Raw genomic sequence first — 54,561 nt, forward strand, 5'->3', positions numbered from 1 at the left:
TTCATCAAGGCCTTTCGCCAGACGGTCGGCACGACGCCGCATCGCTGGCTGCTCGAGTGCCGCATTGAGCGCGCAAAGGCGCTGCTGCTGGCGTCTGCGTGCCCGGTCTCGGACATCGCGCGGGACTGTGGATTTTCCGACCAGGCCCATATGACGCGCGTCTTTGCCAGCGTCGTGGGCGCGCCGCCCGCGGCGTGGCGGCGTCGGAACCAACGCTGATCGCGCGGCGCGTGCCCGGCGGCGGATAGCCCCGCGCGCGCGGCGGGCCGTGCGCAGTCAGGCGCCGTTTTCCCTGCGCCACGCGCCAGGAGACGTCCCGACCACGCTCGTGAACACCCGCGTCATATGCGCCTGGTCGGCAAAGCCGCACAGCAGCGCAATCTCGGTGATGGACCGGCCCGGCGACCGCAGCAATGCCTGCGCCTTCTGCACGCGCTGTTCCAGCAGCCACCGATGCGGCGTCGTGCCGACCGTCTGGCGGAAGGCCTTGATGAAGTAGCTGCGCGACAGATTGCAGGCGTCGGCGATATCGGCGATGGACGCTTCCTCGCGCACCGAGGCCAGCAGCATGTCCTTGGCCCGCGCCTCCAGCTTGCGCGACAGCACGCGCGCCCCGCCCGAGTCGGCCCAGCCGGTCGTCGCGCCGGCGCCGTATTGCGCCAGCAGGTGCGTGCCCATGGCCAGGCTCAGGTGATCCACGAACAGGCTGCTCGCCTGCGCGGGATTCGCCACCACGCTCGCCAGCACCTGCGACAACTGCCCCAGCACCGGATCCGGCTCGCCATTGCGCGGCAGCAGGCTGCTGACCCGCGCACCACCCTTCTCGTCATTGACCCGCTCGATGAAGTCGCGCGACAGTTCGATCAGCATGAAATCGAACCCGCCTTGCAGATCGGCGCGGTAATCGTCATTGAAGTCGCGGATGTAGATCGAGCCCACGTCAAAATCGTGGGTCGATGCATGATGGCCATGCATGATGCGGCGCCGATGCCCGCCCCGCAGCGCCACGCCCACCAGAAAGCCGCGGTCGGACGCCGGCGTCTCCACGCTGCCAAAATGCGCGTTGTCGGTGCTCTTGCGATAGAACGTCAGCCCGCCTCCGTGGAACTCCTGGTTCAGGACCAGCTTGCTGGCTGAGCAGCCCAGCGTATCGGTGGACGGCAAAGGTTGCGGGTCGGAGGTCAGTAGCGGGCTGGCGGGCATGGGCAATGTCCAAGTCGGGGCAAACGCCTTGTTGGGGTCGAAGATAGCAGGCGATGCTGTGTCGCAACAAGCAACAATTCGCAAAAATGGACGCCGACCTCATCGACCCACCGTTGCCCACGCACGCGACCGCCCCACCCCTCAGCGCGGCGACACGCTGGCGGCAAACGCCGCCAGGTCCTGGTTGAACCGTTCCGCCTCTTCCAGGAATGGCGCATGCCCGGATGCCGCATACACCGTGCTGCGAATGCGCGGATTCAATTGCCGGGCTCGGTCCAGCGACGGCGCCGCCTGCACCAGCGCATCCCGCGCGCCGTAGATCAGCAGCATCGGTTTGCGCGCCGCGCCCAGGCCCTTGGCTGCTTCCACCGTCATGGACTGCACCGCGGCCTGCATGTCGGGCGAGGCCAGGGCGGCATTGGCCAGCAGCCGCTGGAACGTGGCGGCATCCGGCTGCCGCGCAAAGCACAGACCGATGAACTCGCGCTCCGCATCCAGGTGGGTCTTGAGGTCCGGCGACACCATGTCGCGGTAGACCCGCGGATGCGGCACGATCTGCGCCGGGTCCAGTTCGATCACCCCGCCCACGTACACCGCGCCCGCAATCTCGGCATCGCCGTAGGCGGCCAGATAGTTCGTCGTCACGGCCGCGCCCAGCGACCAGCCGACCACGAGCGGGCGACGCGCGCCCGAGGCCGCGATCACGGCGGCCAGATCGTCGGCCCAGCGCCGGCCATCGGCATAGGCTGCCGCGTCCGCCGGCTTGCCGGACAGGCCATGGCCGCGCAGGTCGTAGGTGATCAGCCGGTATCGCTGCAACGCGGGGCTGGCAAGCTGCGCCGCCCAACTGAGATGGCTGCCCAAGAGGCCATGGACGAAGACAATCGCCGGGCCGTCGGGATTACCCGCCTCCTGCACGGCGAGCCGCAGGCCGTCGGGCGCGGTGACGGTGTACTGCCTGGCGTGGGCAATCCCGGCCAGCGTGGGCGCCTGGGCCGGGGTGATGGTGGCTGCCATGACGGTGGACGTCATCAGAGTGGCCGACATGACTGGGGCCGACATGACTGTGGACGTCATGACACCGGCAATCATGAACAAGGCTGCCGCGGCCCGGCGGCTCAGGTGGGTCAGTCGGGTCAGTCGGGGCCGTTGGCGCAGTCGGCTCAGAAATGAAATGCGTGGCATGCGGGTGCATCCTGAAGGTTGAAGAATCGCCAGTTTCAACCCTCACACCGATGTCAAGGTCAAGCGCCGATCTGCTAAGCTTTTCCGCATGAAAACGTCCGCCCTTGCCCGCCCCATGTCGATCGGCGAACTGGCCCGCGAAACCGGCGCAAGCCTGCGCTCGCTGCGCCACTACGACGACCAGGGCCTGCTCGCGTCCGCGCGGGCCGGCAACGGCTATCGCACCTTTCCGGAGGCGGCGGTCGTGCAGGTCCGGCAGATTCAGCGCCTCATTGCGTCCGGCTTCACCCTGGCGGAAATCCGCGGGTTTCCCGATTGCATGCGCCTCATCGAAGGCGCGGCGGCCTGTCCCGAGACCTCCGAGGTCCAGCGCCGGCGGCTGGCATCGGTCGAGCGCCAGATCGCCGACCTGGAACGCCGCCGCGCGCGCTTGCGCAAGATGCTGGGCGAGACCCACGCCGCGCCGCCCGAATGACGCGCGGGGCAGTCCCGCACCCTGCAAGCATGCGCCTTCATAACGGGATTCCATGACCACCGCGACGCCCCGCCCCCACGACAAGACTGCTCCGCACTGGCTGCGCTGGCTGCCCGGGCTTGCCCTGCTCAAGTCCTATCAGGCCGCCTGGCTGCCCAAGGACATCGCGGCCGGCCTGGTCCTGACCACCATGCTGGTGCCGGTCGGCATCGCCTACGCCGAAGCGTCCGGCGTGCCTGGCGTCTACGGGCTGTATGCCACCATCATCCCGCTGCTGGCCTATGCGCTCTTTGGCCCCAGCCGTATCCTGGTGCTGGGGCCGGACTCCGCGCTGGCCGCGCCGATCCTGGCGGTCGTGCTCAGCGTCTCGGGCGGCGACCCCATGCGCGCCATCGCCGCGGCCAGCATGATGGCCGTCGTGGCGGGCCTGTTCTGCATCGTGCTGGGCCTGATGCGGCTGGGCTTCATCACCGAGCTGTTGTCCAAGCCCATCCGCTATGGCTACATGAACGGCATCGCGCTGACCGTGCTGGTGAGCCAGTTGCCCAAGCTGTACGACATTTCCATCGACGACGCCGGACCGCTGCGGGAAATGCAGCAACTCGCGCTGGCCATCATGGACGGACAGACACACTGGGCAAGCCTCGCGGTCGGCGCGTCCAGCCTCGCGGTGATCCTGCTGCTCAAGCGGTTCGATCGCATCCCAGGCATCCTGATTGCCGTGATTCTGGCCACCCTCGCGGTCAAGCTGTTCGGCCTGGACCAGCAAGGCGTCAAGGTGCTGGGCGAGATTCCGCAGGGCCTGCCCAGCCTCGCCTGGCCGTGGCTCAGCAATGCCGACTACGTCAAGATCGTGCTGGGCGGCTGCGCCGTGGCGCTGATCGCTTTTGCCGACACGAGCGTGCTGTCGCGCACCTACGCCGCCCGCACGAACACGCGCGTGGACCCCAACCAGGAAATGGTGGGACTGGGCGTGGCCAACCTCGCGGCGGGGTTCTTCCAGGGCTTTCCCATCAGCAGCAGCGCGTCGCGCACGCCGGTCGCCGAAGCGGCCGGCTCGCGCACCCAGCTGACCGGCGTGGTCGGCGCGCTGGCCGTGGCCGCGCTGCTCATCGCCGCGCCCAACCTGCTGCGCCACCTGCCCAACAGCGCCCTGGCCGCCGTCGTCATCGCCGCGGCCATTGGCCTTTTCGAATTCAAGGACCTGCGGCGCATCTACCGCATCCAGCAATGGGAATTCTGGCTGTCGATGCTGTGCTTTGCCGCCGTCGCCGTGTTCGGCGCGATCCCCGGCATCTGCCTGGCCGTCGTCCTTGCCATCATCGAATTCCTGTGGGATGGCTGGCGCCCGCACTTCGCGGTGCTGGGACGCGTGCCCAACCTGCGCGGCTACCACGACCTGAAGCGCTACCCGCATGCGGCGCTGATCGACGGGCTGGTGCTTTTTCGCTGGGATGCGCCGCTCTTCTTCGCCAACGCCGAACTGTTCCAGCAAAGGCTGCTGGAAGCCGTGGACGCCTCGCCCACACCGGTGCGCCGCGTCGTCGTGGCCGCCGAACCGGTCACCAGCGTCGACGTCACCTCGGCCGACATGCTGCGCGAACTGTGCGCGCATCTGGCGCGCGAAGGCATCGCGCTGCATTTCGCGGAAATGAAGGATCCGGTGCGGGACAAGCTCAAGCGATTCGAGCTGTCGGGGCTGTTCAGCGATGATCGGTTCCATCCGACGGTGGGCAGCGCGGTGGATGATTATCTGGGTCGCGAAGACACCAATGGCCTGGAATCGGCGGCACCGGCGGGCTCCTTGCCGCCCCCGCCAACGCATTCATCGCACTGACCAGCTGGCCGTGCGCACCGGTGCCTGCGCAACTGCGCGGATGCCGCCGCTTCAAGGCCGGCTTGCGGACCTCAAGGCGTCACCTGATAGCCTCGCTGCTGCATGCAACTGGCATAGGCGGACGACACGGCGGCGTCCTGCTGCGGCGCGTTCGCGCGGTCCTCCCGTCGCTCCTGCCGCTGGCGAGACCCGCCCACCACCATGCCCGCGGCCGCGGCATCCTTCGCCTGGTTCTGCCGATAGGCTTGCTTGGTGTCGTCGTCCATGCGGTCATACACCTCTTCATGCTGCCGCCCGCGCGCGCCCGCGACAGCGGCGCCCGCCGCTGCGCCAGCCGCCGCGCCTCGGGCCCGGCCGCCCGCATTCGGCGTATCGGCACTGGCGCTGCCGGCCTGGGCCTGGGCCTGGGCCTGCGCCTGGCATGCCGCGATGTCTTGCTGGGTGGTCTCGGGGGATTGGCCTTTGAGCGGGGTGACCTGCTGCGCGATGGCGGACAGGCAGAAGGCGGACAGACAAACGGCGGCGGCAGGGACAACGAACCTGTTCATGATGCGCTCCTTGGATACTCAAGGCCCTGGGTCTTCCAGATTAGCGCCGTGACAGACGCAGGCACAAGGCCGGTCTCTTGTGTCCCTTGGAACGTGGCGCTCCCCATATCCCCGCGCGCAACGCCGGACGACGCAAGCGCAGGCTGCCAGCCCCGGCCGCCACCCGGAATATCCAAAACCCTTATATCTGAACAGGCCAAAAACCTATAGCCCCTTAGAACACGTTGACATATAGAAAGGCATTGCCGATGATGAAGCAGGCCGCATCCCCCGGGCCGATATAAGCAAAATACCGCGCCTGCCACGCAGGACGCGGCAACCAGAGAGGCATGCCATGGAGACAACCCCCCTCAACCCGTCGCGGCGCCGCCTGCTGGCCGGCAGCGCCGGCGCGCTGGCCGCCGCGGGCCTGGGCGCCACCGGTATCGCGCGCGCGGCCGACCCCGCCCCCAAACCCGCCGCCTCGGCGGCCAAACCGCTGCCGCCCTACGCGGCATGGAAAGACGCAGACAGTCTCATCGTGCACAGCGCCAACACCATCGAAACCCGGCGCAGCGCGTTTGGCGACGGTGTCGTCACGCCGTCGCGCCAACTCTACGTGCGCAACAATCTACCGCCCCCCGACGCCGCCATTCTGGACGATCGCGATGCCTGGAAAGTGGAGATCCTGGGCGTCAAGCATCCGCGCACGCTGACCGTGGGCGAATTGAAGACGCTGGGCATGGAGACGCTGGCCACTGTCCTGCAATGTTCCGGCAACGGCCGAAGATTCTTTCCCCACAAGCCCAGCGGCACCCAATGGGAAGTCGGGGCGGCGGGCTGCGTGATCTGGACCGGCGTACCGGTTCGCGCGCTGGTCGACTATCTGGGCGGCCTGGACGGCACGCCCACCTACATGACCGGCACGGGCGGCGAAGTCCTGCCCGAAGGCCTGGACCCGAAGTCCCTGCTCGTGGAACGTTCGGTGCCACGCGAGGCCATGCAGGACGCCATGCTGGCCTGGGAAATGAACAGCGAGCCGCTGACCCTGGCCCATGGCGCGCCCCTCCGGCTGATCGTGCCGGGCTACACGGGCGTGAATAACGTCAAGTACCTCAAGCGGCTGGCCTTCACCGTCGAACAGAGCCCGGCAAAGATCCAGCAGACCAGTTATCGCCTGACGCCCATGGACGCCAAATCCGGCCCCGACCAGCCTTCCGTCTGGACCATGGAGCCCAAGTCCTGGATCACCGCCCCCGGGGCGGATGGCAAGGCCGTCAAGGCCGGACGCGCCATCGTGCGCGGCGTGGCCTTTGGAGGCATGCATGCGGTCAAGCACGTCGATGTCTCCATCGACGGCGGCAAGACGTGGAAACGAGCCGCGTTGATCGGGCCGGACCTGGGCAAGTATGCCTGGCGCCAGTTCGCGTTGCCTGTGGAACTGTCTGCCGGCCAGCACATGCTGGTCAGCCGTGTCGAAGACACGGAAGGCAACGTGCAGGTGGAAAAGCGCTTCGACAACTTGCGCGGCTACGTCAACAATAGCTGGCGCGACCACGGCCTGGCCATCAACGTGTCCTGACCATGGCGGCATCGATGCATCGCAGTGAAAAGTACAGGCCTGCCGCGGCCCGCCGCCCGATCGCGTGGCGGGTCCGCGTGGCCTACTTGGCGGGCCTCTGGCTATTTGCGCTGTTCGCGGGCGCTTCGGCCTGGGCTGCGGAACCGCCCAATGCCGAAGCGGGCCGCGCCTTGTTCCTGAAAGCGACGACCCCAGCCTGTGCAGTCTGCCACACCTTGGCCGACGCCGGTGCTGCGGGGACCATCGGCCCCAACCTCGATGAACTGAAGCCGGATGCCAACCGCGTTGAGCAGGCCGTGCGCAACGGGATCGGGGTCATGCCGGCCTTCGACGCATTGAGCGATGCGGATGTGCAGGCCTTGGCGCAATATGTGTCGGGCGTCACCGGCGCGGCGCCGTAGTCAGGACACTCCCCACACAGAGGCGCCATGCTCGAACTCCCCCACACCTCCACCATTGAAGGCAATGCCATCCGATGGGGCAGACTCGGCAACGGACCCGCGCTGGTCGCCATCCACGGCACGCCGTTCTCGTCGCAGGTGTGGCGCAGAATCGTTCCCCTGCTGTCCGATCGCAGGACGGTCTACTACTTCGATCTGGCGGGCTACGGCGTGTCTGAGATGCGCGACGGCCAGGACGTGTCGCTGGGCGTGCAGAACCGGATACTCGCGGCGTTGTTCAGGGAGTGGGAGCTGGACCGTCCCGACGTCCTCGCGCACGATTTCGGCGGCGCGACGGCGCTGCGCGCGTATTACCTGGACGGTCTGCGCTACCGGTCGCTGACGATCTTCGACGCCGTGGCGCTGGCGCCCTGGGGATCGCCATTCGTCCAGCATGTCCGCCAGCACGAAGCCGCGTTTTCGGGCATGCCCGATTACATGCACCGCGCACTGTTGAAAGCGTATTTGCAGACCGCCGCGCACAATCCCTTGTCCGAAGAAGCGCTGGACGTGTACGGCAATCCGTGGCTCGGACCTGTCGGCCAACCGGCGTTCTATCGCCAGATCGCGCAAATGGACCAGAAGTACACGGACGAGGTGCAGGAGCGGTATGGGCGCATGGATTGTCCCGTGCAGGTGCTGTGGGGAGAACAGGACCAGTGGATTCCCCGCGAGCGCGGGCTTGCGCTGACGTCGCTGATCTCCGACCTGCCGCTCATTGCCGTGGCCGATGCCGGACACCTTGTGCAAGAGGATCGCCCGGAAGCCATCGTAGCCGCGGTGCTTAAGCACATCGAACTCGCCGGGGCACCGCGGCGTTAGCTGCGCACCCGCGCCGGATTCCCCACCACCTTCGCGCCCGCCGGCACATCCCGCGTCACCACGCTGCCGGCCCCGATGATGGCGTCATCGCCCACCGTCACGCCCGGCAGGATGATCGCGCCGCCGCCGATCCACACCTGGTTGCCGATATGCACCGGACGGCCGAATTCCAGCATCGCGCGGCGCTGTTCGGGATCGTGCGGGTGGTCGGCGGTGTAGATCTGCACGGCCGGGCCGATCTGCGTGCCCTCGCCAATCGTGACCTGCACGACATCGAGGATGACGCAATTGAAGTTGATGAAGACGTTCGCGCCCAGCGAGATGTTGTAGCCGTAGTCGCAATGGAACGGCGGACGGATCAGCGCGCCGTCGCCCACCTTGGCGAACCGCTCCCGCAGCAACGCGTGCCATTGTTCGGGCGGCTCGCCCAACAGGGCGTTGTAGCGCTTCATCCAGGCGCTTGCGGCAAGCTGGTCCGCCTGGATGTCGGCGTCGGCGGCGGTGTAGAGCTCTCCTGCGAGCATTCTCTGCTTCTGGGTTCGTGTCATGGCGATCTCCTGTCCGGTTCACGCAGCATACCCACGATCCGTCGAAATACGCAGACTCGCACAGCGGGAAAATCCGCGACGCGCCAAGGGGCGACAGGTCAATGATGCCTGCCGCCTCGCAGTGACGTGGTTTTGGTTTGATCTCTCGCGGCGGGCGGTCCAGCACTATCCTTTCCCAGGAGATAACCCGCAACCGCGCCGAACAGACCGACGATCGGCGTGAGCTGCTCGGTGCTGTATCCCACGATCACGAGCACCGAAGAAATCCCGAGAATGCTGATCACGCCGATGGTCCGGAGCACGTGGTAGGCGGTCGCTCTTGACCGCCAGAGAAGCACCGCGGCGATTGCGATGGCAAGCAAGGTAAAGCCCAACAGACACAGCGCCAGGAATCTGACCAGTTCCGGCGACCAGCCATGCAAAAGAAATTCTTTGGAACTGGCGGCCGCGGCCTTCGCGGCATCGAAAGCACGCTGCGCCGTCGCCAATGCCGCCATGGGATCGGAGGCGCCCGTCGTGGCTGGCTTCGTCATTTCTGCGCTCCTTCCCGAGCCTCGAATTCCTTTAGCCTGGCCTCCAGCTTGTCAATTCGTTCAGCAAGGTAGGAGATGGCGGCGGTTTGCTTCGCGATCAGGTCTTCAACCGTCTGTCCGGCAACCGGCCGTTGCGTGCCGGGACTCGGCCCTGGAGCAAACCAATAAGAACCATCCGTCACGATCGGCACGCCGGCGGGCCGCTGGGCCGCCCAGACTTCCGAGTCTTTGGGTGCATCAAATACCCAGTTCTGATAGCCGGTCGTTCCGGCCTTCTCCGCAGGAATGACCAGAATCCAACCCGACGGAAGCTTCACGCTGTCGACGGACTTTGCGTCAGGCTGCGCGGTGACCGGGGCTTGCGCCATGGCGGCATTGCCGACCAAGAGGGCAAATATGGCACAAGGCATTCTCATCGTTGATCTCCAAGTCCGCGGTAATCCGTAGAGGACGATTCAACATGCCAGACGACCAGCCCCCCGAACCATACCCATTATTGGGTACGCCGATTCACCCGCGCCCGATTGCCACCCCGGCGCCCGCGTCAGGCGCCACCCCCACATACCTCCCCCGCGGCCGGATGACCTGCGCCACGCTCAGTTGCTCCAGGCAATGCGCCAGCAGGCCGACGCTGCGCGCCGTGGCGAACAGGCCAAACGCCGCGTCGTCAGGCAGCTTGCAATGCGCCGCCAGCGCCGCCAGCGCGACGTCGATGTTCGGGTGCAGGCCGGTCAACTGCGTGGCTTTGTCGATGAAACGCGAGATGACGTCGGCAGGCTCGAAAAGGGCCAGCAGCGCAGCCGCGCGCGGATCGCCGTCGGGATAGAGGTGGTGTCCGAAGCCGGCCAGCGGCAGGCCGGTGGACAGGTAGTGCGCCATCACCTCGTCCTCGCCCAGGCGTTCCACGTCGTTGAACAAGGCTTTCACGCGGCCGGAGGCGTCGCCGTGCAAGGGGCCGGACAAGGTGGTCAGGCCCGACAGCAGGCAGGCCGGCAGCGACGCGCCCGTCGACGCGGCGATGCGGGCGGCGAACGCGGAGCTGGTCAGTTCGTGGTCGGCCAGCAGGACCATTGCGGTGCGCAGCAGTTCGGCGGCCTGCGGCGACAGCTTCCACGCCTGCGCAAACCGCAGGTGCAACGGGCGCTTGCCGTGCTGCGCGCCAAAGGCGTTGGCCAGTTGCCCGACGAGGCTCTGGCATTCGCCGTGCAGCACGCGCGTCATGCGGCCATGGGTGGAGTGCCCGGTGGCCGCCAGCGCGCCCAGTGAGGAAAAGGCCGCGACGCGGCCGGGCGCGCCCACGCGCGCCGCGCACGAGAAGTCTGCCGGCTGCCCGGCGTTCCATAGAAGCTGCGCGGTCTCTTCCAGGCTGGCCGAGCCCGCCAGCGTTACGGCGTCCTGGCCGCGGTAATAGAGCCGCTGGCGGTGAAAGGTGGAGATCGACGTGGGAATGCTGGGTTCCGCGCCAAAGAGCGTGTTGGTGGCCAGGGTTTCGTGCTTGCGCCCGGCCTGCTTGCGCTTGGCCAGTCCCGCCACGTCTTCCGCGCGATAGAGGCTGCGGCGCGTGTCGGCCGGATCGGGCATGACCTCGAGCTTGCCGCGGCTGACGTATGCATAGATGGTTTGCGGCCGCACGCCGAGCTGACGGCACGCTTCGGCCATCGAAATCCACGATCCCATGATGTTCCGTATGTTCTGTAGCAAAGTTTATATGTTGATTTTATAGATCAATATTGCGCAGTAAATCAATCATTAAATACCATGGCTTCCATGTTCAACGCGGACCCGCAGCCGGTCCCCCTTCCGAGTCGAACCGATATGAAGCCTCAGGTCCTGCAACTCAATCCCATCCTGATCCCGGCGGTCAACGATCAACTGGCGTCCCTGTACGACGTGCACAAGTTCTTCGACATTTCGGATCAGGCGGCGTGGCTGCGCGAGCATGGCGCGCGGATCGACGCGGTCATCACCGGCGGCCACACCGGCATCTCGCGCGCCATGCTGGAGCAGTTGCCCCACGTGAAGGTCGTGGCGGTCAATGGCGTGGGCACCGATGCGGTGGACCTGGCCTACTGCCGCGGCCGCGGGCTGCCCGTCACCGCCACGCTGGGCGCGTTGACCGAAGACGTGGCGGACCTGGCGATCGGACTGCTGATCGCCGCGTGCCGCAACCTCTGCGCGGGCGATCGCTTCGTGCGCGAAGGACTGTGGGAGCAATTCCCTTCCCCCAGCGCCATTCCGCTGGCGCGCCGCTTCAGCGGCATGCGCGTGGGCATCGTCGGCATGGGCCGCGTGGGCCGCGCCGTTGCCACGCGGGCCGCGGCTTTCGGGTGCCAGATCCGCTACACCGATCTGCGCGCCATGGACGACGTGCCGCACGAGTTTGACGCGGACCTCATCGCACTGGCCCGCGCGTCGGACGCGCTGGTCCTGAGCGCGGCCGCCGACAAGGCCGAAGGCCTCGTCAATGCCGCCGTGCTGGAGGCGCTGGGCCCGCGCGGCTACCTGGTCAATGTGGCGCGCGGCCGGCTGGTCAACGAGGCTGACCTGACCGACGCGCTGGTCGCCGGCCGCATCGCGGGCGCGGGCCTGGACGTGTTCGTCGACGAGCCCCGCGTGCCGGCGGCGCTGCGCCAGTCGGATCGCACGACGCTGCAGGCGCACCGCGCCAGCGCCACGTGGGAGACGCGCGCGGCGATGGGCCAGATGGTGCTGGACAGCATTGCGCAGGCCCTCGCGGGCGAGCGTCCGGCAATGAGCCTGACGACCTGAGCCACCAGCCGCACCCACGGATCGTCATCATGGAACTGGCCTTTCCCGCCCCTGCCCCGGTCACGCTGCCGATCTTCGGCAGCGCCGCCCGCTTTCCCGTCGCGCGGGTGTTCTGCATCGGGCGCAATTACCGGTGGCAGCCCGACGAACCGCGGCCCGACGCAATGCCGGCGTGGTTCATGAAGCCCGCCAGCGCGGTCTTCGCTGCCAGCGGCACGCTGCCCTATCCCGCGGACACGACGGACTACTGCCACGAGATCGAACTGGTCGTGGCGATAGGCCACGGCGGCAAGGACATCGCGCCCGAGGACGTCGAAGCGCGGCACATCTGGGGCTACGCGGCAGGCCTGGACATGACGCGGCGCGACCTGCAGCAACAGGCCAAGCGCGCGGGCGGTCCGTGGGAACCCGCCAAGGCCTTTGACCATTCCGCGCCCTGTACGCCCATCGTGCCCGCCGCGGCCTGCGGCCACCCGCGCGCAGGCGCGCTGTGGCTGGCCGTGAACGGCGTGGACCGCCAGCGCGCGGACCTCTCCGGCCTGCTGTGGTCTGTGCCCGAACTGGTTGCGATGCTGTCGCGGTCGGTCGCGCTGGCGCCCGGCGACCTCGTCTACACCGGCACCCCCGCGGGCGTCGGCGCCGTGGCGCCCGGCGACGTCGTGACCGCAGGCATCGCGCGCATCGGAGAACTCACCCTGACCGTCGCTGCGCCCCAAGACCCCGCAGGGCGCGCCACGTTTTCATGACACTGCGTCCCCCCATCCGAACCCAGGAGCCTCCCTTGAACGCAAGCATTACCCCGAAAATCGCCTTGGTCACCGGCGCAGGCAGCGGCGTCGGCCGCGTCACCGCCAATGCCTTGCTGGACGACGGCTGGACCGTCGTGCTGGCGGGCCGCCGTCCGGACCCGCTGCAGGCGCTGCAAGCCGATGCCGCCGCCCGCGGCCGCACGGCGCTGGCGGTGCCCACCGACGTCACCCAGCCCGAAAGCGTCGAGGCGCTGTTCAACACCATCGAAAGCCGCTTCGGCCGGCTGGACCTGCTGTTCAACAATGCCGGCGTGAACGCGCCCGCCGTGCCCATGGACGAACTGCCGCTGGAGAAGTGGTTTGCCGCCATCAACACCAACGTGACCGGCGTGTTCCTGTGCGCCCGCGCGGCGTTCGGGCTGATGCGCCGCCAGTCGCCGCAAGGCGGCCGCATCATCAACAACGGCTCCATCTCCGCGCACACGCCGCGTCCCTACACCGCGCCCTACACCGCCAGCAAACATGCCGTGACAGGCCTGACCAAGGCGCTGGCGCTGGACGGCCGCGCCTTCAACATCGCGGCCGGCCAGATCGACATCGGCAACGCGCTGACCGAGCTGTCCGAACGCATGACGCGCGGCGTGCTGCAGGCCAATGGCACGGTCGCGCCCGAGCCCATGATGGACGCCGTCCACGTCGCGAATGCCGTGCGTCACATGGCCTCGCTGCCCCTGGACGCCAACGTCCTCACCATGACCGTCATGGCCACCGCCATGCCCTTTGCCGGGCGTGGCTGAAACCCCACCGCGCCTTCGGGTGCAGCACACCCGGGGCGCCCCACAGAGTTGACTGAAGTTGACCACCCTAGGAGACAAGCATGACCTTCATCACGCTGGCCAGGACCCTGGCCTTTTCAACCGCCCTGGCAGCCCTGGCCGCCGCGCCCGGCCTGGCCGCGGCGCAGAACTATCCGTCCCGTCCCATCAGCATCATCGTGCCCGCGCCGCCGGGCGGCGGCATCGACATGATCGCGCGCGTCGTGGGCGAAAAGCTTTCGGCATCGCTGGGCCAGCCCGTCATTGTCGACAACCGGCCGGGCGCCTCCAACAACCTGGGCACCGCCCTGCTCGCCAACGCCAAGCCTGACGGCTACACCATCGGCATCGTGGGCGGCAGCCACAACATCAACAAATACCTGTTCAAAAACCTGGGCTGGGACCCGCAAAAGAGCTTCGAGCCCATCGTCTACACGCACGAGATCCCGCTGGTGTTCTCGGTGTATCCGAAGATCCCCGCCAAGACCCTGCCCGAACTCGTGGACTGGATGAAGGCGCATCCCGACGACGCCAAGGTCGCCACGTCCGGCCGCGGCAGCGCGCAGGAGATGGCAGCCGAAATGTTCCGCATGGTCAGCGGCGCCCCCATGCTGCTGATTCCGTACAAGGGCTCGTCCGCCGCCCATCCCGACCTGCTGGCCGGCCGCACGGTGCTGTACATCGACACGCTGAGCGCGATGCAGGAACAGGTCAAGGCCGGCAACGTGCGCGCCGTCGCGATCTCCACCGCGAAACGCGCCAAGGCTTTGCCCGACGTGCCGACCGCGCAGGAACAGGGCCTGAAGGGTTATGACGCCAATACCAACGGCGGCTTCCTGGCGCCGGCGGGCACGCCGAAGGAGATCATCGCCAAGCTCAATGCCGAGATCAACGCGGCCTTGAAGCAGCCGGCGGTGCGCGCCAAGCTGGAAGCCGCGGGCATCGAAGTCCAGGGCGGCACGCCGCAGGAATACGCGGCGCTGATCCAGTCCGACCTGGACAAGTGGGGCAAGGTGGTGAAGGAGGCGGGGATAGCGGCGGAGTGATCCGCGCTTGACCTTAGGGCAACGCCGGCGGCCGGTATTCAGGCCGTCCGGCGCAACCCCATCAATGAGCGCGACAAGCGGCTGGCTGCCGCCAGCACCGGCTCTTTCAGCTCCAGCAGCACCGACTCGGTCAGGCGCGATATCGGCCCGGAAATGCAGATCGCGCCTTGCAGCGTCCAGTTGATCCCGTAGACCGGCGCTGAAATGCTGGAGACCTCGGCGTCGCGCTCGCCGAGCGAGATCATGTAGCCCGCCCGGCGCACGGATTCATACGGCTCGCCCGGCTCTCCGGAGAACGCGAGCAGCACGCGCCCGGGACTTCCCAATTCAAGCGGCAATGCCGCGCCCACCCGAACGTGGTGGCGGATCGACTTGGGTCCTTCGACCCGCGCCATGCAGATGCGCTGCTTGCCCTCGCGCACATAGAACGTGGCGCTTTCTCCGGTGGCGGCCGACAGCTCCCGCAGCACCGGCTGCACGACTTCCGCGATATTGAACGTGGCCTGGTAACAGGCGCCCAGCCAGCCGGCCGCGCGCGCCAGGCGCCATGTGCCGTCCGGCCGCTGCGCCAGGTAGTCATCCATGGCCAGCGTGCGCGCCAGGCGCAACACCGTGGAGCGGTGGCAGCCGGTCCGCCGGCTCAGTTCCGCCAGCGACAAATGCGTGTCCTCGACGCCGAATGCGGCCAGGATGCTCATTGCGCGGCGCACCGCCACCACGCCTTCTTCCGCCGGCGCATCGTCCGACTCTGGGTTCAATTGATCGTTCATTGTGCGCAACGTGTTTCGCTGTACGGACTTGCATTGTAGTGAGCGGAACACCGATTCACAATCTCCGAACCACAAAACAGATATCGGAGACAAGAATCATGAAGCAGATTGCGCGTGTGCTGTCCTGCGTCGCCCTGGTGTGCATGAGCGGTTTGAGTGCCGCGAACGGCTATCCCGAAAAGCCTATCCGCCTGATCGTGCCGTTCCCGCCCGGCGGCGGCACCGACGTCCTGGCGCGCGAGGCGGCCATCGCGGTCGCCGGCAACACGGGCTGGAACATCGTGACGGAGAACCGGCCCGGCTCGGGCGGCAACATCGGGGTGGATACGGCGGCCAAGTCCGCGCCCGACGGCTATACGCTGGTGCTGGGTCAGACCAGCAACCTGGCGATCAATCCGACCCTGTATTCCAAGCTGCCCTACAACCCCGAAACCGATCTTTCCGCCATCGGCCTCGTCGCGGACGCGCCGCTGGTGATCGTGGTGCCGGCCAATTCGCCCCTCAAGACCTTCGAGGACCTGATTGCCACCGCCAAGGCCAAGCCCGGCGCGCTCAACTTCGCCAGTTCGGGCAATGGGACGGTGGCCCACCTGGCCGCCGTGCAATTGCAGAACGCCGCCGGCATCACGCTCACCCACATTCCCTACAAGGGCGCGGCGCAGGCCTCCAACGACCTGATCGGCGGCCAGATCGACATGTATCTGTCGTCGGTGCCCACGCTGATCGGCCATGTGCGCAACGGCAAGATGCGGGCGCTGGCCGTGACCTCGACGCAGCGCGTGCCGGACATGCCCGATGTCCCCACCATCGCCGAGCGGGGCTTTCCCGGCTTCGAGGCGGTGACCTGGTTCGGCCTGGCCGCGCCGGCCGGCACGCCCAAGGACATCGTGCAGCGCCTGAACGCCGAGTTCAACAAGGCGCTGCAGTCCAAGACGCTGAGCCAGAAGTATCAGGAGCAAGGCGCGCGGGTGTTGACCAGCTCGCCCGACGAATTCGCCAAGCTGATCCACGACGACCGCGTGCGCTGGGGCAAGATCGTCAAGGACTCGGGCGCGAAGGTCGAGTGATCCGCCATGCAAGCCCGCCATCCCTATTCCAGCGGCGGATCGCGCGCAGCCACCCCGGCGCCCGCCGGCGCCTGCGACTGCCACGCGGCGGGCATCAAGCCCGCATGACCGCCCCCGCATCCTCTTTCCACTCCCAACAGGAACTCTCATGGCCAACCAGGACATCATCAAAGACTTTCCCCGCGTCAGCGCCGACGTCGTGCGACGCGCCGCCGCGCTCCAACCCGCCATCCTGGCCGACGTCGCCGGCCGGCGCGGGGCGTTGAGCGGGCGTATCCGTCCGCTCCATCCCGCCATGAAGGTGGCCGGTTGCGCGCTGACGGTTGAGGTGCGCCCGGGCGACAACCTCATGATCCATGCCGCGATTGCGCTGGCCAAGCCCGGCGACGTGCTGGTGATCGACGGCAAGGGCGACCTGAGCTCGGCGCTGATGGGCACCATCATGATGACCGCCTGCCGCAAGCTGGGCATTGCGGGCGTCGTGATGGACGGGGCCGCGCGCGACACGATCGAGATCATCGAGATGGACTACCCGGTGTTCGCGGCCGGCACCAACCCCAACGGCCCGACCAAGAACGTGCCGGGCCGTATCGGCCATCCGGTGTCGGTGGGCGGCGTGACCGTCCATCCCGGCGACTTCATCATCGGCGACGCCGACGGCGTGGTGGTGGTCGAACGCGAAAAGATCGAAGGCCTGCTGCCCGCCGCGGAGAAAAAGGTGCGCGACGAAGCCGCGCGCATTGCCGCCATCCAGGCGGGCGACACGCAGGCCAAGTGGCTCGATGCCGCCCTGCGCGCGGCCGGCGTCCTGAAGGAAGGAGAATCGCTGTGAATGCCGCCAAGCCAGCGATCCTGGTGACCGCCGCCGACCTGGCGCCGGAGGCGCTTGCGCTGCTGCAAGACTTTCGCATGGTGTATGCCGGCAAGACGCCCACCGAGGACGACATCGTCGCGCTGTGCCGCGAACACGATCCTGTCGCCATCATCGTGCGCTACAGCAAGGTCGGCGCCGCCGCGATGGATGCCGCCCCCGCGCTGCGCGTGATCTCCAAGCACGGCAGCGGCACCGACACGATCGACAAGGCCGCCGCCGCCCAGCGCGGGATCCAGGTGGTCGCCGCAGTGGGCGCGAACGCCGCCGCCGTGGCCGAACAGGCCCTGGCGCTGCTGCTGGCCTGCGCCAAATCCGTCGTCGGGCTGGACGAACGCATGCGGGCCGGCCACTGGGACAAATCCACCCACAAGAGCCTGGAACTGGGCGGCAAGACGATCGGCCTGATCGGCCTGGGCGCCATCGGACGGCGCATGGCGGCCATGGCGCACGGGCTGGACATGCGCGTCATCGGCTACGACCCCTACGCCCGCGACTTGCCGGAGTACCTGCGCAGCGTGCCGCTGGATGCGATCTGGCGCGAGTCCGATGTGGTGTCGCTGCACTGCCCGCTCACCGAAGAGAACCGCGGCATGGTCAACGCTGCGACGCTGGCGCAATGCAAGCCCGGCGTGATCCTGGTGAACACCGCGCGCGGGGGCCTGGTGGACGAGGACGCGCTGCTGGCGGCCGTGCGCACGGGCCAGGTTCGCGCCGCGGGCCTGGACAGTTTCGCGGTGGAACCCATGCCAGCCGGCCATCCGTTCCAGCAGGAACCGCGCATCATCCTGAGCCCGCACATCGGCGGCGTGACCAGCGCCGCCTACGTCAACATGGGCGTGGCCGCCGCGCGCAACGTGCTGGACGCCCTGGCGCGCGCCGGCTCGCCCGCCTGAGGGTCCACGCCATGGCGCAACGCTGGAACCGCGCGCCCGCGGGCAGCCACTGGGGTGAATTCGGGCCCGACGACCAGCTCGGGCGGATGAACCTCGTCACCCCCGCCAAGGTGCTGCAGGGCATCGCCGAGGTCCGCGAAGGGCTGACGTTCTGCCTGTCGCTGCCGCTGGACGTGCCGGGCGGCACGGCGCTCAACCCGAAACGCCTGCCGCCGCAGCGCTATGCCACGCTGCGCGACGGCAAGAGCGCCGGCGCCCAGGGCTTTTGCTGGTCGTATGCGGCCGAGGATCCCCTGCTCACGGACGTGGTGTGCGACGACGTGCTGCTCATGAACACGCAGTACTCCACCCAGTGGGACAGCCTCGCGCACATGGGCAGCCGCTTTGACGCCGACGATGACGGCGTGGCCGAAGCGGTGTTCTACAACGGATATCGCGCCGGCGTGGACATCGTGGCGGCATCGGAAGACGCCCAGGCGCCCGCCGATTGGGCGCGCTTTCCCGGGCCGGCCGCCAAGGCGCTGGGCATCGAACGACTGGCCGAGCACGGCGTGCAGGGACGCGCGGTGCTTGTCGACCTGGAAGCCCACGTCGGCCGCACGCGCACGGCCGTCGGCTACGACGCCTGGATGCGGATTCTGGATGCCGACGGCGTGACGATCGAGCCGGGCGACATGGTGTGCCTGCACACCGGATTTGGCGACACGCTGATGACGATGAACCGCCAGCCGGATGTGGCGCGGCTGCATGCCACCGGCAGCGGACTCGACGGCCACGACGAACGGCTGCTGCAATGGATCGTCGACGCGCGCGTGGCCTGCCTCATCGCCGACAACCCCGCCGTCGAACTGGTCCAGCCGGTCAGTCTGAGCGGCGCCGCCACGCCGCTGCGCCGCCCGCGCCTGCCCCTGCATGAGCATTGCCTGTTCAAGAACGGCATTCACTTGGGCGAACTCTGGTGGCTGACGCCGCTGGCACGCTGGCTGCGCGCGCACCGGCGCCACCGGTTCCTGCTGACCGCGCCGCCGCTGCGCCTGCCCGGCGCCGCCGGTTCGCCCGCCACGCCCATCGCCACCGTCTGATTCCCCATTTTCTTTTCCCCCCGCGCAGCGGCCGGCACAGGCCGCACGCCCCTTCAACCAGGAGACACTTCGTGAACCCCCTACGCCTCTTGCCCCTCACCCTGGCGCTCTGCGCCGGCGCTGCGGCGGCCCAATATCCCGATCATCCCGTGCGCGTGGTCGTCGGCTTCTCGCCGGGCGGCCCGACCGACGTGGTCGCCCGCGCCTTCGCCTCGTACGCCTCACAGGCCCTGGGGCAGACCTTCGTGGTGGAAAACCGCCCCGGCGCCAACACCATCCTGGCGGCGGAAGCCGTGGCCAAGGCCGCCCCCGACGGCTACACGCTGTTGATCGGCGCCACCAACCACACCATGATTCCGGCGCTCTACGCCGACCGGGTCAAGTTCGACGCGCTCAAATCCTTTACCCCGATATGCGCCGTGGCGGTCAGCCCCACGGTGCTGGTCACCGGCCCGGCCCTGAAGGTCAATACCCTGGACGACTTCCTGGCGCGGGCCCGCGCCGAACCGGGGCGCCTGACCTACGCCACGCCGGGCACCGGCAGTTCCGGCCATTTCGCCACGGCGCAGTTCCTGCAGCAGACCGGCATCCGCATGAACCACATCCCCTATAAGGGCGCGGCGCAGGCGATTTCGGACCTGATGGGCGGCCAGGTCGACAGCTCGCTGGCAACACTGGGCTCGGTGCTGCCGCAGGTCCAGTCCGGCAAGCTGACCGCCCTGGCGGTCGCCGCGCCCAAGCGCCTGGCGCAATTGCCGCAAGTGCCGACCTTCGACGAGGCCGGCGTCCCCGGCTACGCGGCCGATGCCTGGTACGGCGTGCTGGCGCCCGCCGGACTGCCGCCGGACGTGCGCGCCCGCCTGCAAGAGACGGCTCGCGGCTTTGCCCGGGCCGACGCCACCGCCAAGAGCCTGGACGCGCTGGGCATGCAGCCGCGCGAGCTTTGCGGCGACGCGTTCGGTGCACAGCTATCCCATGACATCGACACCAACCGCAAATTGGCCCAGGAACTTGGCCTGAAAGCGGAATAATCCTTGCATAACAAGACGAGAGAGGAAGACATGACCTGCCAAATCCAATCCCTGGTGCGCCTGCGGCGCGCCGCCATGACGCTGGCCTTTTCCCTGCCGCTCCTGAGCGCGGGCATCGCCCACGCCGCGCAAGACTGGCCCAGCCGTCCTGTCCGCATCGTGGTGCCCTACGGTCCCGGCGGCGCGGTCGACGTGGCCACGCGCAAGATGGCCCAGATGCTGTCGACACAGACCGGCCAGAGCTTCATTGTCGAGAACAAGCCCGGCGCCACGGGCACGATCGGCGTAAGCCAGGTGGCCCGCGCGGCGCCCGACGGCTACACGCTGGTGGCCAACGACACGACCTATTCGCTGCTGCCGCACATCTTCAAGCAATTGCCCTTCGACCCGGCCAAGGACCTGCAGCCCGTCTCGGCCTTTGTGTTTGCGCCGATGGCGCTGGCCGTGTCGAACGACAGCCCCTACCGCACGCTCGATGACCTGATCGCGCAGGCCCGCGCCGCGCCCGGCATGATCACCTATGGCTCCGGCGGGCCGGGCACGACGCCCCACTTCGCGGCGGAAGGCCTGGCGCTGGCGACGAACGTGAAGTTCATGCACGTGCCGTTCAAGGGCGCGGCCGAAGCCACGCAGGCCGTGCTGGGCAAGGTGATCGAATTCCAGTTCGCCTCCACCACCGGGGTGATGGGCGCGGTGCAGGGCGACAAGTTGCGCCTGCTGGCGGTCAGCGGCGACAAGCGCCTGGCCGTGCTGCCCGACGTGCCGACCTTTGCCGAGGCTGGCGTGAAGGACTTTGGCGTGGTCAACTGGACCGGCCTGTGGGCGCCCAAGGACACGCCGCCGCAAGTCATGGAACGCCTGCAGCGCGAGGTCGCCAAGGCCATGGCCTCTGAAGAAATGAAGACCTTCGCCACCAAGATGGGCGCCGAGCCGCGCGCGGCCGATGCCGCCGAGTTCGGCCGCATCCTCGCCGACAGCGGCGTGATGTGGGGCAACGTGGCCCGCAACATCGGCTACGACGCCAAGTAAACCCAGGGAGAACCCATGTTTTTTCTGCAAGCGCCGCAGGTGGCGCAACTGGACGTCTGGTCGCCCATGCCCGAGCGCTTTCGCCGCGCCGCGCGCAGCGACTGGGCCGATGCCAATCGCGGCGGCGCCTTCGCGGATTCGTTCCTCGAAGGCCCGGTGTTCGACCGCAGCGGCAATCTCTATGTGACCGACATTCCATGGGGCCGCGTCTTTCGCATCAGCCCCGACCGTGAATGGTCGCTGGTGGCGCAATACGACGGCGAGCCCAATGGGATGAAGTTCCTCGATGACGGGCGGCTCCTGATCACCGACTACAAGAACGGGCTGATGGCGCTGGACGTCGCGAGCGGCACGGTCACGCCTTACCTCGCCCGGCGCAACAGCGAGCGCTTCAAGGGCGTGAACGACCTGATCTTCGACGCGCAAGGCAATCTGTACTTCACCGACCAGGGCCAGAGCGGGCTGCACGATCCCACCGGACGGCTTTACCGGCTGCGGCCCGATGGCCAACTGGATTGCCTGCTGGATAACGTGCCCAGTCCCAACGGCGTGGCGCTGTCGCCCGATGGCAAGGTGCTGTACCTGGCGGTGACGCGCGGCAATTGCGTGTGGCGCGTGCCGCTGATGGCCGACGGCAGCGTCAGCAAGGTAAGCCAGTTCTTCACGTCTTATGGCCCGAGCGGTCCCGACGGGCTGGCGGTGGACAGCGAAGGCAATCTGCTGGTGTGCAACCCGGGGCTGGGCTATGTATGGCTGCTCAATCACCGGGGCGAGCCGCTGACGGTATGGCGCAGCCCCGCGGGCATGTCCCTTACCAACCTGGCCTTTGGCGGCGAAGACGGACGCACCCTTTATTGCACCGAGTCCGTGTCGGGCACGATCCTGACCGCGCGGGCGCCCCATGCGGGGACGGCGCTGTTCCGGCGCTGACCCTTCACGCATATCGCTCCAGCCGGAAAGGCGCCAGATCGACGGGCGCCTGCCCGGCCGGGCCCAAGGCCCGGTTCACGCAGGCGCGCCGGCGCTTTCTTCCAGCAGCCAATCGCGGAACGCAGCCAGCGCCGGGGTCGCCAGCTTGTCCTGCGAGGCCAGGAAAAAATACCCCGCGCCCGTGCTGAAGGTCTCGTTCAGCGCGGGCACCAGCACCCCTTGCCGCAATTCGTCCTGCACCAGAAACGTCGGTAGCAGGCCGATGCCGATGCCCGAGGCCACGGCCTGGATCAGGTGCGTGGTCAGTTCGAATTGCGCGCCCCAGCGCATGGAACGCAGGGGCAAGCCGTGCGCCTCGAACCAGCGCTGCCAGACGTCGGGCCGCGCGGCCACCTGCAGGAGCGTGTGCCGCGCCAGGTCGGCGGGCTTGCGGGCGGGATCGCTGGCCGCCATCTCGGGGCTCATCACCGGGATAACCTGCTCGTCCAGCAGCCGGTGCGGCACCAGCCCCGGCCAGTCGCCATCGCCCACGGCGATCACGGCGTCGATGCCGGCCAGGTCCAGGTCAAAGCGCGTCACCCGCGAATGCAGGTGGACCAGGACGCCGGGATGCCGTTCATAGAAGCGGTTCAGCCGCGGCATCAGCCATTTCGCGGTGAATGTCGGCAGCGCGGCCAGGTGGAAGGCGCCGCGCCCGCTGCGGTGGGAAATCGCCTGCAACGACGCGCTGCGGATGCGCTGCAGCGCCGCCGCCAGTTCCTTCTGGTAGCCCCGGCCCGCTTCGGTCAGCTCGATGCGGCGCTTCACGCGCCGAAATAGCGGGACCTCCAGCAATTCCTCCAGCGCCTGCACCTGCCGGCTGACCGCGCTTTGCGTCAGCGCCAGCTCGGTCGCCGCCCGCGTGAAGCTGAGGTGGCGCGCGCTGGCTTCGAACGCCAGCAACAGGGACATCGACGGAGTGAGGCGGCGCGGGTTCATTCTTTTGGAACATGGATGGGGCGGCCCAATATACCGTGGACCGCCCGCACATTGAACAGCAACGCGCCATGACGCGGGCCGCCCGCGGCATTGATCATTCACAAAATGAATGCATGAGCCGCGCATTTTCCGTTTTCCCCAAGCCGGCGCAACACCGACAATACCCGTCAGGGCCAAGGCGCGCCCCTGACGGGCGCGCCGGCCAGCCAGGCATTTTTTTTGGAGGCAAGCATGGATCTGGGTATCGCGAACAAGACGGCGCTGGTGCTGGGCGGCGGCGGCGGATTGGGCGGGGCCATCGCGCAATCGCTGGCGCGGGAAGGCGTGAAGGTGGTGGTGGCTGATCTAAGCCTCGAAGCGGCCACGGCCACGGCCGACAGGATCAAGGCCACAGGCCAGACCGCCCACGCGCGCCAATGGGACCTGCGGGCGCTGGACGCCATCGACGCGCAGGTCGGCTGGATTGAGGCCAACGTCGGTCCCGTCGACATCCTGGTCAACAACACCGGCGGTCCGCCGCCCACGCCCGCATCCGGCCAGCAGGCCGATCTGTGGCGCGAGCATTTCGAAGGCATGGTCCTGTCCGTCGTTCAACTGACAGACCGCGTCCTGCCCGGCATGCGCGAGCGCGGCTGGGGACGCGTCATCACCAGCACCTCGTCGGGCGTGATCGCGCCGATCCCGAACCTGGGCATCTCGAACGCGCTGCGCATGTCGCTGGTCGGATGGTCCAAGACGCTGGCGCGCGAAGTCGGCCAGGACGGGATCACGTCCAACATCGTGCTGCCGGGCCGCATCGCGACCGCCCGCATCACCTTCCTGGACGAGGCCCGCGCCAAGCGCGAGGGGCGCAGCGTCGAGGACGTCAGCCGCGAAAGCACCGCTTCCATTCCCGTGGGCCGCTACGGCGACCCCGCCGAATACGGCGACGCCGTCGCCTTCCTGGCCAGCGCCCGCGCCAGCTACATCACGGGATCGACGATCCGCGTGGACGGCGGCCTGATCGCCAGCATTTGAACGCGCCCCGCGCGGCGTCTTCTTAATTTTTTCAAGGACATAGACGATGAAACTGACTGCAGACGCCAAGGGCGTATTCCCCATCGCGCCCACGCCCTTCTTCGACGACGGCGCCGTGGACTATGACTCGATAGACCGCATGATGGCGTTCTACCTCGCCTGCGGGTCCACCGGCCTGACCGTGCTCGGGCAGTTGGGCGAGGCCCCGAAACTGGACTTCTCGGAATCGCTGGAGATCGCCTCCCGCGTGATCGCCCGGTCGGGCGGTTTGCCCATCGTGGTGGGCGTGTCCGCGCCGGGCTTCGCGTCCATGCGCTCGCTGACCCGCGAAGTAATGGACCGGGGCGCCGCCGGCGTGATGATCGCCCCGCCCAACACCCTGCGCACCGACGACCAGATCGTCGCCTACTACCACCAGGCCGTGGAGGCCATCGGCGACGACGTGCCGTTCGTGCTGCAGGACTATCCGCTGACGTTCTCCGTGCAGATGGCGCCGTCCGTCATCCGCCGCATCGTGACCGACCTGCCCTCGTGCGTGATGCTCAAGCACGAAGACTGGCCGGGCCTGGAGAAGATCTCGGCGCTGCGCCGCTTCGAGGCCGACGGCTCGATGCGCCACATCTCGATCCTGTGCGGCAACAATGGCCTGTTCCTCGACTATGAGATGGCGCGCGGGGCCGATGGCGCCAATACCGGTTATTGCTTCCCGGACATGCTGTGCGATTTCGTCAGGATGGTGGGCGCGGGCGACACCGAGGCCGCGCACGACCTTTTCGACGCGCACCTGCCGTTGCTGCGCTACGAGCAGCAGCCGGGCGTGGGCCTGGCCGTGCGCAAGTACGTCATGATGCGCCGCGGCATCCTGGCCAGCGCCGCGCAGCGCCGCCCCGGCAGCGCGCTGACGCCGCAGGCCAGAGGCGAAGTGGACCATCTGCTGGCCCGGCTGGGCCGGCATGACGCGCGGGCGCGGGATCTCGTGCAGGGCTAGCGCGCGGGTCTTGCGCGACCCCTGGCGTCGCGGGGCGGTAACCCCGAGTATTGCCAAGGTAACGATACGTTAGCCGCCCGCGTCGCGCGGCTTGCGACGCCCGGGCGCTGCGGCGCCCTGCGGCGGCGGGTCGCAAGCGTCCTAAACGCATCGCCCCGCCGTGCGCCGCGCCGCTTTCCGGCGCCCGCGCACGGCAAGCCTTGCCTTGACACCCGCGGAACCCTCCCTCTATGTTCTAGGCCGCCAACTATTTGGCGCCCTAGCCTGGCGCCCCGATTGGCGCCCCGGATCGAACCCACAGAGAGAGGACCATGGCGGTGTCGCGCAAGTCTCATGGAATGGTTTTGCGGCCCCGCGCCGCGGCTGCCGCGTTGTGTGCGGCCACGCTGATGGCGGCGTTCACAGCGGCCGCCGAGGTCGCGCCGCCCGACGCCGCGTCCGTCCTGTACGCCATCCACCAGGTCGACAGCAAAGGCGCCGACGCCGCCGAGGTTGCCAACGGCAGCTTCGCCACCTACTGGTACGGCCACGCGTTCAACGTGGAAGGCGTCCAGTACTACACCGGCTTCGTCTGGGAAACCGCCGAACGCTACGTCAAGCCGGGCGAGGACGACATCGCGCCCACCACCCCGGTCAACCTTTCCGAAGCCACGTTCATCCTGGACAATCCGTCGTCCGAGCAGCCCTGGAAGTTTCGCGGCATGGAGCCCACCATCGGCGAATTCGGCGCCTACGAACGCGCCCCCGAAGTCGACCCCCGGCGCAAGCCGCGTGAATTCCGCACCGCCTCCGGCAAACTGGTGCTGGCGGTGCCGACGGAATCGTTCGAAAACGGCATCACCATCAGCGCGTACACGCTTCTCGTCTTCACGCCGCCTGAGAAGCGGCAGGACGAGAGCCAGGACAAGGTGTGGGCCTACGCGGGCAACGTGATTGCCGGCGAAGACAACGGCCCCGCCTGCGCGGATGGCGATGTCATGCCCTGTACGCGCAGCGAAGGCGAGCTGGTCTTCAGCGCCCATGGCGTCGCCGACCTGCCGCAGGTGACCGTGCAGTTCACCGGGACGACGATCTCCGGGCCGGGCAAGACCCGCAAGCTGGGCGCTGCCGACGCCGTGGCCTATACGTACGACGCGGCGCGCAAGGAGTACGTCGCGCGATAGCGCGACGCGCGGCGCGCGGGGAAGTCTGGCGGTCCTGCCCGCCGCTCAGGCCGTGGCCGCAGTGCGCGGCGCCAGCTCCAGACGGTTGCCGCCCAGCGATTTGGCGCGGTAAAGCGCCCGGTCCGCCTGCGCCAGCGCCTCCACGATGTCGGGCGCATCGCCATTGAAGCGCGCCAGTCCGATGCTGACCGTCGCCGCGATGCCGATGCCATCCATGCGGTTCGAGACGGTCACGGCGAAGCGCTCGGCCATGGCCTTGCCCAGCGTGTGGGCGCCCTCGGCGTCGTCGCCCCACAGCAGCGCGGCGAACTCCTCGCCGCCGATGCGCGCAAGAATCGTGTCGTGCCCCAGCACTTCCCGCGCAATATCCGCGAAGGACTTGAGCACTTTGTCGCCGGCCTGGTGCCCGTAGCGGTCATTGACGGACTTGAAGTGGTCCAGGTCGAACGCCAGCACCGACACCGCGCCGCGCCCTTTCTTGCCGTCAAGAATGCGCGCGCCCTGCTCGAAGAACCAGCGCCGGTTGCCCAGCCGGGTCAGGTAGTCGGTCTGGGATTCCAGCAGCAACTGGCGGTGCGTTTCGTCGCGGATCAGCTTGAGCAGCGTCATGGGCAACACCACCGAATACAACACGCCTTCGTAGATGGTCAGCTTGCCGACCAGCGCCTGGATCTGCTGGCCGGGCTGGGTTGCGAACCACGGCAGGATGAACGCCCTGGCGGCGTAGAGGGCGGTGTGCACCCCGGCGGCCGCGACGACGATGTACCGGGAATGCCGCGGCTTGAGCGCCTGGCATCGCCACACCTCCCAGGCCGTCAGGCCGCTGATGAGCGCAATGGGCACCGAGCTGACGTACGTCCACATGACGTCCAGCCAGCGCACGCCTCCGATTGCCCAGACCAGGCCCATGCCGGCCAGGATGCCGACGGAGGTGCGCAGGTAATGCCGTCCGCTCAGGGCGGCGACGCCGTTGAGCACCAGCAGGTAGCCGCCCAGGATGACCAGATTGCTCAAGGCCGATCCGGTGACGCCAGGAAGATCGTGGCGGTATAGCGCCGCCGCGCAGCCCGCGGCCAGCGTGGCGAACCCGGATGCCAGGATGCGTAATTCCTTGCTGCGCGTGGGATTGGTCCGCTGTTCCCAGAACATCAGGCCGGCGCTGACGAGCAGGGTGCCGACGGCCAGCAGGTAAAGAGTGAGGAGATCGACGTACATCTCTGAAATGAGGAGAATGCGCCGAAATATCGCGGCAGCGCCCGGATTTTACGGTGAAAACTGGCTCGTTCCCCGGTTTCCGCGCGCACGGGATAGCCCTGCCGGGCAGCGCATCGGCCCGCGCGATCCGGCCCCGGATTAGCTTTCTCCGGACGATCGTGGGGCCTGATCCGCCACTCAACACGGACAACCTCCGATCAGGGCAAGTCGCCGCGTCCGCCGGGCCCCGCTAGGCGGATCGCCCCTGGCGGGCCGCCTCGATGGTGGCGATGTCGATTTTCTTCATGGTCATCATCGCCTCGAACGCGCGCTTGGCCGCCGCCTGGTCCAGGTCGGTGACCGCCGCGAGCAGCACGCGGGGCGTGATCTGCCACGAGACGCCCCATTTGTCCTTGCACCAGCCGCACTCGCTCTCCTGGCCGCCATTCGAGACGATGGCATTCCACAGGCGGTCGGTTTCGGCCTGGTCGTCGGTGGCGACCTGGAAGGAAAAGGATTCGTTGTGCGTGAAGGCGTCGCCGCCGTTCAGGCCGACGCAGGGAATGCCCATGACGGTGAATTCCACCATCAGGACGTCGCCCTGCCGGCCCGAGGGATAGTCGCCGGGCGCGCGATGGACCGCGCCCACGGCGCTGTCCGGAAACGTCTTGGCGTAAAAACTTGCCGCGTCCAGCGCGGCGCCGTCATACCACAGGCATATCGTGTTTTTGCTGGCCATCTTGCTCCTCCTGGACAGGAAAGTGATGCGCTCAACCCTTGCTGCGATGCGCGACGTTCAAGCATAGTCCACGACCCGCGCCGCGCGAACCCCGCGCGCCAGCGCGGCCCCCTTCAGGCAGCGATGTGGCCGTCGATACAGGTGACGGACTGCCCGCCCACGCGTATCGCCCCGTCCGCGTCGAACGCGATGCTCAGCCGTCCCGACCGTCCCACGGCCGCGCCCTGCGAGCTGAGATATTCGGTTCCGAACTGCGGCACCTGCCCCGCATCGCGGATGAAGGCGGCCACCGCGCCGTTGCCGCTGCCGCACACGGGGTCTTCGTTTGCGCCCAGGCTGGGCGCGAACGCCCGCACCTCGACGGCCGCTTCCGCCCCCTCGCCGTACGCGCCGTACACCACGATGCCCGCGGCCCCGTTGCCGCGGTCGAAGTCGGCCATGCGCGCAAAATCCGGCCTCAGCGTCAGCACCGCCTGGGCGCTGGGCAATTGCGCAATCGTCCACACCGGGCCCACGCCGACGCGCTTGGGCGCGGGATCGTGCACCACCGCCGACCCCAATATCGACTCCATTTCGTCGATCTCTGCGGCATCCAGCGTGGTGAACGCGGGCTCCGGCAGCGTGAACGCGATGAGCGGACTGCTGCCCGGGATCTCCGTGACGGTCAGTTCGATCGGTCCGGCCTCGCACTCCTGCACGAGCCTGCCCTTACGCGGCGAGACGATGCCGGCTTCAACCAGCGCGTGCGCGGTGCCCAGCGTGGGATGCCCCGCGAACGGCAGTTCGGCCTGCGGCGTGAAAATGCGGACCCGGTAATCGGCGCCGGGCTGCGTCGCCGGCAGCACGAACGTGGTCTCAGACAGGTTCGTCCAGTTGGCGATGCGTCGCATCTGCTCATCCGACAGGCCTTGCGCGTCCAGCACCACGGCCACGGGATTGCCGCGGTAGGGTTCGCTGGTGAATACGTCCACTTGCTTGAATGGCATGCCCATGACCCGCTCCTTTGCATGAAGCGCCGCCCGGCGCGATGAACGGCGGGCGGCAATCGTCGATGCAGGGATATTACGGGCGGTTCTGGCCGGGGTACAGTGCCGATGCCGGCCACGCCGGACGGTTTGCGCTCATACTGCGGCGACATCCGGCAGTCTGGCGATGACCTTGATTTCGAACTGGAATCCATAAAGCCAGGTGACGCCCACCGCCGTAATCGTGGGGTACGGCGCGTCACCCCAGAACTCGGGCACCACCTCCCACATGGCCTCGAACTGCGATTGCGGATCGACCATGAACACGGTCACGTCGACCACGTCGTCGAACGAGCCGCCCGCCTCCTGGAGGATGGCGTTCAGGTTCTGGAAGGCCAGGCGCACCTGCTGACGCAGGTCGGGCTCGGGCGAGCCATCGTCCCGGCTGCCGACTTGACCCGACACGAAGAGAAAACCGTTGGAACGAACCGCCGGCGAATAACGGTTACGTTCATACAACGCATGGCGATGAGGAGGAAAGACGACGTCGCGAGTATTCATGAGCGTGCTCCAGAGGTGGGCCGAAGCGGCCCGTCGTGAATGGGAAGAACCTGGAGAAACTCTACCGGCGCGCGACTTGCGGATAAACGGGCGAGCCCCTCCCACACTATTTGTAGAATCCAAACAATCCCCCCCATTCCCCCACTTCCACCAATCCCCTGGAGCCGCCATGGACCGTTTTGACGCAATGAACGCCTTTGCGCGCGTGGTGGAGACCGGCAGCTTCACCAAGGCGGCCGAGACCCTGCACATGAGCAAGACCAGCGTGACGCAGCTCGTCCAGCAGTTGGAGGCGCGCCTGCGCGTGCGGTTGCTGAACCGCACCACGCGCAAGGTCAACGTCACCGCGGACGGCGCCGCGTACTACGAGCGCGTGATCAAGCTCCTGGCGGACATGGACGACGCCGAGACCAGCCTGTCCAGCGCATCGGAAGCCCCGCGGGGCCGGCTGCGCGTGGACGTGCCCAGCCCCCTTGCGCGCATGGTGCTGGTGCCCGCCCTGCCGGCCTTTCACGCCCGCTACCCCGACATCCAGCTCGACATGGGCGTGAGCGACCGCATCGTCGACCTGATCGGCGAGAACGTCGATTGCGTCGTGCGGGGCGGCGAGCTGACCGATCAATCGCTGATGGCACGCCGCGTCGGCGACCTGCGGTTGGGCGTCTATGCCGCGCCCTCGTACCTGAAGCAGGCGGGCAAGCCCGCGCACCCGCGCGAGCTGGAAGATTCGCACCACCGGATCGTCGGCTTTCTGTGGGCGCGCACGGGCCGCGCCCTGCCCTATGCGATGCGGCGCGCCAACGACATCATCAACGTGCAGGGCCGCTACGTGCTGGCGGTGGACGACGGCAACGCCTACCTGGCCGCCGGCCTGGCGGGGATGGGCGTGCTGTGGCTGCCGGACTACATGTCCGAGCCCCACCTTGCACGGGGCGAGCTGGTCACGGTCTTCGAGGACTGGCGGATGGACCCGATGCCCTTGTATGTGGCGTTCCCGCCCAACCGCCACGTCAGCGCCAAGCTGCGCGCGTTCATCGACTGGATCGTGGAGCTGATGGGCGCCTATGCGCCGGCGGCGGGCCGGTAGCGCGGCGGCGGCACGCCGCCAGCGCGCCGCGACATCCCGCTGTCAGCGCGGCGGGCGCTGCGGGAAGCTGCGCTCGAAGATCCCTTCGGCGATGCGGTTCTTCAGGATCTCGATGGACCCGCCCGCGATCATCCAGCCGCGGCATCGGCGCACGCAGTATTCGACCAGGGACTCGCGGCTGTAGCCCAGTCCGCCCAGGACCTGCAAGGCATCGTTGGCCACATCGAAGCCCACCTGGTTGCAATAGGCCTTGGCGATGGCGGTCTCCGTCGCGGACGGAAACCCCGTGTCCGCGCCGGTCGCGGCCCGGTACAGCAGCAGTTGGGCGGCATCGAGCTTGATGCGCATGTCGGCGAACTTCCATTGCAGGCCCTGGAACTCACACAGCAGGCGGCCGAACTGCTTGCGCTGCATGGCCCAGTTGCGCGCCTCTTCATACGCATAACGTCCCAGGGCCAGCGAGCGCGCGGTGTTGCCGATGCGCTCGACGTTGAATCCCGCGATCTGCTTCTTGAAGCCGCCCTCGCCCAGCACGACCATGTCGTCCGGCACGAAGACGTTGTCAAAGAAGATCTCGACCCATTCTTCGCCCGACATGAAGGCGGACCGCTTGCCAAGCTTGACGCCTTCGTCGCGGGTCCCGATCAGCACCGACCCGATGCCGGCCGTGCCGGGCGCGAAGCGCACGTAGGCCAGGATGACGCTGGCGTGCGGGCCGTGCGTCGTGAAGATCTTCGTGCCGTTGATGCGCCAGCCGCCGTCCGCGCGCGTGGCGCTGGTCTTGAGCTCCGTGACGGCCGAGCCCGCGTCCGGTTCGGTCATCCCCACCGAGATGAGTCCTTCGCCGGCCAGCAGGCCCGTCAGGTACTTCTGTTTCTGCAAGGGGCTGCCGTACTCGGCCAGGACGCGGATGGCGCCGAAGTTGCCTGCCTGCACCACGTCCGCGCTGCGCGGGCAGACGGCGGCGACGGTCTCGATCGCAATGACGGCGTCCATCAGCGACCCGCCGATCCCGCCGTCCTCCTGCGCCACCGTGATGCCCAGCAGCCCCTGGCCCGCCATCAGGCGCGCGATGTCCCAGGGGTAGTCGTCGGAATGCGCGCGCTCCACGGCGCCGGCGCGCAATTCGCGGTCGGCGAAGCGGCGCACGGCCGTCTGGAAGTCGCGCTGTTCGGGAGTGAGGGTGAAGTCCATCTTAGGGTTCCTGATGCAAGAGTGGGAAAGTGGATGCCGGTCAGGCCAGGCGGACCAGGGCATCGACGGCGACCACGCCATCGGCGCGGACGAACAAGGGGTTGATCTCGGCCTCTTCGACGCGCACGCCATCGCACAGCGCCAGGCGCGAGAAGGCGGCAATGGCGCGCGCCAGCGCCTCGCAATCGCCTTCGGGCAGGCCCCGAAAGCCGCGGACCAGACGGGTCTGGCGGACCTCGAAAATCATGCGCCAGGCCTCGTCGACATCCACGGGCGCCAGACGCACCGCGAAATCCGGCGCCAGCTCGGCGGCGATGCCGCCTGCGCCCAACAGCACGGTCGGGCCCACCAGCGGGTCGTGGCGGTAGCCCAGGATAAGTTCGATCAGGCGGTCTTCCATGGGCTGCACGAGGATGCCGTCGACCCGGGCATCCGGCGCGCGCAGCCGCACCGCCTCGCGCAGTTCGCGCGCGGCCGCTTCCAGCGCCTGGGCGTCGCGGATGCCGATGCGCACCGCGCCCAGCTCGGTCTTGTGCGCCAGGTCGCGCGAGCAGATCTTGGCCACGAGCGGGTACGGGACGCGGTGATCCAGCCGGTCCGGCGCGAGCAGCTCGCCTTGCGTCACCGGCACCCCCAGGTCCGCAAACACCTGCGCGGCTTCGAACTCGCTGAGCATGCCGCTGCGCGGCAGGCCGTCCGGCCACGGCTGCGGCGCACCCTGCCCGGGCGGCCGGCCTTCCGGCGCAAAGAACACGGCCAGCGCATCAGCGCAGGCTTCGGGCGTGCGAAACGCCGCGATGCCGCCTGCCTGCAGCAACGCCAGCGACGCCGGCGCTTCGGGCGCCAGGAACACCGCCAGCGGCTTGGCGGCGGGCTTGTCGGCCTGGAGCAAGGGCTGGACGGCCAGGGCAGGATGAAACTGCGCGGACGACCCGACGACGCTCAGGACCGCATCGCACCAATCGGCGCGCAGCAGCGCTTCGAGCAGCATCCGGTATTGCTCGCTGGACGCCGCCAAGGTGAGGTCGATGACCGGCGTTTCGCGTATCTTCAGGCCGCGCTGCGCGATCTCCCGCACGAACGCGGCCGGCGGTGCAACCGCCGCCAGGCCGCGCAGCCCCAGGTTGTCGACCACGGTCGCGGCGCCCCCGCCCGTGGTCGTAATGACCGCCACGCGCGGCGCATTCCCCTCCCGCGCCCGGCTGCCACCCGCGGGCCGCGCGTAACGGGCAGCCAGCGGCGCGATCTCGAACAGGGTCTCCAAGTGCTGCACCCGCATGACGCCATGGGCCTTCAGGAAAGCGTCCACCGCCACGTCGTTGCCCGCCATGGCGCCGGTATGGGACTGCGCCAGCGCGTCGCCCTGCTCGGAGCGGCCAAGCTTGTAGGCCACGACCGGCTTGCCGGCCGCGCTCGCCCGGGCAAGCGCGCGCGCCAGCGTGGGCGCGGCGCGCAGCGTCTCCAGGAAAAGCAGGATCACCTCGGTCCGGGCGTCGTCCACCAGCGCGTCCACCACTTCGCCGACCGTGATGTCGCTTTCATTGCCGACCGAGACCGACTTGGCAAAGCCAAACCCGCGCGCGGCGGCGCGGGACAGCAGCGACCCCATCATGGAGCCGCTTTGCGACACGAGGCTGATGCCGCCGGCCAGCAGGGTGTCGGCCTCGAAGGCGGCGTTCACGGACAGGATGCCGCCGCCGTGCAGGTCGGCCAGACCGATGCTGTTCGGCCCGAGCAGTCGCAGGCCCAGCGCGCGCGCCTGCCGCACCAGCTCGGCCTGGCGCGCCTGCCCTTGCGGCCCGGCTTCGCCGAAGCCGTCGGAATAGACCGTCACCACGCGCGCGCCGGCCCGCGCGCAGTCGGGCAGCAAGGCGGCCACGCCGTCGCCGGGAATCATGATGAAGACGTGATCCACCGGCCCGGGCAGCTCGGCCAGCGACGGATAGGCGCGCTCGCCCAGGATCTCGGCGCGGCCCGCGTTGACCGGATAGATGGCCCCGGCATAGCCGTGCTTGCGCATGAAGCGCAGCGGGCGCGCGGTGTTCTTGCGCGCGTCGCCCGAGGCGCCCACCAGGGCGACCGCACGGGGAGACAGCAGCGCGTCAGCGAAAGAATTGGACATGGAATTGGCAGTCGTCATAAGGGCCATGAAAAGTGGGCGTTCAAAGCTTGGGCATGTCTGCCGCCAGGCGCAGGGCGCGGACCGGCATGGCATCCAGGCGCCAGACGGCGTCGCGCAGCGCCAGCATGCGCGCGCCGCCCAGCACGGGGCCGGCCAGCTCGGCGAATTTGTCGTTCAGGTCCGCGTCCGACAGCGGCGCCTCGGGGTCGCCCTTGCGGTAGGGAGCGTGGTGTTCCAGCACGTCGCCGCCGTGCGTCGTGGCGGTCAGGCGCGCGGCGCGCATCACCGGGAAGCCTGCCGACAGGTCCGGGGCCGCGCGCAGATCCAGGCGCTGCATCAACCCGCGCACGCGCGGATCATGCAGCCGCGCCGCCCCAAAGGCGTCCAGCCGCACCGACCCGTGCACCAGCGCATGCGCCACCACATACGGCAGGCTGAACTTCGCCTCGAACGCGGTGGCGGGCTGGAAGTTGCCCGTCACGTCCAGCGCGGTCTGGTATGTCTCCACCCGCAACGCGGCGATATCGTCCGGCTGCAGGCCGCGTTCGCGCAACGCCAGCGCCGCGTCGATGGCGGCGAACGTATGGCCGCAGCAGCCGTGGTTCTTCTGGGTGATAGACAGGATGTTGTAGCGTTCGCCCAGGCCGGCCACGGCCAGCCGCCAGTCGGGGTCGCGCGCCAGCGCGGCGCCAAAGCCCACCTCGCCCTCCAGGATGTCCGGCACACCCGTGATGCCGTGCGCGGCGCCCTGCCCGGCCCGCACGCCGACCTCGGCGGCATGGCCCGCATGCAGCGCCTTGCTCATGGCGTCCGACCGGAAAGCCTGCTGCAGGCCGCTGGCCAGCGTGCCGGCGGTGGCCAGCGCGTGCAGCATGACCTGCGCATCGCCCGGCGCGCACAGGGCCGCCGCGGCGGCAGCGCCGCCGAAACAGCCCACGGTGCCCGTCGTATGGAAGTAGCGGTAGTGCGCGGGCTGCACCGCTGCGCCGATGCGCGTCGAGATCTCGTAGCCCACCACGATCGCCTGCAGCAGCGCCAGGCCGCTGGCGTCGTGCTCTTCGGCCAGCGCGAGCGCCGCGGCGATGGTCGGGCAGCCCGGGTGATAGACCGCGTCGCGGAAGATGTCGTCGAACTCCACCGCATGCGACACGCTGCCGTTGATCCAGGCCGCCGTCGCGGCAAAGGCCGTGGTCGCGCAGCCAGGCAGGCTGGACGCGCCCGAACCCAATTCGGCGCCATGCGCGCCCAGCAGTTGCTGGCACGGCGCGGCGCGGGTGCCGGGGTACAGCGCCGACAGCCAATCCAGGAACGCGCGCTTGGCGTAGTGGATGACCTCCTCGGGCAATCGGCCTACGGCGTCTTTCGCGCCATAGGCGGCGATGGTGTCCAGCAGCATTCGTCTCTCCGTGGTGAGTGCGGCGCAGCTTGCGCGCCGTTCGCTTCTGCCGATCACTCTAGGCGGCCGCGCCGCGCGAGGATTGATAAAAAGGAAAACGAGCCTTCTTGATCGGAAGGGGCCGGAATTGGTGAACGTTGCTTTGCCAATTTTTCATACCGCCGCGCCGGCGGCGTCCGTAAGCTGCATGGCAAGACGAGAAAAACAACGCATGACCAAGGAGGAAGTAATGAGCGAGACCAAGACCCCGCTGGGCTTCATCGGCCTGGGCGTGATGGGCGAACCCATGTGCGCCAATCTGGTCCGTCGATCCGGGCACCCGGTGTACGTGACCGATATCAGTCCCGACCCTGTGGCCCGCATCGGCGAATTGGGCGCGCATGCCTGCGCGTCGGTGGTGGAGGTGGCGCAAAGCGCCGAGATCGTGTTCCTGTCGCTGCCCAGCATCGTGCAGGTGGAACAGGTCTGCACCGGGCCCGGCGGCCTGGTCGAAGCCGCGGGCCGCGTGCGCATCGTGGTGGACATGAGCACCAGCGACGTCACGCGCACCCGCCAGTTGGCCGAAGTGCTGCGCGGCCACGGCATCGTGCTGATCGACGCGCCCGTGGCGCGCATGCGCGAGGCCGCCCGGCTGGGCACGCTGATGATCACGGTAGGCGCCACCCGGGAAGACTACGACACGGTCCTGCCCTATCTGTCCTGCATGGGCTCCGACGTGCTGCTCTGCGGGGGCATCGGCAACGGCCAGGTGGTCAAGATCATGAACAACATGGTGGTCTTCATGACGGTGCACGCCCTGGCCGAAGCCGTCACGATCGGGCGCAGCGCCGGGGTGGACGGCACCCTGCTGCTGGACGCGCTGAGCAAGGGCTCGGCCGACAGTTTCGTGCTGCGCAATCCGGGCCAGAAGGCGCTGGCCCCGTCCCACTTCCCGAAAAAGACCTTTCCGACCGAATACGCGATCAAGGACATCCTGCTGGCCCTCGAACTGGCCAGCCAGGGCGACGTGGACGCCCGGGCGGCCAGGCTGACGCACGACCTGCTGGAGCGCACGCGCGCCGCCGGTTACGTCAAGGAGTACTACCCGGTGATGGTCAAGCTGATCGAGCGCGGCTACGCGTAAGCCGTCCATCCGGCGCCGCGCGCCGCCCCATTCCCTGTCCGAGATATTCATGACACCCCTGCTACGTCGATGGGCCCTGCCCCTGCTCGCCGTTACGATCGGCATGAACGCCGCCGCCGCGGACTATCCCACCCGCCCGATCACGCTGGTGATCGGCTTTACCGCCGGCGGCCCGACGGATGCCGTCGGCCGCTACCTCGCCCGCCAGCTCGAGACCGAGCTCGGCCAGACCGTCGTCGTCGAAAATCGCGCCGGCGCCAATGGCGTGGTCGCCGTGCAGGCGGTCAGGCGCGCGCCCGCCGACGGCTACACCCTGATGCTGGGCAGCAGCGGCACGCTGTCGATCGAACCCGTCTACAAGCAAAAGGTCGACTACCAGGTGCTCAAGGACTTCCAGCCCATCGCGCTGGTCGCCAGCTATCCCTACCTGCTGGTCGTGCCGGCCGGTTCGCCCTTCGACTCCGTGCAGGCGCTGATCGCCGGCGCACGCGAAAAGCCCGGCGCGCTGACCTTCGCGTCGGCCGGCAGCGGCGCGGTGAACCACCTGGCGGGCGAATGGTTCAAGAGCGCCACCCGGGTCGACATCACCCATGTGCCGTACAAAGGCGATTCGGCGGCCATCGCCGACCTGGTGGCCGGGCGCGTGGACATGGCCTTCCTGAGCGCCATCGCCGCCATGCCGCAGGTGCAGGCCGGCAAGCTGCGCGCGCTGGGCATCGCCGCCGCGCAGCCGTCTTCGGTGGCGCCCGGCGTGCCGACAGTGGCGCAGGCCGCCGGCATTCCCGGCTTCACGGCCGAACCCTGGAACGGCGTGCTGGCGCCGGCCGGCGTGCCGCCCGCCGTCACGCAGCGCCTGAACGCCGCCATCAACAAGGTCATGGGCACCGGCGAAGCGCGCGACGCGCTGCTCAAGCTGGGCCAGTACCCGATGCGCGGCACCCCCGACGACTTCGCCCGCCACATCGGCTCGCAGACCGAACGCTGGGCGCAGGTCATGCAGACCAGCCACATCGCAAAGGCAGACTAGATGGACTACCCCGAACTGACCCTGCTCATCGGCGGCCGCGCGGTCGCGGCCGGCGGCCGCCCCGGCCTGGAAGTGATCGACCCCGCCACGCAGGCGGTGCTGGGCCGATTGCCGATGGCCTCGGCCGATGACGTCGACGAGGCCCTGGAGGCCGCGCGCCGCAGCTTTCCGGGCTGGCGCGACACGGCGCCGCTGGACCGGGCGGCGATTCTGCGCCGCGCCGCCGCGCTGATGCGCGAGCGCACGCCGCAACTGGCGTGGCTGATCACCCGCGAACTGGGCAAGCCCCTGGCCGAATCCGAAAAGGAAGTCGCCACCGCCGCCGAGATGTTCGAATGGGGCGCCGAGGAAGCGCGGCGCACCTATGGCCGGCTGATCCCCGGCCGCGTGGGCGGCATCCGCCAGATGGCGATCCCGGAACCCATCGGCCCGGTTGCGGCGTTCTCGGGCTGGAACGCGCCGGCGATCACGCCGTCGCGCAAGATCGCCGGGGCCCTGGCCGCGGGTTGCTCGATCGTCATCAAGCCCTCCGAGGAAACACCGGCCATCGCGCTGGAAATCGGCCGCGCGCTGGCGGACGCGGGGCTGCCCGCGGGCGTGCTGAACATGGTGTTCGGCGATCCGGCCGAGATCTCCCGGCGTCTCATCGCCTCGCCGGTCATCCGCATGGTGACCTTCACCGGCTCCACGTCCATCGGCCGTGAACTGGCGATGTTGGCGGCGGGCGGCCTGAAGCGGGCGACGCTGGAACTGGGCGGGCATGCGCCCGTGCTGGTGTTCGGCGACGCCGATCCAGTCATCGCGGCCGATACCGTGCTGGCGGCCAAGCTGCGCAATTCCGGCCAGATCTGCACGTCGCCCACCCGCATGTACGTGCATAAGAGCGTGTACGAACGCTTCGTGGAGCGCCTGGCCGAACGGGCGCGTGGCTGGCGCGTGGGCAACGGCCTGGAAGCCGGCGTGCAGATGGGGCCCCTCGCCAATCCCCGGCGGCTCGCCGCAATGGAAACCCTGGTGGCCGATGCGCTGAAGCACGGCGCGCAACTGGCGGCCGGCGGAGAGCGGCTGGATCTTCCCGGGTGGTTCTGGGCCCCGACCGTGCTGCGCGACGCGGGCCCCGAATGCCTGGCCGCCAACACCGAACCCTTCGGCCCGCTGGCGCTGGTGCAGCCGTTTGCCGACCTGGACGAGGCCCTGGCACAGGCCAACCGGCTGCCTTTCGGGCTTGCCTCGTATGTCTTCACGCGCGATGCCGCCACCGCGCGCATCGCCTCCGAGCGCATCGACAGCGGTGTGGTCTGCATCAACCATTGCCAGGCCTCGCTGCCCGAGACGCCGTTCGGCGGATTCAAGGACAGCGGGCTGGGCAAGGAAGGCGGCGTCGAGGGCCTGCAGGAATTCATGCAGGTCAAGTACGTGAGCCAGATGTAGCGCGCAGCCATCACCCGAGCGGCGCGGCGACCGACCGCGCCGCCGCACCATCCAAAGGAGAACACCATGCATAAGAAAATCACCGGAATCACCGCCGCGATCGCGGTTGCCGCCCTGGCCGGCGCCGCGCAGGCCCAGCCGTCCGCCGGCATATCCGACGGCGTCGTGCGCATCGGCGTGCTGACGGACATGTCCGGCGCGTATTCCGGCAACGTCGGCCCCGGCTCCGTCCTGGCCACGCGGCTGGCCATCGAGGAATTTGGCGGCAAGGTGCTGGGCAAGCCCATCGAAATGCTGTCCGCCGACCACCTGAACAAAACGGACGTGGCCGCCAGCCGCGCGCGCGAATGGATGGACCGCGACCAGGTCGACGTCGTGACCGAACTGGGCAACAGCGCCGTCGCGCTGGCCGTGATGAACATCGCCCGCGAAAAAGGCCGCATGACCATGGTGACCGGCGCTGGCGCCACCCGCATCACCGGCGAAGACTGCTCGCCCAATAATGTCCAGTGGGTCTATGACACGTACGCGCTCGCCAAGGTGGGCACGTTGCCGCTGGTGGAGGCCGGCGCGAAGAAATGGTTCTTCGTGACCGCCGACTACGCCTTTGGCCACTCGCTGGAAAACGACGGCATGCGCTTTGTGAAGGAAGGCGGCGGCACGGTGGCCGGGTCGGCGCGCTATCCGTTCCCGGGGAACGATTTCGCGTCATTCCTGCTGTCGGCGCAATCCAGCAAGGCCGATGCCGTCGCCTTCGCCAGCGCGGGCGCGGACCTGCAGAACGAGATCAAGCAGGCGCGCGAGTTCGGCCTGGCGGGCAAGCAAAAGCTGGTCGCCATGCTGATGAGCATTACCGACGTGCATGGCGTGGGCCTGGACGCCGGCCAGGGCATGACCTTTGCCGAGACCTTCTACTGGGACATGGACGACGAGACGCGCGCCTTTGCGCAGCGCTTTCACAAGGCGTCGGGCAAGATGCCCACGGCGCTGCAGGCGGGCCAGTATTCCGCGGTGCTGAACTACCTGCGGGCGGTCGAGAAGTCGGGGTCGGACAATGTGGACGTCGTGATGAAAACGCTGCGGGCCCAGCCCATCCACGATGCGTTCGCACGCAACGCCCGCCTGCGCGAGGACGGCAAGCTCATCCACGACACCTACGTGGTGGAGGTCAAGTCGCCCAAGGAATCCAAAGCGCCCTGGGACTATTACAAGATCGTGCGCACGGTGCCGGGCGACCAGGCGTTCATGCCCTTGTCCGAAAGCCAGTGCAAGCTGGTCAAGCAATGATACCCACCCCGCAAGCGGCCGGCGACGCGCCGGCCTACGAGGTCTATGCGATCCGCTACGCCAGCGTCACGCGGCGCGCGGCCGACAACTTCCTGTCACGCGTCGACGTCCATGACGGGCCGATGCCGATGGACTTCTTTTGCTGGCTGCTGCGCGGTCCGCAAGGCAACGTGATGGTCGACACGGGCTTTAGCGCCTGCTCGGCGCGCGCCCGCAACCGCGCCTTCACGCTGCAGCCCGAGGCGGCGCTTGGCCGGCTGGGGCTGGCGCCGGCGGACATCGGCGACCTCATCCTGACCCATCTGCACTACGACCACGCCGGCAACGTCGAGGCCTATCCGAATGCGCGCGTGCATCTGCAGGACGCCGAGATGCAATACGCCACCGGCCGCTACATGTGCTTTGAATCGATGCGGCATTTCTTCTCGGTCGACGACGTGCAGGCGGTGGTGCGCCAGGTGTACGCGGGGCGCGTGTGCTTTCACGATGGCGATGCCCGGCTGGCGCCCGGGCTGGAGATCTACCGCATCGGCGGGCACACGCAAGGCCTGCAGGTCGTGCGCGTGCACACGGCGCGCGGCTGGGTCGTGCTGGCGTCCGACGCCCTGCACTACTACCGCAACTTCCAGGACAACAATCCCTTTCCCGCCATCTTCCACTTGGGCGATATGCTCGAGGGCTATACGCGCATCCGGACCCTGGCGGATTCCGAGGCGCACATCGTGCCCGGCCACGACCCCGCCGTCACCCTGCGCTATCCGCGCGCCGTCGACGGCGACGGCATCTACCGCCTGGACGTTCCGCCCCTGTGACAAGGACAACGCAATGCAAGAAGACGACTTCATCCTTCACCGACTGGCGGACGCCGTGAACCGACAGGAGCGGCTGGTGTGGCGAGGCCGGCACCTGAACACGGTGTTCCTGCTGGAGTGCGGCGACACGGCCTATCTCATCGCCGTGCAGGCCGGCCGCATCGAATCGGTGCGCCCCGGCCCCTTCGTCATGCCGCGCTGGCAATTCGCGCTGCGCGCGGCCGCGGCCGACTGGGCGCAGTTCTGGAGCCCCAGGCCCGCGCCCGGTTTCCATGACCTGATGGCGCTGGTGAAATTCCGCCGCCTGCGCGCCGAAGGCGACCTCCATCCCCTGATGTCCCACCTGCTTTACTTCAAGGACGTGCTGGCCTGCCCGCGCGCCAAAGGAGCGTCCCTGTGAACGCCAGCCCCGCCCGCTTCGAGCCCATCGTCGGCCGCTATCTGCACCTGCCGCTGGGCGGACGCCCGCAGCGCATTTACGTCGAAGAAGCCGGCAGCGGCACGCCGCTGCTGTGCCTGCACACGGCCGGCGCGGACTCGCGCCAGTACCGCGCGGTGATGAACGACCCGGCCATCCTGGAATCCTTCCGGGTCATCGCCTTTGACCTGCCGTGGCACGGCAAATCGTCCCCGCCCGAGGGCTGGCAGGAAGAAACCTACCGGCTGACCTCGCAGGACTACGCCGAGGCGATCATCGCCGTGGCCGACGCGCTGGCGCTGGACCGTCCGCTGGTGATGGGCTGCTCCATCGGCGGCCGCATCGTGCTGCATCTGGCGCTTGAGCACGCCGACCGCTTCGGCGGCGCCATCGGCCTGCAGTCCGGCGCGCACGTCGACCCGTACTACGACCTGGAATGGCTGAACCGGCCTGACGTGCACGGCGGCGAAGTCTGCGCCGGCATCGTGTCGGGCCTGGTCGGGCCGGGCAGCCCCGAGAAGCATCGCTGGGAGACCTTGTGGCACTACATGCAGAGCGGTCCGGGCGTGTTCAAGGGGGACCTGCACTTCTATACCGCGGACGGCGACATCCGCGACCGCGTGGCCGGCATCGACACGCAGCGCTGCCCGCTGTGGCTGCTGACCGGCGAATACGACTATTCCTGCACGCCCGAGGACACGGAATTCCTGGCGGGCCGCATCGCCGGATCGCAATGGCAGATCATGGAAGGCATGGGCCACTTTCCCATGAGCGAGGACCCGGACCGGTTCCTCGGCTATCTGCGGCCGGTGCTGGCGCAGGCGGCGCGCAGGCGGCAGGGCGCATAGCGCGCGGCCGCGCGGACGCGGGTACGTCCGGTCTCCCGGGGCCGTGGCGCGGGCTGACGGCTGCGCCACCACCGCGCCGGGTCACTCCCCTTGCAACTGCGGCGCCGTCAGCGCCTTGAGCAGGTCGTCCACCGGCCGCGCAAGCTGGCTCGTATCGCGCACGCACACGTAGAACTGGCGCTCGGCCCAGTCATCGCGCAGCCGCAGCAGCGCCAGTCCCATCGAAGACAGGTAGTGCCGCGCGATGCCTTCGGGCACCACGCCGATGCCCAGGCCCTCGCGGATCATGCGGCAGCGCGTCTCGAAATTGGACACCTGCAGCTTCACGTTCGGCGGCCGCGACAGCGACTGCCCCGCGTAGGCCAGGAACTGGTCGAGCGAATGGCGCGGAAAATAGCCGAGCAGGTCGTAGTCCAGCGCCTCTTCCAGGTACAACTCGGAACGGCCCGCCAGCGCATGGCCCACCGGCACCACCAGTCCCACGCGATCGCGCCGGAAGGGAAACGAGGCGACGCCAGGCACCGGGTGGTCCGCGTGATAGATGCCGATATCCACCGAGGCCTCGGCGACCATGCGCGGAATGTCGTAGCTGTGGCCTTCGAGCAGGTCCACGCTGACGTCGCTGCGGCCGGCCAGAAAGCGCCCCATCACGCCGGGCAGGAATTGCAGGATGGTGGACGGGTTAGAAGCCAGGCGGATCTTCGCCTGGCCGTCCAGGGTATAGCCGTTGATGGCCTGCTCGGTGAGCTGCACGCTGCGCAGGATGGCCTTGGCCCGCTGGTACAGCAATGCGCCCGCCGGCGTGGGCTCGACGCCGCGCCCGTGCCGGTGCAGCAGCGTGCGGCCCAGATGCCGCTCCAGTTCGGCCACGCGCTTGCTGGCCGCGGACGTCACCAGGTTTTCCCGCTCGGCCGCTTTGGACAGGCTCTTTTCCTCGACGGCCGCGACGAAGATTTCCAGCGCTGGGATGTCTAGCTTTTTCATGAGGGCAATATACCGTGGCGGACCGCCGCACGGCCGCGCTGGCGCAGCATTGCGCTGCTATGGCGCAGCATTGGCGCTGCGCTGGCGTCAGCGCGATCCGGATCCCTGCCTTGTCGCGAGTTCGCCCGCCAGTTCCAGCGCCTGAGCCAGAAACGCGGAGGCGTCGTCCTTGCGGTAGCTGACGATCACCGGCGACACGAAGGCGTCGGCGTCGATGCGCACGTGGGCGACGTCCTGGCGCTGCAGGCGCTGCACGGAGGCCGGCACCACCGTAACGCCCAGCCCCGCCGCGACCAGTCCGATGGCGGTCTGTAGTTCATTGGCTTCCTGCACCACCTGCACGGCGTGCCCGGCGGCGCGGAACAGGCCCAGCACGTGGTCCGCGTAGTTCGGGCGCGGTCTGGCCGGATAGAGCACGAAGGGTTCGCGCGCCAGCCGGTCCACCGAGACGCTGGCCTGTCCCGCAAGCGGGTGATGCAGCGGCACCGCGGCCATCAGCGGTTCGGTCATGAGCACGCGGCGTTCGATGGCCGGATCATCCAGCAGGATGCGGCCGATGCCCAGATCGATGCGGCCCGCCTTCAGGGCTTCAAGCTGCGGCAGGGTGTTCATTTCCATCAGGCCGACCTCGACCCGATCATCGGCGCTGCGCAGCAGCCGGATCAGCTCGGGCACGAATCCATAGAGCGTGGACGGCACGAAGCCGATGCCGAACCAGCGGCGCTCGGTCTGGCCCAGCCGGCGCGTGCCCTCCAGCACCTCTTCCAGGCGGGCGGTCAGCAGCCGCGATTGTTCGAGCAAGAAGCGGCCCGCCTCGGTCAGTCGCAGCGCGCGGGTCGTGCGCTCAAAGAGCTGCACGCCCAGCTCCTCTTCAAGCTGGCGGATCTGGCGGCTGAGAGGCGGCTGGGCGATGTGCAGGCGCGAGGCCGCCAGCGTGAAGCTGCCCGCCTCGGCCACCGCCTGAAAGTAACGCAGATGCCGGAGTTCCATCGTGATTCAGACCCTGAAGGTATCAATCGAAACCCATATAGTCTTGGACACCCTGGAAAAAGGCAAGCGATACTGCCGCTAAGCGTTCAGGCCCTGACATTCAAAGTATGAATGGAACAGGCGCCGCAGATAATTCGAGAAACACGGAGACAACCATGCGCATGCGCCATGTATTCAAACCCTTTGCCCGCGCGTTGCTGGCCGCTACGCTGCTGGCCGGCGCCACCGCCGCGCACGCCGACGCGTATCCCGACCGGCCGGTCAAGTGGATCGTGCCCTTTCCGCCCGGCGGCGCCATGGACAGCATCGCACGCACCCTGAGCGAGTCCATGGGCAAGCAGCTCAACACGTCCTTCATCGTCGAAAACCGCGCCGGCGCGGGCGGCAATATCGGCGCGGCGGCCGTGGCGCGCGCCAAGCCCGACGGCTACACGATCCTGATCGTCGCCAACGGCATGGCGGTCAATCCCGCGCTTTACCAGAGCCTGAACTACGACCCCATCAAGGATTTCGCCCCGATCTCGCTGCTGGCCGTCGTGCCCAACGTGCTCGTGACCAATCCGGAACGCACCGGCGCGACCAGCGTGCAGGACGTGATCGCCAAGGCCAAGGCCCAGCCCAAGCACTACACGTACGCGTCAGCCGGCGTGGGCACCTCGATCCACCTGGCCGGCGAGATGTTCGTGTCGATGACGGGCGTGGACATGCTGCACGTGCCCTACAAGGGCAGCGGCCCCGCCGTGGCCGACCTGCTGGGCGGTCAGGTCGACTACATGTTCGACAGCATCACGTCCGCCAAGCCGCACATCGACAGCGGCAAGCTGCGCGCGCTGGGCATCACCACCGCCAAGCGCTCGCCCGCGCTGCCCAACGTGCCGACCCTGCAGGAGGCCGGCGTGCCGGGCTACGAGCTGATGCCCTGGTTCGCGGCTTTCGCCCCGGCCGGCACGCCGCCGGAAGTGGTGGCCAAGCTGAACGACGCCATGCGCACCGCGCTGGCCGAGCCCAAGGTGAAAGCGACGCTGGATTCGATCGGCGCCGAGTCCATCGGCAGCACGCCTGACGCGCTGCGCGACCACCTGGCCAAGGAAACCGCGCAATGGAAGGATCTGGTCAAGGAACGCGGTATCAAGATCAACTGATCCGGCCGCCAGCCGGGCGCGAGCCCGGCGCGCGGATGGGGTATCGTTGGTTCATCCCATCCCAGCGAAGGACAGCCATCATGGCCTTGAAACACGCGGATCCCGGGCAGGTCATCGATCTCTCTCCCTATGGCGCGGCGCTTGCGCAAAAGCAGTCGATCGCGCTCTTCAAATCCGGCGACCTGGAAGTCATGCGGCTGGTGCTGCTGGCCGGCAAGAGCATGCCCTCGCACGACGTGGCGGGGGAAATCACCCTCCAGTGCCTGGAGGGCAGCGTGGAAGTGGCCGCCGGCGGCGCCACGCATATCCTGGATGCGGGCTGTCTGATGTATCTGCCTGGCCGCGCGCCGCATTCGCTCTTCGCGCTGGAAGACGCGTCGGTGCTGGTGACCGTTGCGCTCAAGCGGAATTAATTAGTTAGGGAGTTAGGGCGGAGCGCCGCCCTGCCCTGGCGCCGCCGACCGGTCTAGTGCCGCGCCGGCCCGCCGGCCGTGTTGCCGTGCCGGAATGGAGTTCAAGGTCGCGCCGCGGCGACGGGCTTGGGTGGCGGCGCGGACGGCGCCGGCGTGACGCGCCAGATCGTGTTGGACAGATCGTCGGCCACGATGAGCGCGCCTTTCGGATCGACCGTCACGCCCACCGGGCGGCCGCGCGTGGTGCCGTCGCTGTCGCGAAAGCCCGCCACAAAGTCCACGGGCGGTCCGGACGGTCGGCCGTCGGTGAAGGGCACGAACACCACCTTGTAGCCGACCGGATCGCTGCGGTTCCAGCTGCCGTGCTCGCCGACGAAGACGCCGTTGGCGTACCGGTCCCCCATCGCGGCGTTCGAAAAATCCACGCCCAGCGCCGCGACGTGCGAGCCCAGGCTGTAATCGGGCGCGATGGCCGAGGCGACCTTCTCGGGGTCTTGCGGCCGGACGCGATCGTCCACGTTCTTGCCCCAGTAGCTGTAAGGCCAGCCGTAAAACGCGCCTTCCTTGACCGACGTGAGGTAGTCGGGCACGAGGTCCGGACCGAGCTCGTCGCGCTCGTTGACCACCGCCCACAATTGGCCGGTGTCGGGCTGGATGGTGAGCGCGGTGGGATTGCGCAGGCCCGTGGCGTACGCCTTGTATTCGCCCGTGGCGGCGTTGACGCGCCAGATGCGGGCGCGATCGACTTCCGCCGTCATGCCGCGTTCGGTGATGTTGCTGTTGGAACCGATGCCCACGTACAGATACTGCCCGTCGGCGCTGGCGGTCAGGGCCTTGGTCCAGTGATGGTTGATCTGCGCGGGCAACGGGGTAACCGTTACCGGCGGGCCGCTGGCCTTGGTTTGACCGGGCTGGTAGTCGAATCGCACCAGGGCGTCCTGGTTGGCGACGTAGAGATGGTTCCCGACCAGCGCCAGCCCGTACGGCGCATTGAGATTCTCGGCGAACGTGGAGGCCTCATAGGTGCCATCGCCTTCGGCATCGCGCAGCAGCGTCAGGCGGTTGCCGCCCTTGACCGGGCTGGTGCCGCGGGCCTTGATGATGCCCGCGATCACATCCTTGGGCTTGAGGTCCGGGGCGCTGCCGCCGCGGCCTTCGGCGACCAGGATGTCGCCGTTGGGCAGCACCAGCGTCTGGCGCGGGATTTTCAGATCGGTGGCGATGGCCGAAATCCTGTATCCCTCGGGCACGGTAGGCACCTTGTCGCCCCACTGGGCGGGCTTGGCGATCACCATGTCGGGCAGCAGGCCCCGTTCGGGCGGGGGCAATTCGGGCGTCGGGCCGACCTGCGCGGTCCCGGATTGGCCGCTGCATACCCCGGCCGCCGCCAGCAGCGGGATCCCGGCAAGCAAGCGAAGCTTCTTCATAGCGGTCCCCTGATGTGCGGCGTGCGAAATCCCAGGCAGACGGCCACGAACGCCAGCAATGCGGCCGCGACGGACAGGATCAGGCCGGCGGGCATGCTTGCCCAGGCGTCGCGGGCATGCATGAGCGCGTTGAGGACGCCAACCAGCCATGCGGCCAGCAGCACCAGCGCATACGGCACGATGCCCCGCGCGCGCTGCGTCGGCCTGAAGACATCGATCAGGGCGAACAACAGGGCGACGGCGCCGAACACCAGGCCGCCGACCAGCAGCCAGGACGCGAAATTATTCCACTGGATGTGAAAAGTCTGCGCATACGCCGCATCCGCCAGCGCGGCGCCGAGATACAGCGGAAACATCCCCGCCAGGAAGACCGCGGGCATGGGCCGCACGGTCAGGGCATATCGGTTTTCGATGAGTTGAGTCACTGGGATCGCCTCGTGGAATGCGGGCCCAAGCACGCGCCCGTGACGGGCCGCGCAGCAAGCCGCATTCCTGTCGCGCAAGGGCGACCGGCATCCCAGGCATCAGCGCCGCGCGACCTGCGCAGGCTCGGCGGGCGGGGCGGGCGGGGCGGGCTGGGCCGGCTGGACGGGCACACCCGGCTGCCACCCGCCGCCCAGCGCCTTGTAGGCGGCCACCGCCGCGCGCGCCGACTCGCCTTGGGCCAATGCCCGGTCGTCCGACGCCTGCAGCAGGGACGCATCCGCATACAGCACGTCGATCAGGCTGGCGGCGCCGCGCTCATAGGCGGCAAACGACGATGCGCGGGCGCGCGTCAGGGAATCTTCGCCTCGCGTCAGCGCCGCGGTCTGTTCCGCGCGCCGGAGCAGCGCGGAGAACGCGTTTTCGACGTCCTCCGTCGCACGAAGCACCGCCAGCCGGTACGCGGCCAGTGCTTGCGCCTCTTGCCCTTTGGCCAGGTCGATCTGCGCATTGATGCGGCCGAAGTCAAAGAGACGCCAGCGCAGGCCGAGCACGCCCGCCGACTGGCTGGCGCCGCTGGAAAACAGGTTGCCGCTGGATACGGTCGTCGCGCTGCCCAGCAGGCCGCTCAACGAGAACTTGGGGTAGTACTCGGCGATGGCGACGCCGATTCTTGCGTTAGCCGCGGCCAGCCGGCGTTCGGCCGCGATCAGGTCCGGGCGGCGCTGCAGCAGATCGGCGGGCGATCCCATGTCAGCAATGCGCGGCGTCGCGGGGATGGGCGCGGAAACTTCCAGTTCCGAACGATGGGTGCCGGGGGGCTCGCCGAGCATCACGTCCAGGGCGTTCATGGCCGCATCCAGGCCCGCCTGCAAGACCGGGACCGTGGCCTGGACCTGCGACAGCGCGCCGTCGGCCTGCTGCACCTGGTATCTGGCCGCCAGCCCTCTCTCGTGGAGCAGCCCCACTTTTGCGACGAGATCCTGCTGCGTCCTGACCTGCCGCTGGGCGATCTCCAGACGCGCCTGCAGGCTGCGGATGACGATGTAGGTGTCCGCGGTTTGCGCGGCGACGGCAAGCTGCGTCGCCATGGCCGCCGCGTCCGCGGCCTGGAGGTCCGCAATGGCAGCCTCGCGGCCGCGCCGCAGGCCGCCGAAGAGGTCCACTTCCCAGCTCGCCTCCAGGTTCGCCTCGTAGTCGTTCCCCCACCGGTCATATCCCGGCGTGGCGTTGAGCACTTGTCCCAACGGCGTCTCGACCGACTGATACGCACGCGCGGCCTGACCGCGGACCTGGGCTGACGGGAGCAACGCCGCGTTGGCCGCGCCCAGGCCGGCCCGGGCCTGCGCGACGCGCGCCGTGGCCTGCGCCAGATCCAGGTTCTGCGCGATCGCCTTCGACACGAAACGCGCCAGCATCGGATCGTCGAACTGGCGCCACCAGGCCGTCAGGTCCTGGCTGGCCGCCGCCCCGGCCTGCGCGGCCGGGGTCTGCGTGTAATGGCTGGGAAGCGGGGCTTCCGGCTTGCGGTAGTCAGGCCCTACCGCGCACCCGGTCGTCACACTGGCGCATAGCAAAACAAGAAAACGACGGGCGAACATGGGAATCCTTCAAGACGGGCTGAAATGGGGGGCAGCAATGGATTGGTGCGTGACTATAATACCGTTTAGTCACTTGTTGTCAACACAAGGTCCGCGGGTTAAGCTCCCGGGATGAGCAAAGCAACATCCCCCGACCCCCATGCGCGCGGCCCGTCCGGTCACGAGGTCCGAGACCAGATCGTCGACGCCGCGACCGAATACTTTGGCCGCTACGGCTACGACAAGACCACCGTGTCCGATCTGGCCAAGGCGATCGGCTTTTCCAAGGCCTATATCTACAAGTTCTTCGATTCCAAGCAGGCCATCGGCGAGGTGATCTGCGCGAACCGGCTGAACATGATCACGGTGGCCTTGGACGCCGCCGTGGCGGACGCGCATTCGGCCCCGGAAAGGCTGCGCCGCATCTTCAAGGCCCTTGTGGAGGCCGGCAGCCAGCTCTTCTTCCAGGACAGCAAGCTGTACGACATCGCGCGGACCTCGGCCAGCGAGTCGTGGCCGTCCGCGCGGGCCTATGAGGCGCACGTCAAGGACCTCATCCTCAAGATCGTGCGTGAAGGCCGCGAGGCCGGCGACTTCGAGCGCAAGACGCCGCTCGACGAAACCGTGGACGCCATCTACCTGGTCTTGCGGCCCTACCTGAATCCCCTGCTCCTGCAGCACAACCTGGACAACGCCGAGCAGGCGACGATCCAGTTGTCGGGCCTGATTCTGCGCAGTCTGGCGCCATGAGCGAATGTGGCAATCCGGTGCGCGCAACCGGTGTGCCACAAAAATTTGGCGCAAAATATCATTGTAACCATTGACTGTTTTAGTCACACGTTTAGAATGGGAGCCTTCTTTGTGAGGATGGTTTCCCATGCTTCGGCGTCAGCTTGCTCCGTTTGCCCTCTGCCTGTTGCCTTTCGCCCTCGCGGCATGCGGCGATAGCCCCCCTCGGGATCCCCGAGTCGATCCCCCGCTCGTGCGCGTCGGCGTGGCGCAAGACGCATCCGCCTCGGCGCGGTCCTTCTCCGGCGTGGTGGCGGCACGCGTCCAGAGCGATCTGGGATTCCGCGTGTCGGGCAAGGTGTTGGAACGGTTGGTCGACACTGGGCAGACCGTGACGCGAGGCCAGCCGCTCATGCGGCTGGACCCGGAAGACCTGGGGCTGCAGGCCCGGGCGCAGCGCGAGGCCGTCACGGCGGCTCGCGCGCGAGCCAAGCAGACCGCCGATGACGAAGCGCGCTATCGCGGCCTGGTGGCGGAAGGCGCGGTGTCGGCGTCGGCCTATGCGCAGATCAAGGCGGCCGCCGATACCGCGCGCGCCGACCTGCAGGCCGCCGAAGCCCAGGCCAACGTCGCGAAGAATGCATCGAGCTATGCCGTGCTGTTGGCCGACGCCGATGGCGTCGTCGTGGAGACGCTGGCCGAACCGGGACAGGTGGTCAGCGCCGGGCAAACCGTGGCGCGGCTGGCGCGAGCGGGCCAGCGCGAAGCCATCGTGCACTTGCCCGAAACGCTGCGGCCCGCTGTGGGGTCGTCGGCCCGCGCGCGGTTGTACGGCGACCATCAGACGCCCGCGCCCGCCACGCTGCGGCAGCTTTCCGATGCCGCCGACCGCGTCACGCGCACGTTCGAGGCCAGGTATGTGCTGTCGGGCGAGTTGGCACGCGCGCCGCTGGGCGCCACCATCACGATCGACATTCCCGAATCGTCCGATGGCGCCCCGTCGGTACAGGTGCCGATCGGCGCCTTGTTCGATGCCGGCGCCGGCCCCGGCGTCTGGGTCGTGGGCGGCAGCCCGGCCCACGTGGCGCGGCGGTCCGTGCAGGTGATCAGCCTGAGCGACGACGCGGCGCGCGTCGGCGGCGACCTCAAGCCGGGCGAGCGCATCGTTTCCCTGGGCGCGCATCTGCTGCATGAAGGCCAGCCCGTGCGCGTCGGCGGCCAGAATGCGGTCGCCGCGGCGGGAGCGCAGCAATGAGCGAAGGCCGCTTCAACCTGTCCGCGCTCGCCGTGCGCGAGCGTTCGATCACGCTGTTCCTGATCTTCCTCATCTCTGTCGCCGGCATACTCGCGTTCTTCCAGCTGGGCCGGGCCGAAGACCCGCCCTTCACCATCAAGCAGATGACCGTCGTCACGGCATGGCCCGGCGCGACGGCGCAGGAAATGCAGGATCAGGTGGCCGATCCGCTGGAAAAGCGGCTGCAGGAACTGCGGTGGTACGACCGGACCGAAACCTATACGCGGCCAGGCCTGGCGTTCACCATGGTCACCCTGCAAGACAGCGCGCCGCCAGGGGAAGTGCAGGAAGAGTTCTACCAGGCGCGCAAGAAGCTCTCGGACGAAGCCAAGCAGTTGCCTCCCGGCGTCATCGGGCCGCTGGTCAACGACGAATACGCGGACGTGACATTCGCCCTGTATGCGCTCAAGGCCAAGGGCGAGCCCCAGCGCCTGCTGGTGCGCGACGCGGAGGCGCTGCGCCAGCAACTGCTGCACGTGGCGGGCGTCAAGAAGGTCAACATCATCGGCGAGCAGCCCGAGCGCATCTACGTGTCCTTCTCGCATGACCGCCTGGCCACGCTCGGCGTCGATCCACAGGACATCTTTGCCGCGCTCAACGGCCAGAACCTGCTCACGCCCGCCGGGTCCATCGACACCGACGGGCCGCGGGTGTTTCTGCGGGTAGACGGCGCGTTCGACAACCTCGACAAGATCCGCCAGACGCCCATCGTGGCGCGGGGCCGCACGCTGAAACTGTCGGACGTGGCCACGGTGGAACGGGGTTATGAAGATCCGGCGACCTTCATGGTGCGCAACAACGGCGAGCCGGCGTTGCTGCTGAGCGTCGTCATGCGCGATGAATGGAACGGGTTGGATCTGGGCCGCGCGCTCGAAAAGGAAGTGGCCAGCATCAACCAGGCGCTGCCCCTGGGCATGAGCCTGACCAAGGTCACCGACCAGGCCGTCAACATCAGCGCCGCCGTCGACGAGTTCATGGTCAAGTTCTTCGTCGCCTTGCTGGTCGTGATGCTGGTGTGCTTTATCAGCATGGGGTGGCGCGTGGGCGTGGTGGTCGCGGCCGCGGTGCCGCTGACCCTGGCGGCGGTCTTCGTGGTCATGGCGGCCTCCGGCAAGAACTTCGACCGCATCACCCTGGGCTCGCTGATCCTGGCGCTGGGCCTGCTGGTGGACGACGCCATCATTGCCATCGAAATGATGGTGGTCAAGATGGAGGAAGGCTACAGCCGCATCGCCGCGTCGGCGTATGCGTGGAGCCACACCGCGGCGCCCATGCTGTCGGGCACGCTGGTCACGGCGGTGGGATTCATGCCGAACGGCTTCGCGCGCTCCACCGCCGGTGAATACACCAGCAACATGTTCTGGATCGTGGGCATCTCCCTGATCGCATCCTGGGTGGTGGCGGTGGTGTTCACCCCCTACCTGGGCGTGAAGATGCTGCCGGACATCAAGAAGATCGAAGGCGGACACCACGCCATCTACGACACGCGCAACTACAACCGCTTCCGGCGCCTGCTGCGTCATGTCATCGGCCGAAAGTGGCTGGTGGCGGGCACCGTCATCGGCGCGTTCGCGCTTGCGGTCGTCGGCATGGGCATGGTCAACAAGCAGTTCTTTCCCACGTCGGACCGGCCCGAAGTGCTGGTTGAAGTCCAGATGCCGTATGGCACGTCGATCGAACAGACCAGCCAGGCCGCCGCCCAGGTCGAAACCTGGCTTGCCGGCCAGCCGGAGGCCCGGATCGTGACGGCCTACGTCGGCCAGGGCGCGCCGCGCTTCTTCCTGGCCATGTCGCCGGAACTGCCCGACCCCTCGTTCGCCAAGATCGTGGTCCTGACGGGCAATGACAAGGAGCGCGAAGCCCTCAAGTTCCGGCTGCGCCAGGCCATCGCCGACGGCCTGGCGCCGCAGGCGCAGGTCCGCGTCACCCAGATCGTGTTCGGACCGCCTTCGCCGTTTCCCGTGGCCTACCGCGTGATGGGACCCGATCCCGACACGCTGCGCACGATCGCCGCGCGCGTGCAGTCCATCATGCAGGCCGATCCGATGATGCGTACCGTCAACACGGATTGGGGTCCGCGCGTCCCGGCCCTGCATTTCACGCTGGACCAGGACCGGCTCCAGGCAGTGGGCCTGACGTCCAGTTCGGTGGCGCAGCAATTGCAGTTCCTGCTCAGCGGCGCGCCCCTCACCAACGTGCGCGAGGACATCCGCTCGGTGGAAGTGGTGGGCCGGGCCGCTGGCGACGTGCGCCTGGATCCGGCCAGGATCGCCGGGTTGACGCTGGCGGGCGCGGCCGGCCAGCGCGTGCCGCTGTCGCAGGTCGGCACGGTCGAGGTGCGCATGGAAGACCCGATCCTGCGGCGCCGGGACCGCACGCCGACGATCACGGTGCGCGGCGACATCGCAGAAGGGCTGCAGCCGCCGGATGTGTCCACGGACGTCCTGAAGCAGTTGCAGCCGGTCATCGATGCCCTGCCTGCGGGCTATCGCATCGAACAGGCCGGCTCCATCGAGGAGGCCGGCAAGGCAAGCACCGCCATGTTGCCGCTCTTTCCCATCATGATCGCCGCCACCCTGCTCATCATCATCCTGCAGGTGCGCTCGATTGCGGCCATGGTGATGGTGTTCGCCACCAGTCCCCTTGGCCTGATCGGCGTGGTGCCGACATTGCTGCTCTTTCAACAACCGTTCGGCATCAATGCGCTGGTCGGCCTGATCGCGCTGTCCGGCATCCTGATGCGCAACACGCTGATACTGATCGGCCAGATCCACCAGAACGAGCACGACGGCCTAGCTCCGTTCGACGCGGTCGTGGAGGCGACGGTCCAGCGGGCGCGGCCGGTCATCCTGACGGCGATGGCCGCGATTCTGGCTTTCATCCCATTGACGCATTCCGTGTTTTGGGGAACGCTGGCCTACACGCTGATCGGCGGCACGTTCGCCGGCACGATCCTGACGCTGGTCTTCCTGCCGGCGATGTACGCCATCTGGTTCAAGATCCGCCCGGCATCCGCGCAGGG

54 protein-coding genes (2 of these 54 only partly in view) are annotated in these 54,561 nt (G+C 68.2%); 33 read left to right on the forward strand and 21 right to left on the reverse strand.

Annotated elements, in window-relative coordinates:
* Positions 1 to 219 carry the 3' end of a helix-turn-helix domain-containing protein gene (locus BMW75_RS07290; protein WP_254791950.1) on the forward strand. 693 nt of this gene lie to the left of the window's left edge, so the window shows 219 of its 912 coding nt (coding positions 694-912); its start codon lies beyond the left edge, outside the window; its stop codon occupies positions 217 to 219.
* 57 nt (positions 220 to 276) lie between these two features.
* On the opposite strand, the gene BMW75_RS07295 is transcribed toward BMW75_RS07290, so the two are convergent.
* The gene (locus BMW75_RS07295) at positions 277 to 1,203 is read right to left on the reverse strand and encodes a helix-turn-helix domain-containing protein (RefSeq protein WP_092578146.1); all 927 of its coding nucleotides are present in this window, start codon (positions 1,201 to 1,203) and stop codon (positions 277 to 279) included.
* Between the two features lie 141 nt (positions 1,204 to 1,344).
* Positions 1,345 to 2,220, reverse strand: a complete 876-nt coding sequence (locus BMW75_RS07300; RefSeq protein WP_254791966.1) for an alpha/beta fold hydrolase — start codon at positions 2,218 to 2,220, stop codon at positions 1,345 to 1,347.
* A gap of 256 nt (positions 2,221 to 2,476) precedes the next feature.
* On the opposite strand from BMW75_RS07300, the gene BMW75_RS07305 reads away from it, so the two are divergent.
* Both BMW75_RS07305 and BMW75_RS07310 read left to right on the forward strand, forming a co-directional pair.
* Positions 2,477 to 2,863: a MerR family transcriptional regulator gene (locus BMW75_RS07305; RefSeq protein WP_092578148.1), complete on the forward strand. Its 387-nt coding sequence runs from the start codon at positions 2,477 to 2,479 to the stop codon at positions 2,861 to 2,863.
* Positions 2,864 to 2,915: 52 nt separating this feature from the next.
* Positions 2,916 to 4,700 carry a SulP family inorganic anion transporter gene (locus tag BMW75_RS07310; RefSeq protein ID WP_254791951.1) on the forward strand — a complete coding sequence of 595 codons (1,785 nt, stop codon included), beginning with the start codon at positions 2,916 to 2,918 and terminating at the stop codon, positions 4,698 to 4,700.
* A gap of 71 nt (positions 4,701 to 4,771) precedes the next feature.
* On the opposite strand, the gene BMW75_RS07315 is transcribed toward BMW75_RS07310, so the two are convergent.
* A complete protein-coding gene (locus tag BMW75_RS07315; RefSeq protein WP_092578150.1) occupies positions 4,772 to 5,248 on the reverse strand; it encodes a YMGG-like glycine zipper-containing protein in 477 nt (158 codons plus the stop codon).
* A 334-nt stretch (positions 5,249 to 5,582) separates the two neighbouring features.
* On the opposite strand from BMW75_RS07315, the gene BMW75_RS07320 reads away from it, so the two are divergent.
* Genes BMW75_RS07320 through BMW75_RS07330 form a run of 3 tightly spaced genes read left to right on the forward strand, consistent with a single transcriptional unit; the run spans position 5,583 to position 8,071 of the window.
* Positions 5,583 to 6,809, forward strand: coding sequence for a SorT family sulfite dehydrogenase catalytic subunit (locus BMW75_RS07320; protein ID WP_092578152.1), 1,227 nt, complete (start codon positions 5,583 to 5,585; stop codon positions 6,807 to 6,809).
* A 2-nt stretch (positions 6,810 to 6,811) separates the two neighbouring features.
* Positions 6,812 to 7,210, forward strand: coding sequence for a SorU family sulfite dehydrogenase c-type cytochrome subunit (locus BMW75_RS07325; RefSeq protein ID WP_371466772.1), 399 nt, complete (start codon positions 6,812 to 6,814; stop codon positions 7,208 to 7,210).
* Between the two features lie 27 nt (positions 7,211 to 7,237).
* The gene (locus tag BMW75_RS07330; RefSeq protein WP_092578154.1) at positions 7,238 to 8,071 is read left to right on the forward strand and encodes an alpha/beta fold hydrolase; all 834 of its coding nucleotides are present in this window, start codon (positions 7,238 to 7,240) and stop codon (positions 8,069 to 8,071) included.
* Here BMW75_RS07330 and BMW75_RS07335 read toward each other — a convergent pair.
* The 4 genes from BMW75_RS07335 to BMW75_RS07350 form a co-directional block, all read right to left on the reverse strand.
* Positions 8,068 to 8,619 (reverse strand): sugar O-acetyltransferase, encoded by a 552-nt coding sequence (locus BMW75_RS07335; protein ID WP_092578156.1) that lies wholly within the window; start codon positions 8,617 to 8,619, stop codon positions 8,068 to 8,070. The genes BMW75_RS07330 and BMW75_RS07335 overlap by 4 nt on opposite strands.
* A 98-nt stretch (positions 8,620 to 8,717) precedes the next feature.
* A complete protein-coding gene (locus tag BMW75_RS07340; RefSeq protein WP_092578158.1) occupies positions 8,718 to 9,152 on the reverse strand; it encodes a hypothetical protein in 435 nt (144 codons plus the stop codon).
* On the reverse strand, positions 9,149 to 9,520 hold the full coding sequence (locus BMW75_RS07345; RefSeq protein WP_139208500.1) for a hypothetical protein: 372 nt from the start codon (positions 9,518 to 9,520) through the stop codon (positions 9,149 to 9,151). The genes BMW75_RS07340 and BMW75_RS07345 overlap by 4 nt, the downstream gene beginning before the upstream one ends.
* Before the next feature lie 142 nt (positions 9,521 to 9,662).
* Entirely contained in the window at positions 9,663 to 10,829 is a 1,167-nt protein-coding gene (locus BMW75_RS07350) for a citrate/2-methylcitrate synthase (RefSeq protein WP_092578162.1), read from the reverse strand.
* A 138-nt stretch (positions 10,830 to 10,967) separates the two neighbouring features.
* Between BMW75_RS07350 and BMW75_RS07355 the strand changes: the two genes are divergently transcribed.
* The 4 genes from BMW75_RS07355 to BMW75_RS07370 all read left to right on the forward strand — a co-directional run bounded on the left by BMW75_RS07355 (position 10,968) and on the right by BMW75_RS07370 (position 14,531).
* The gene (locus BMW75_RS07355) at positions 10,968 to 11,921 is read left to right on the forward strand and encodes a 2-hydroxyacid dehydrogenase (protein WP_092578164.1); all 954 of its coding nucleotides are present in this window, start codon (positions 10,968 to 10,970) and stop codon (positions 11,919 to 11,921) included.
* A 26-nt stretch (positions 11,922 to 11,947) separates the two neighbouring features.
* A complete protein-coding gene (locus BMW75_RS07360) occupies positions 11,948 to 12,667 on the forward strand; it encodes a fumarylacetoacetate hydrolase family protein (RefSeq protein WP_371466831.1) in 720 nt (239 codons plus the stop codon).
* On the forward strand, positions 12,664 to 13,467 hold the full coding sequence (locus BMW75_RS07365; protein WP_092578168.1) for an SDR family oxidoreductase: 804 nt from the start codon (positions 12,664 to 12,666) through the stop codon (positions 13,465 to 13,467). Before BMW75_RS07360 ends, BMW75_RS07365 begins: the two co-directional genes overlap by 4 nt.
* Before the next feature lie 80 nt (positions 13,468 to 13,547).
* Positions 13,548 to 14,531: a Bug family tripartite tricarboxylate transporter substrate binding protein gene (locus BMW75_RS07370; protein WP_092578170.1), complete on the forward strand. Its 984-nt coding sequence runs from the start codon at positions 13,548 to 13,550 to the stop codon at positions 14,529 to 14,531.
* Positions 14,532 to 14,569: 38 nt separating this feature from the next.
* Here BMW75_RS07370 and BMW75_RS07375 read toward each other — a convergent pair whose 3' ends face one another.
* On the reverse strand, positions 14,570 to 15,301 hold the full coding sequence (locus BMW75_RS07375) for an IclR family transcriptional regulator (RefSeq protein WP_092578172.1): 732 nt from the start codon (positions 15,299 to 15,301) through the stop codon (positions 14,570 to 14,572).
* Between the two features lie 98 nt (positions 15,302 to 15,399).
* On the opposite strand from BMW75_RS07375, the gene BMW75_RS07380 reads away from it, so the two are divergent.
* The 7 genes from BMW75_RS07380 (at position 15,400) to BMW75_RS07410 (ending at position 22,207) form a co-directional block, all read left to right on the forward strand.
* Positions 15,400 to 16,368, forward strand: a complete 969-nt coding sequence (locus BMW75_RS07380; protein WP_092578174.1) for a Bug family tripartite tricarboxylate transporter substrate binding protein — start codon at positions 15,400 to 15,402, stop codon at positions 16,366 to 16,368.
* 148 nt (positions 16,369 to 16,516) lie between these two features.
* A complete protein-coding gene (locus BMW75_RS07385) occupies positions 16,517 to 17,200 on the forward strand; it encodes an RraA family protein (RefSeq protein ID WP_092578176.1) in 684 nt (227 codons plus the stop codon).
* Positions 17,197 to 18,135, forward strand: coding sequence for an NAD(P)-dependent oxidoreductase (locus tag BMW75_RS07390; protein ID WP_256381716.1), 939 nt, complete (start codon positions 17,197 to 17,199; stop codon positions 18,133 to 18,135). Before BMW75_RS07385 ends, BMW75_RS07390 begins: the two co-directional genes overlap by 4 nt.
* 11 nt (positions 18,136 to 18,146) lie before the next feature.
* The gene (locus BMW75_RS07395; protein ID WP_092578178.1) at positions 18,147 to 19,217 is read left to right on the forward strand and encodes a cyclase family protein; all 1,071 of its coding nucleotides are present in this window, start codon (positions 18,147 to 18,149) and stop codon (positions 19,215 to 19,217) included.
* A gap of 71 nt (positions 19,218 to 19,288) precedes the next feature.
* A complete protein-coding gene (locus BMW75_RS07400; RefSeq protein WP_092578180.1) occupies positions 19,289 to 20,248 on the forward strand; it encodes a Bug family tripartite tricarboxylate transporter substrate binding protein in 960 nt (319 codons plus the stop codon).
* 30 nt (positions 20,249 to 20,278) lie between these two features.
* Entirely contained in the window at positions 20,279 to 21,277 is a 999-nt protein-coding gene (locus tag BMW75_RS07405; RefSeq protein WP_092578182.1) for a Bug family tripartite tricarboxylate transporter substrate binding protein, read from the forward strand.
* A gap of 15 nt (positions 21,278 to 21,292) precedes the next feature.
* Entirely contained in the window at positions 21,293 to 22,207 is a 915-nt protein-coding gene (locus BMW75_RS07410; protein ID WP_092578184.1) for an SMP-30/gluconolactonase/LRE family protein, read from the forward strand.
* Positions 22,208 to 22,282: 75 nt separating this feature from the next.
* On the opposite strand, the gene BMW75_RS07415 is transcribed toward BMW75_RS07410, so the two are convergent.
* Positions 22,283 to 23,185, reverse strand: coding sequence for a LysR substrate-binding domain-containing protein (locus BMW75_RS07415; protein ID WP_092578186.1), 903 nt, complete (start codon positions 23,183 to 23,185; stop codon positions 22,283 to 22,285).
* 231 nt (positions 23,186 to 23,416) lie between these two features.
* Here BMW75_RS07415 and BMW75_RS07420 point away from each other — a divergent pair, with 231 nt between their 5' ends.
* From BMW75_RS07420 to BMW75_RS07430, 3 genes are all read left to right on the forward strand, one after another.
* Positions 23,417 to 24,202 carry an SDR family oxidoreductase gene (locus tag BMW75_RS07420; protein WP_092578188.1) on the forward strand — a complete coding sequence of 262 codons (786 nt, stop codon included), beginning with the start codon at positions 23,417 to 23,419 and terminating at the stop codon, positions 24,200 to 24,202.
* Between the two features lie 46 nt (positions 24,203 to 24,248).
* Positions 24,249 to 25,190 carry a dihydrodipicolinate synthase family protein gene (locus tag BMW75_RS07425; RefSeq protein ID WP_092578190.1) on the forward strand — a complete coding sequence of 314 codons (942 nt, stop codon included), beginning with the start codon at positions 24,249 to 24,251 and terminating at the stop codon, positions 25,188 to 25,190.
* 389 nt (positions 25,191 to 25,579) lie between these two features.
* On the forward strand, positions 25,580 to 26,353 hold the full coding sequence (locus BMW75_RS07430) for a hypothetical protein (RefSeq protein ID WP_092578609.1): 774 nt from the start codon (positions 25,580 to 25,582) through the stop codon (positions 26,351 to 26,353).
* A gap of 45 nt (positions 26,354 to 26,398) precedes the next feature.
* On the opposite strand, the gene BMW75_RS07435 is transcribed toward BMW75_RS07430, so the two are convergent.
* The 4 genes from BMW75_RS07435 to BMW75_RS07450 form a co-directional block, all read right to left on the reverse strand.
* Positions 26,399 to 27,568 (reverse strand): GGDEF domain-containing protein, encoded by a 1,170-nt coding sequence (locus BMW75_RS07435; RefSeq protein WP_092578192.1) that lies wholly within the window; start codon positions 27,566 to 27,568, stop codon positions 26,399 to 26,401.
* A 229-nt stretch (positions 27,569 to 27,797) separates the two neighbouring features.
* Positions 27,798 to 28,286 carry a VOC family protein gene (locus tag BMW75_RS07440; RefSeq protein ID WP_076520684.1) on the reverse strand — a complete coding sequence of 163 codons (489 nt, stop codon included), beginning with the start codon at positions 28,284 to 28,286 and terminating at the stop codon, positions 27,798 to 27,800.
* A gap of 113 nt (positions 28,287 to 28,399) precedes the next feature.
* A complete protein-coding gene (locus BMW75_RS07445; protein ID WP_305781738.1) occupies positions 28,400 to 29,272 on the reverse strand; it encodes a PhzF family phenazine biosynthesis protein in 873 nt (290 codons plus the stop codon).
* Positions 29,273 to 29,407: 135 nt separating this feature from the next.
* Complete coding sequence (locus BMW75_RS07450) at positions 29,408 to 29,812, reverse strand: RidA family protein (protein ID WP_092578196.1); 405 nt, start codon at positions 29,810 to 29,812, stop codon at positions 29,408 to 29,410.
* A gap of 169 nt (positions 29,813 to 29,981) precedes the next feature.
* Between BMW75_RS07450 and BMW75_RS07455 the strand changes: the two genes are divergently transcribed.
* On the forward strand, positions 29,982 to 30,899 hold the full coding sequence (locus BMW75_RS07455) for a LysR family transcriptional regulator (RefSeq protein ID WP_092578198.1): 918 nt from the start codon (positions 29,982 to 29,984) through the stop codon (positions 30,897 to 30,899).
* A 42-nt stretch (positions 30,900 to 30,941) separates the two neighbouring features.
* On the opposite strand, the gene BMW75_RS07460 is transcribed toward BMW75_RS07455, so the two are convergent.
* From BMW75_RS07460 to BMW75_RS07470, 3 genes are read right to left on the reverse strand one after another with little or no spacing between them, the layout of a single operon-like run.
* On the reverse strand, positions 30,942 to 32,093 hold the full coding sequence (locus tag BMW75_RS07460; RefSeq protein ID WP_092578200.1) for an acyl-CoA dehydrogenase family protein: 1,152 nt from the start codon (positions 32,091 to 32,093) through the stop codon (positions 30,942 to 30,944).
* Between the two features lie 40 nt (positions 32,094 to 32,133).
* Positions 32,134 to 34,215 carry an acetate--CoA ligase family protein gene (locus BMW75_RS07465; protein ID WP_254791952.1) on the reverse strand — a complete coding sequence of 694 codons (2,082 nt, stop codon included), beginning with the start codon at positions 34,213 to 34,215 and terminating at the stop codon, positions 32,134 to 32,136.
* Between the two features lie 40 nt (positions 34,216 to 34,255).
* Positions 34,256 to 35,611, reverse strand: coding sequence for an MmgE/PrpD family protein (locus tag BMW75_RS07470; RefSeq protein WP_092578205.1), 1,356 nt, complete (start codon positions 35,609 to 35,611; stop codon positions 34,256 to 34,258).
* 229 nt (positions 35,612 to 35,840) lie between these two features.
* Between BMW75_RS07470 and BMW75_RS07475 the strand changes: the two genes are divergently transcribed.
* The 7 genes from BMW75_RS07475 (at position 35,841) to BMW75_RS07505 (ending at position 42,557) form a co-directional block, all read left to right on the forward strand.
* Positions 35,841 to 36,734: an NAD(P)-dependent oxidoreductase gene (locus BMW75_RS07475; RefSeq protein ID WP_092578207.1), complete on the forward strand. Its 894-nt coding sequence runs from the start codon at positions 35,841 to 35,843 to the stop codon at positions 36,732 to 36,734.
* 49 nt (positions 36,735 to 36,783) lie between these two features.
* Positions 36,784 to 37,761, forward strand: coding sequence for a Bug family tripartite tricarboxylate transporter substrate binding protein (locus BMW75_RS07480; RefSeq protein ID WP_092578209.1), 978 nt, complete (start codon positions 36,784 to 36,786; stop codon positions 37,759 to 37,761).
* On the forward strand, positions 37,762 to 39,192 hold the full coding sequence (locus BMW75_RS07485) for an NAD-dependent succinate-semialdehyde dehydrogenase (protein WP_092578212.1): 1,431 nt from the start codon (positions 37,762 to 37,764) through the stop codon (positions 39,190 to 39,192).
* Between the two features lie 66 nt (positions 39,193 to 39,258).
* The gene (locus BMW75_RS07490) at positions 39,259 to 40,479 is read left to right on the forward strand and encodes an ABC transporter substrate-binding protein (RefSeq protein WP_092578214.1); all 1,221 of its coding nucleotides are present in this window, start codon (positions 39,259 to 39,261) and stop codon (positions 40,477 to 40,479) included.
* The gene (locus BMW75_RS07495) at positions 40,476 to 41,291 is read left to right on the forward strand and encodes an N-acyl homoserine lactonase family protein (protein ID WP_092578216.1); all 816 of its coding nucleotides are present in this window, start codon (positions 40,476 to 40,478) and stop codon (positions 41,289 to 41,291) included. The genes BMW75_RS07490 and BMW75_RS07495 overlap by 4 nt, the downstream gene beginning before the upstream one ends.
* A 13-nt stretch (positions 41,292 to 41,304) precedes the next feature.
* On the forward strand, positions 41,305 to 41,691 hold the full coding sequence (locus tag BMW75_RS07500; RefSeq protein ID WP_092578218.1) for a hypothetical protein: 387 nt from the start codon (positions 41,305 to 41,307) through the stop codon (positions 41,689 to 41,691).
* Positions 41,688 to 42,557: an alpha/beta fold hydrolase gene (locus BMW75_RS07505; RefSeq protein WP_076520671.1), complete on the forward strand. Its 870-nt coding sequence runs from the start codon at positions 41,688 to 41,690 to the stop codon at positions 42,555 to 42,557. The genes BMW75_RS07500 and BMW75_RS07505 overlap by 4 nt, the downstream gene beginning before the upstream one ends.
* A gap of 81 nt (positions 42,558 to 42,638) precedes the next feature.
* On the opposite strand, the gene BMW75_RS07510 is transcribed toward BMW75_RS07505, so the two are convergent.
* Together BMW75_RS07510 and BMW75_RS07515 are read right to left on the reverse strand one after the other, a co-directional pair.
* The gene (locus BMW75_RS07510; protein WP_076520670.1) at positions 42,639 to 43,541 is read right to left on the reverse strand and encodes a LysR family transcriptional regulator; all 903 of its coding nucleotides are present in this window, start codon (positions 43,539 to 43,541) and stop codon (positions 42,639 to 42,641) included.
* An 87-nt stretch (positions 43,542 to 43,628) separates the two neighbouring features.
* Positions 43,629 to 44,531: a LysR family transcriptional regulator gene (locus BMW75_RS07515; protein ID WP_092578220.1), complete on the reverse strand. Its 903-nt coding sequence runs from the start codon at positions 44,529 to 44,531 to the stop codon at positions 43,629 to 43,631.
* A gap of 155 nt (positions 44,532 to 44,686) precedes the next feature.
* Between BMW75_RS07515 and BMW75_RS07520 the strand changes: the two genes are divergently transcribed.
* Complete coding sequence (locus BMW75_RS07520; protein ID WP_092578222.1) at positions 44,687 to 45,673, forward strand: tripartite tricarboxylate transporter substrate binding protein; 987 nt, start codon at positions 44,687 to 44,689, stop codon at positions 45,671 to 45,673.
* 80 nt (positions 45,674 to 45,753) lie between these two features.
* On the forward strand, positions 45,754 to 46,086 hold the full coding sequence (locus tag BMW75_RS07525) for a cupin domain-containing protein (RefSeq protein WP_092578224.1): 333 nt from the start codon (positions 45,754 to 45,756) through the stop codon (positions 46,084 to 46,086).
* A 101-nt stretch (positions 46,087 to 46,187) separates the two neighbouring features.
* Here the strand turns inward: BMW75_RS07525 and BMW75_RS07530 are convergent, their stop codons facing one another.
* The 3 genes from BMW75_RS07530 to BMW75_RS07540 all read right to left on the reverse strand — a co-directional run bounded on the left by BMW75_RS07530 (position 46,188) and on the right by BMW75_RS07540 (position 49,537).
* Complete coding sequence (locus BMW75_RS07530) at positions 46,188 to 47,513, reverse strand: PQQ-dependent sugar dehydrogenase (RefSeq protein ID WP_092578226.1); 1,326 nt, start codon at positions 47,511 to 47,513, stop codon at positions 46,188 to 46,190.
* Positions 47,510 to 47,938, reverse strand: a complete 429-nt coding sequence (locus BMW75_RS07535) for a DUF2231 domain-containing protein (RefSeq protein WP_092578227.1) — start codon at positions 47,936 to 47,938, stop codon at positions 47,510 to 47,512. The genes BMW75_RS07530 and BMW75_RS07535 overlap by 4 nt, the downstream gene beginning before the upstream one ends.
* Positions 47,939 to 48,037: 99 nt before the next feature.
* Positions 48,038 to 49,537 (reverse strand): efflux transporter outer membrane subunit, encoded by a 1,500-nt coding sequence (locus tag BMW75_RS07540; RefSeq protein WP_092578229.1) that lies wholly within the window; start codon positions 49,535 to 49,537, stop codon positions 48,038 to 48,040.
* Positions 49,538 to 49,648: 111 nt separating this feature from the next.
* On the opposite strand from BMW75_RS07540, the gene BMW75_RS07545 reads away from it, so the two are divergent.
* The 3 genes from BMW75_RS07545 to BMW75_RS07555 form a co-directional block, all read left to right on the forward strand.
* The gene (locus BMW75_RS07545) at positions 49,649 to 50,266 is read left to right on the forward strand and encodes a TetR/AcrR family transcriptional regulator (protein ID WP_092578231.1); all 618 of its coding nucleotides are present in this window, start codon (positions 49,649 to 49,651) and stop codon (positions 50,264 to 50,266) included.
* Between the two features lie 127 nt (positions 50,267 to 50,393).
* On the forward strand, positions 50,394 to 51,500 hold the full coding sequence (locus BMW75_RS07550; RefSeq protein WP_092578233.1) for an efflux RND transporter periplasmic adaptor subunit: 1,107 nt from the start codon (positions 50,394 to 50,396) through the stop codon (positions 51,498 to 51,500).
* On the forward strand, positions 51,497 to 54,561 hold the 5' portion of the coding sequence (locus BMW75_RS07555) for an efflux RND transporter permease subunit (RefSeq protein WP_092578235.1). 31 nt of this gene lie beyond the right edge of the window; only the first 3,065 of its 3,096 coding nucleotides appear in the window; the start codon lies at positions 51,497 to 51,499; its stop codon lies off the right edge, out of view. Before BMW75_RS07550 ends, BMW75_RS07555 begins: the two co-directional genes overlap by 4 nt.

This window comes from Achromobacter sp. NFACC18-2, from assembly GCF_900108985.1.
GTDB lineage: Bacteria > Pseudomonadota > Gammaproteobacteria > Burkholderiales > Burkholderiaceae_B > Achromobacter.

What these genes read in the sequence shown, in the direction of transcription:
- BMW75_RS07380 (WP_092578174.1), top strand. Translation starts at nt 15,400, where the DNA reads ATGAAGCAGATTGCGCGTGTGCTGTCCTGCGTCGCCCTGGTGTGCATG.
- BMW75_RS07305 (WP_092578148.1), top strand. Translation starts at nt 2,477, where the DNA reads ATGAAAACGTCCGCCCTTGCCCGCCCCATGTCGATCGGCGAACTGGCC.
- BMW75_RS07525 (WP_092578224.1), top strand. Translation starts at nt 45,754, where the DNA reads ATGGCCTTGAAACACGCGGATCCCGGGCAGGTCATCGATCTCTCTCCC.
- BMW75_RS07485 (WP_092578212.1), top strand. Translation starts at nt 37,762, where the DNA reads ATGGACTACCCCGAACTGACCCTGCTCATCGGCGGCCGCGCGGTCGCG.
- BMW75_RS07480 (WP_092578209.1), top strand. Translation starts at nt 36,784, where the DNA reads ATGACACCCCTGCTACGTCGATGGGCCCTGCCCCTGCTCGCCGTTACG.
- BMW75_RS07465 (WP_254791952.1), bottom strand. Translation starts at nt 34,215, where the DNA reads ATGTCCAATTCTTTCGCTGACGCGCTGCTGTCTCCCCGTGCGGTCGCC.
- BMW75_RS07300 (WP_254791966.1), bottom strand. Translation starts at nt 2,220, where the DNA reads ATGGCAGCCACCATCACCCCGGCCCAGGCGCCCACGCTGGCCGGGATT.
- BMW75_RS07520 (WP_092578222.1), top strand. Translation starts at nt 44,687, where the DNA reads ATGCGCATGCGCCATGTATTCAAACCCTTTGCCCGCGCGTTGCTGGCC.
- BMW75_RS07515 (WP_092578220.1), bottom strand. Translation starts at nt 44,531, where the DNA reads ATGGAACTCCGGCATCTGCGTTACTTTCAGGCGGTGGCCGAGGCGGGC.
- BMW75_RS07365 (WP_092578168.1), top strand. Translation starts at nt 12,664, where the DNA reads ATGACACTGCGTCCCCCCATCCGAACCCAGGAGCCTCCCTTGAACGCA.
- BMW75_RS07410 (WP_092578184.1), top strand. Translation starts at nt 21,293, where the DNA reads ATGTTTTTTCTGCAAGCGCCGCAGGTGGCGCAACTGGACGTCTGGTCG.
- BMW75_RS07490 (WP_092578214.1), top strand. Translation starts at nt 39,259, where the DNA reads ATGCATAAGAAAATCACCGGAATCACCGCCGCGATCGCGGTTGCCGCC.
- BMW75_RS07450 (WP_092578196.1), bottom strand. Translation starts at nt 29,812, where the DNA reads ATGAATACTCGCGACGTCGTCTTTCCTCCTCATCGCCATGCGTTGTAT.
- BMW75_RS07460 (WP_092578200.1), bottom strand. Translation starts at nt 32,093, where the DNA reads ATGGACTTCACCCTCACTCCCGAACAGCGCGACTTCCAGACGGCCGTG.
- BMW75_RS07455 (WP_092578198.1), top strand. Translation starts at nt 29,982, where the DNA reads ATGGACCGTTTTGACGCAATGAACGCCTTTGCGCGCGTGGTGGAGACC.
- BMW75_RS07395 (WP_092578178.1), top strand. Translation starts at nt 18,147, where the DNA reads ATGGCGCAACGCTGGAACCGCGCGCCCGCGGGCAGCCACTGGGGTGAA.
- BMW75_RS07545 (WP_092578231.1), top strand. Translation starts at nt 49,649, where the DNA reads ATGAGCAAAGCAACATCCCCCGACCCCCATGCGCGCGGCCCGTCCGGT.
- BMW75_RS07295 (WP_092578146.1), bottom strand. Translation starts at nt 1,203, where the DNA reads ATGCCCGCCAGCCCGCTACTGACCTCCGACCCGCAACCTTTGCCGTCC.
- BMW75_RS07530 (WP_092578226.1), bottom strand. Translation starts at nt 47,513, where the DNA reads ATGAAGAAGCTTCGCTTGCTTGCCGGGATCCCGCTGCTGGCGGCGGCC.
- BMW75_RS07335 (WP_092578156.1), bottom strand. Translation starts at nt 8,619, where the DNA reads ATGACACGAACCCAGAAGCAGAGAATGCTCGCAGGAGAGCTCTACACC.
- BMW75_RS07430 (WP_092578609.1), top strand. Translation starts at nt 25,580, where the DNA reads ATGGCGGCGTTCACAGCGGCCGCCGAGGTCGCGCCGCCCGACGCCGCG.
- BMW75_RS07415 (WP_092578186.1), bottom strand. Translation starts at nt 23,185, where the DNA reads ATGAACCCGCGCCGCCTCACTCCGTCGATGTCCCTGTTGCTGGCGTTC.
- BMW75_RS07385 (WP_092578176.1), top strand. Translation starts at nt 16,517, where the DNA reads ATGGCCAACCAGGACATCATCAAAGACTTTCCCCGCGTCAGCGCCGAC.
- BMW75_RS07540 (WP_092578229.1), bottom strand. Translation starts at nt 49,537, where the DNA reads ATGTTCGCCCGTCGTTTTCTTGTTTTGCTATGCGCCAGTGTGACGACC.
- BMW75_RS07510 (WP_076520670.1), bottom strand. Translation starts at nt 43,541, where the DNA reads ATGAAAAAGCTAGACATCCCAGCGCTGGAAATCTTCGTCGCGGCCGTC.
- BMW75_RS07440 (WP_076520684.1), bottom strand. Translation starts at nt 28,286, where the DNA reads ATGGCCAGCAAAAACACGATATGCCTGTGGTATGACGGCGCCGCGCTG.
- BMW75_RS07500 (WP_092578218.1), top strand. Translation starts at nt 41,305, where the DNA reads ATGCAAGAAGACGACTTCATCCTTCACCGACTGGCGGACGCCGTGAAC.
- BMW75_RS07425 (WP_092578190.1), top strand. Translation starts at nt 24,249, where the DNA reads ATGAAACTGACTGCAGACGCCAAGGGCGTATTCCCCATCGCGCCCACG.
- BMW75_RS07330 (WP_092578154.1), top strand. Translation starts at nt 7,238, where the DNA reads ATGCTCGAACTCCCCCACACCTCCACCATTGAAGGCAATGCCATCCGA.
- BMW75_RS07470 (WP_092578205.1), bottom strand. Translation starts at nt 35,611, where the DNA reads ATGCTGCTGGACACCATCGCCGCCTATGGCGCGAAAGACGCCGTAGGC.
- BMW75_RS07345 (WP_139208500.1), bottom strand. Translation starts at nt 9,520, where the DNA reads ATGGCGCAAGCCCCGGTCACCGCGCAGCCTGACGCAAAGTCCGTCGAC.
- BMW75_RS07350 (WP_092578162.1), bottom strand. Translation starts at nt 10,829, where the DNA reads ATGGGATCGTGGATTTCGATGGCCGAAGCGTGCCGTCAGCTCGGCGTG.
- BMW75_RS07315 (WP_092578150.1), bottom strand. Translation starts at nt 5,248, where the DNA reads ATGAACAGGTTCGTTGTCCCTGCCGCCGCCGTTTGTCTGTCCGCCTTC.
- BMW75_RS07405 (WP_092578182.1), top strand. Translation starts at nt 20,279, where the DNA reads ATGACCTGCCAAATCCAATCCCTGGTGCGCCTGCGGCGCGCCGCCATG.
- BMW75_RS07340 (WP_092578158.1), bottom strand. Translation starts at nt 9,152, where the DNA reads ATGACGAAGCCAGCCACGACGGGCGCCTCCGATCCCATGGCGGCATTG.
- BMW75_RS07355 (WP_092578164.1), top strand. Translation starts at nt 10,968, where the DNA reads ATGAAGCCTCAGGTCCTGCAACTCAATCCCATCCTGATCCCGGCGGTC.
- BMW75_RS07375 (WP_092578172.1), bottom strand. Translation starts at nt 15,301, where the DNA reads ATGAACGATCAATTGAACCCAGAGTCGGACGATGCGCCGGCGGAAGAA.
- BMW75_RS07370 (WP_092578170.1), top strand. Translation starts at nt 13,548, where the DNA reads ATGACCTTCATCACGCTGGCCAGGACCCTGGCCTTTTCAACCGCCCTG.
- BMW75_RS07445 (WP_305781738.1), bottom strand. Translation starts at nt 29,272, where the DNA reads ATGCCATTCAAGCAAGTGGACGTATTCACCAGCGAACCCTACCGCGGC.
- BMW75_RS07550 (WP_092578233.1), top strand. Translation starts at nt 50,394, where the DNA reads ATGCTTCGGCGTCAGCTTGCTCCGTTTGCCCTCTGCCTGTTGCCTTTC.
- BMW75_RS07435 (WP_092578192.1), bottom strand. Translation starts at nt 27,568, where the DNA reads ATGTACGTCGATCTCCTCACTCTTTACCTGCTGGCCGTCGGCACCCTG.
- BMW75_RS07310 (WP_254791951.1), top strand. Translation starts at nt 2,916, where the DNA reads ATGACCACCGCGACGCCCCGCCCCCACGACAAGACTGCTCCGCACTGG.
- BMW75_RS07325 (WP_371466772.1), top strand. Translation starts at nt 6,812, where the DNA reads ATGGCGGCATCGATGCATCGCAGTGAAAAGTACAGGCCTGCCGCGGCC.
- BMW75_RS07475 (WP_092578207.1), top strand. Translation starts at nt 35,841, where the DNA reads ATGAGCGAGACCAAGACCCCGCTGGGCTTCATCGGCCTGGGCGTGATG.
- BMW75_RS07420 (WP_092578188.1), top strand. Translation starts at nt 23,417, where the DNA reads ATGGATCTGGGTATCGCGAACAAGACGGCGCTGGTGCTGGGCGGCGGC.
- BMW75_RS07320 (WP_092578152.1), top strand. Translation starts at nt 5,583, where the DNA reads ATGGAGACAACCCCCCTCAACCCGTCGCGGCGCCGCCTGCTGGCCGGC.
- BMW75_RS07495 (WP_092578216.1), top strand. Translation starts at nt 40,476, where the DNA reads ATGATACCCACCCCGCAAGCGGCCGGCGACGCGCCGGCCTACGAGGTC.